The 57,671-nt window shown below is 37.2% G+C and carries 37 protein-coding genes (2 of these 37 cut by a window edge); 22 read left to right on the top strand and 15 right to left on the bottom strand.

The window, feature by feature from the left end; translation table 11 throughout:
• A protein-coding gene (argS, locus tag AADJ06_RS13025; RefSeq protein ID WP_341226902.1) for an arginine--tRNA ligase crosses the window boundary here: on the top strand, window positions 1–11 show its final stretch. It extends 1,759 nt beyond the left edge of the window; only the last 11 of its 1,770 coding nucleotides appear in the window; its start codon lies beyond the left edge, outside the window; its stop codon occupies window positions 9–11.
• A 32-nt stretch (window positions 12–43) separates the two neighbouring features.
• Window positions 44–388, top strand: coding sequence for an arsenate reductase (glutaredoxin) (arsC, locus tag AADJ06_RS13020; protein WP_341226901.1), 345 nt, complete (start codon window positions 44–46; stop codon window positions 386–388).
• 9 nt (window positions 389–397) lie between these two features.
• Here the strand turns inward: arsC and AADJ06_RS13015 are convergent, their stop codons facing one another.
• Window positions 398–913, bottom strand: coding sequence for a hypothetical protein (locus tag AADJ06_RS13015; protein WP_341226900.1), 516 nt, complete (start codon window positions 911–913; stop codon window positions 398–400).
• Window positions 914–1,074: 161 nt separating this feature from the next.
• Between AADJ06_RS13015 and AADJ06_RS13010 the strand changes: the two genes are divergently transcribed.
• Both AADJ06_RS13010 and AADJ06_RS13005 read left to right on the top strand, forming a co-directional pair.
• Window positions 1,075–2,037 (top strand): glycosyl hydrolase family 18 protein, encoded by a 963-nt coding sequence (locus AADJ06_RS13010; protein WP_341226899.1) that lies wholly within the window; start codon window positions 1,075–1,077, stop codon window positions 2,035–2,037.
• Window positions 2,034–4,844: a CHAT domain-containing protein gene (locus AADJ06_RS13005; protein WP_341226898.1), complete on the top strand. Its 2,811-nt coding sequence runs from the start codon at window positions 2,034–2,036 to the stop codon at window positions 4,842–4,844. The genes AADJ06_RS13010 and AADJ06_RS13005 overlap by 4 nt, the downstream gene beginning before the upstream one ends.
• On the opposite strand, the gene AADJ06_RS13000 is transcribed toward AADJ06_RS13005, so the two are convergent.
• The 4 genes from AADJ06_RS13000 to AADJ06_RS12985 form a co-directional block, all read right to left on the bottom strand.
• Window positions 4,811–5,407 (bottom strand): hypothetical protein, encoded by a 597-nt coding sequence (locus AADJ06_RS13000; protein WP_341226897.1) that lies wholly within the window; start codon window positions 5,405–5,407, stop codon window positions 4,811–4,813. The two genes, AADJ06_RS13005 and AADJ06_RS13000, sit on opposite strands and share 34 nt — an antisense overlap.
• Complete coding sequence (locus tag AADJ06_RS12995; RefSeq protein WP_341226896.1) at window positions 5,400–5,924, bottom strand: sigma-70 family RNA polymerase sigma factor; 525 nt, start codon at window positions 5,922–5,924, stop codon at window positions 5,400–5,402. Before AADJ06_RS12995 ends, AADJ06_RS13000 begins: the two co-directional genes overlap by 8 nt.
• Before the next feature lie 155 nt (window positions 5,925–6,079).
• The gene (locus AADJ06_RS12990) at window positions 6,080–6,712 is read right to left on the bottom strand and encodes a hypothetical protein (protein ID WP_341226895.1); all 633 of its coding nucleotides are present in this window, start codon (window positions 6,710–6,712) and stop codon (window positions 6,080–6,082) included.
• A gap of 10 nt (window positions 6,713–6,722) precedes the next feature.
• Window positions 6,723–7,742 (bottom strand): hypothetical protein, encoded by a 1,020-nt coding sequence (locus tag AADJ06_RS12985; RefSeq protein WP_341226894.1) that lies wholly within the window; start codon window positions 7,740–7,742, stop codon window positions 6,723–6,725.
• Window positions 7,743–7,845: 103 nt separating this feature from the next.
• Here AADJ06_RS12985 and AADJ06_RS12980 point away from each other — a divergent pair, with 103 nt between their 5' ends.
• Both AADJ06_RS12980 and AADJ06_RS12975 read left to right on the top strand, forming a co-directional pair.
• Window positions 7,846–8,832, top strand: a complete 987-nt coding sequence (locus AADJ06_RS12980; protein ID WP_341226893.1) for a polysaccharide deacetylase family protein — start codon at window positions 7,846–7,848, stop codon at window positions 8,830–8,832.
• Window positions 8,825–9,574, top strand: a complete 750-nt coding sequence (locus AADJ06_RS12975; protein WP_341226892.1) for a LytTR family DNA-binding domain-containing protein — start codon at window positions 8,825–8,827, stop codon at window positions 9,572–9,574. Before AADJ06_RS12980 ends, AADJ06_RS12975 begins: the two co-directional genes overlap by 8 nt.
• Here AADJ06_RS12975 and AADJ06_RS12970 read toward each other — a convergent pair.
• Window positions 9,571–10,242: a hypothetical protein gene (locus tag AADJ06_RS12970; RefSeq protein WP_341226891.1), complete on the bottom strand. Its 672-nt coding sequence runs from the start codon at window positions 10,240–10,242 to the stop codon at window positions 9,571–9,573. The two genes, AADJ06_RS12975 and AADJ06_RS12970, sit on opposite strands and share 4 nt — an antisense overlap.
• Window positions 10,243–10,462: 220 nt before the next feature.
• Between AADJ06_RS12970 and AADJ06_RS12965 the strand changes: the two genes are divergently transcribed.
• On the top strand, window positions 10,463–12,418 hold the full coding sequence (locus AADJ06_RS12965) for a histidine kinase (protein WP_341226890.1): 1,956 nt from the start codon (window positions 10,463–10,465) through the stop codon (window positions 12,416–12,418).
• 42 nt (window positions 12,419–12,460) lie between these two features.
• Here the strand turns inward: AADJ06_RS12965 and AADJ06_RS12960 are convergent, their stop codons facing one another.
• Window positions 12,461–13,096 carry a DUF4230 domain-containing protein gene (locus tag AADJ06_RS12960; RefSeq protein WP_341226889.1) on the bottom strand — a complete coding sequence of 212 codons (636 nt, stop codon included), beginning with the start codon at window positions 13,094–13,096 and terminating at the stop codon, window positions 12,461–12,463.
• Window positions 13,097–13,161: 65 nt separating this feature from the next.
• On the opposite strand from AADJ06_RS12960, the gene miaA reads away from it, so the two are divergent.
• The 13 genes from miaA to lpdA all read left to right on the top strand — a co-directional run bounded on the left by miaA (window position 13,162) and on the right by lpdA (window position 38,631).
• Window positions 13,162–14,070: a tRNA (adenosine(37)-N6)-dimethylallyltransferase MiaA gene (gene miaA, locus AADJ06_RS12955; protein ID WP_341226888.1), complete on the top strand. Its 909-nt coding sequence runs from the start codon at window positions 13,162–13,164 to the stop codon at window positions 14,068–14,070.
• Between the two features lie 85 nt (window positions 14,071–14,155).
• On the top strand, window positions 14,156–14,776 hold the full coding sequence (locus AADJ06_RS12950) for a YceI family protein (RefSeq protein ID WP_341226887.1): 621 nt from the start codon (window positions 14,156–14,158) through the stop codon (window positions 14,774–14,776).
• 102 nt (window positions 14,777–14,878) lie between these two features.
• Entirely contained in the window at window positions 14,879–15,565 is a 687-nt protein-coding gene (gene cmk / locus AADJ06_RS12945) for a (d)CMP kinase (RefSeq protein WP_341226886.1), read from the top strand.
• Entirely contained in the window at window positions 15,555–16,628 is a 1,074-nt protein-coding gene (locus AADJ06_RS12940) for an FAD-dependent oxidoreductase (protein ID WP_341226885.1), read from the top strand. The genes cmk and AADJ06_RS12940 overlap by 11 nt, the downstream gene beginning before the upstream one ends.
• 22 nt (window positions 16,629–16,650) lie before the next feature.
• A complete protein-coding gene (locus AADJ06_RS12935; RefSeq protein ID WP_341226884.1) occupies window positions 16,651–18,948 on the top strand; it encodes a hypothetical protein in 2,298 nt (765 codons plus the stop codon).
• A 68-nt stretch (window positions 18,949–19,016) separates the two neighbouring features.
• The gene (locus AADJ06_RS12930) at window positions 19,017–19,337 is read left to right on the top strand and encodes a hypothetical protein (protein ID WP_341226883.1); all 321 of its coding nucleotides are present in this window, start codon (window positions 19,017–19,019) and stop codon (window positions 19,335–19,337) included.
• 253 nt (window positions 19,338–19,590) lie between these two features.
• Entirely contained in the window at window positions 19,591–27,972 is an 8,382-nt protein-coding gene (locus AADJ06_RS12925; RefSeq protein WP_341226882.1) for an SdrD B-like domain-containing protein, read from the top strand.
• A gap of 121 nt (window positions 27,973–28,093) precedes the next feature.
• Window positions 28,094–29,101 carry a type IX secretion system membrane protein PorP/SprF gene (locus AADJ06_RS12920; protein ID WP_341226881.1) on the top strand — a complete coding sequence of 336 codons (1,008 nt, stop codon included), beginning with the start codon at window positions 28,094–28,096 and terminating at the stop codon, window positions 29,099–29,101.
• A gap of 54 nt (window positions 29,102–29,155) precedes the next feature.
• Window positions 29,156–31,645: a carboxypeptidase regulatory-like domain-containing protein gene (locus AADJ06_RS12915; protein ID WP_341226880.1), complete on the top strand. Its 2,490-nt coding sequence runs from the start codon at window positions 29,156–29,158 to the stop codon at window positions 31,643–31,645.
• Between the two features lie 105 nt (window positions 31,646–31,750).
• Entirely contained in the window at window positions 31,751–32,638 is an 888-nt protein-coding gene (locus AADJ06_RS12910) for a type IX secretion system membrane protein PorP/SprF (protein WP_341226879.1), read from the top strand.
• A 197-nt stretch (window positions 32,639–32,835) separates the two neighbouring features.
• Window positions 32,836–35,622 carry a 2-oxoglutarate dehydrogenase E1 component gene (locus AADJ06_RS12905; RefSeq protein ID WP_341226878.1) on the top strand — a complete coding sequence of 929 codons (2,787 nt, stop codon included), beginning with the start codon at window positions 32,836–32,838 and terminating at the stop codon, window positions 35,620–35,622.
• 3 nt (window positions 35,623–35,625) lie between these two features.
• Entirely contained in the window at window positions 35,626–37,161 is a 1,536-nt protein-coding gene (gene odhB / locus AADJ06_RS12900) for a 2-oxoglutarate dehydrogenase complex dihydrolipoyllysine-residue succinyltransferase (RefSeq protein ID WP_341226877.1), read from the top strand.
• 63 nt (window positions 37,162–37,224) lie between these two features.
• A complete protein-coding gene (lpdA, locus tag AADJ06_RS12895; RefSeq protein ID WP_341226876.1) occupies window positions 37,225–38,631 on the top strand; it encodes a dihydrolipoyl dehydrogenase in 1,407 nt (468 codons plus the stop codon).
• 73 nt (window positions 38,632–38,704) lie between these two features.
• On the opposite strand, the gene AADJ06_RS12890 is transcribed toward lpdA, so the two are convergent.
• A complete protein-coding gene (locus AADJ06_RS12890) occupies window positions 38,705–41,059 on the bottom strand; it encodes a thrombospondin type 3 repeat-containing protein (protein ID WP_341226875.1) in 2,355 nt (784 codons plus the stop codon).
• 268 nt (window positions 41,060–41,327) lie between these two features.
• Here AADJ06_RS12890 and AADJ06_RS12885 point away from each other — a divergent pair, with 268 nt between their 5' ends.
• Window positions 41,328–42,497 (top strand): DUF4249 domain-containing protein, encoded by a 1,170-nt coding sequence (locus AADJ06_RS12885; protein WP_341226874.1) that lies wholly within the window; start codon window positions 41,328–41,330, stop codon window positions 42,495–42,497.
• A 4-nt stretch (window positions 42,498–42,501) separates the two neighbouring features.
• Window positions 42,502–44,883: a TonB-dependent receptor gene (locus AADJ06_RS12880; protein ID WP_341226873.1), complete on the top strand. Its 2,382-nt coding sequence runs from the start codon at window positions 42,502–42,504 to the stop codon at window positions 44,881–44,883.
• Here the strand turns inward: AADJ06_RS12880 and AADJ06_RS12875 are convergent.
• The 7 genes from AADJ06_RS12875 to AADJ06_RS12845 all read right to left on the bottom strand — a co-directional run.
• Complete coding sequence (locus tag AADJ06_RS12875) at window positions 44,880–46,337, bottom strand: FG-GAP-like repeat-containing protein (protein ID WP_341226872.1); 1,458 nt, start codon at window positions 46,335–46,337, stop codon at window positions 44,880–44,882. The two genes, AADJ06_RS12880 and AADJ06_RS12875, sit on opposite strands and share 4 nt — an antisense overlap.
• On the bottom strand, window positions 46,330–49,830 hold the full coding sequence (locus AADJ06_RS12870; protein WP_341226871.1) for a VCBS repeat-containing protein: 3,501 nt from the start codon (window positions 49,828–49,830) through the stop codon (window positions 46,330–46,332). The genes AADJ06_RS12875 and AADJ06_RS12870 overlap by 8 nt, the downstream gene beginning before the upstream one ends.
• Window positions 49,831–49,980: 150 nt before the next feature.
• Window positions 49,981–51,705: a RagB/SusD family nutrient uptake outer membrane protein gene (locus tag AADJ06_RS12865; protein WP_341226870.1), complete on the bottom strand. Its 1,725-nt coding sequence runs from the start codon at window positions 51,703–51,705 to the stop codon at window positions 49,981–49,983.
• Between the two features lie 27 nt (window positions 51,706–51,732).
• Window positions 51,733–54,714 carry a SusC/RagA family TonB-linked outer membrane protein gene (locus AADJ06_RS12860; protein WP_341226869.1) on the bottom strand — a complete coding sequence of 994 codons (2,982 nt, stop codon included), beginning with the start codon at window positions 54,712–54,714 and terminating at the stop codon, window positions 51,733–51,735.
• On the bottom strand, window positions 54,653–54,964 hold the full coding sequence (locus tag AADJ06_RS12855) for a carboxypeptidase-like regulatory domain-containing protein (protein WP_341226868.1): 312 nt from the start codon (window positions 54,962–54,964) through the stop codon (window positions 54,653–54,655). Before AADJ06_RS12855 ends, AADJ06_RS12860 begins: the two co-directional genes overlap by 62 nt.
• Before the next feature lie 142 nt (window positions 54,965–55,106).
• Complete coding sequence (locus tag AADJ06_RS12850; RefSeq protein ID WP_341226867.1) at window positions 55,107–56,777, bottom strand: lamin tail domain-containing protein; 1,671 nt, start codon at window positions 56,775–56,777, stop codon at window positions 55,107–55,109.
• A gap of 14 nt (window positions 56,778–56,791) precedes the next feature.
• Window positions 56,792–57,671 carry the 3' portion of a TIM barrel protein gene (locus tag AADJ06_RS12845; RefSeq protein ID WP_341226866.1) on the bottom strand. Its footprint extends 17 nt past the window's final position, so 880 of the gene's 897 nt are visible here — the last part of the coding sequence; its start codon lies beyond the right edge, outside the window; its stop codon occupies window positions 56,792–56,794.

Below are 57,671 nucleotides of genomic sequence, written 5' to 3'. Positions count from 1 at the left end.
AGAGAATGTAAGATTTGACAGAATTAAGCCTTAGAAAAGAACTATGAAAATATATCACAACAGTAGATGCTCTAAAAGTAGAGACGGCTATAACCTATTAAAAGAAAAAGGGGTTGATTTTGAAACGGTAGAATATTTAAAGAATCCTTTAACAGAAGCCGAATTAACAGCCTTGCTTGCTAAACTAAATATGCGGGCGAAAGACCTAGTTAGAAAAGGAGAATCTGCATTTAAAGAAAACTTTAAAGGGAAAGAACTATCAGAAACAGAATGGATAGCAGCTATGGTGAAGTTTCCTAAGTTAATAGAACGCCCGATAATAGTTAAAGGAAACAAAGCAGTGATAGGAAGACCGATAGAAAAAGTGTTAGAGCTCTTAGCTGAATAGTTTTAAAGCTTAATCTATTTTTGAGAAAACATAAACCTTTTGTAAGGTTTGAGCATTTCTAATTTCACTTTCAGCCAGCTGACCTTCTAGCATAAAAACGGCATCTTGTATAAGATTACCTTCTTGGGAATTATGCGAGTAATCAAAGCCCAAATTACTTACCTCAGTAGAGCTAACCTCCAGGTTTTCCTCTGAGAAACGAAGGTAATAAAGTTCTGTAAATAGCTTATTCCCGCTAATGGTAATACTGCCATCCTTTTCATTAAAAGCATAATTATGGCTAAATGTTTTAGAATTTTGCTGCTCCTTCAGAATTTGTTCATTTTCAAAATCCCAGACCAACTGACTAATATTTGCCTGATAAAGTTTTGAGGTACTGGCAGGATACGTATTGCCATCTATCTTAAAGTTAACTTCATCAATCTCCCATGTACCTAAAAAGCTCATAGCCTTTACGTCATTTGAAGAATCCGTATCACAAGAAAAAGTAAAAAGTACTAAAACGAAGAAAACAAATTTCTGCACTAGTTGGGCGTTTATTATTCACACAAATATCATCAATTAAGATGCCATTTCTTTCAATTATAAAGGATTCAAGACAGATTTTTACTATTTGACCAGACTTTCTGCAAAACTTAAATGAGCCGCTATTTTTCTGTAAATTGGAATTCAATCAATTATTTAAAATGACAAAGAAAAACCTATTTAGCCTAATAAGCTTATTACTAATATCTTCCTTAGTTTTCGCTCAAAAAGATTTTAAAACGGTAGCCTATTATACTCCAAACACGCCCCCGTCTGCTATTCCTTTTGAAAACATTACGCACCTAAATTATTCTTTTGCTATTCCAGCAAAAACGGGTGATACTTTAATTCCGCTTAAAGATGACAGCATCTTAAAAGAACTAGTCCCTCTGGCTCATGAAAACGGAGTAGAGGTATTTATTTCTGTAGGTGGCTGGGGAATTGGTGATGGTGGTGGAGAAGATGGAAGATTTCACCGAATGGCTGAAACCCCAAAAGGAAGAGCCACTTTCATTAACTCTACGATGGATTTTGTAGAAAAATATAATTTAGATGGCGTTGATTTAGACTGGGAATACCCTGACCCTGACCACCGCTCTGCAGATGATTATATTTTATTATGTAAAGACCTCTATACGGCCTTACATAAAAGAGGTGGAAAATTGACTGCGGCCGTAGTTTCTAAAGGAAAACAAGCCTACGGCATCAAAGAGGAAGTTTATCCGTACATGGACTGGCTAAATATTATGGTTTATGACGGAGACTATGGCCCAAAAGAGTTAAAGCATCACTCGCCTTATTCTATGGCAGTTATCTGTATTGACTTTTGGTTAAATGAGCGTAACTTACCTGCCGAAAAGTGTGTATTGGGCTTGCCTTTTTATGCTAAGAAAGGACATGGAAATTTCGGATTTACGTACAAACAACTGCTAGAAGCAGGAGCCAGTCATTATGACGACTACTGGAATGGGCATTACTATAACGGTACCATTACCATTGCCAACAAAACCAAACTAGCGATGGACAAAAAGCTAGGTGGTGTGATGGTTTGGGAACTAAGCTGTGATACCACAGATGAATACTCACTTTTCAAGACTATTCATGAAACTATTTTAGAGAAATGAGAATTGGGTTCTTTTTGATTTTTGTACTTCTTTCCTGCTCAAAACAGAAACCCAAAGAAGTCATAGAAGAGCCTTCTGAGCATTTAATTAAAGCATATGATTTGTACCTCAAGTATGAGACTTTAAGTACAGACAGTGATTCTCTAGCTCAAATGAGTCTTCATGAAGCTACAGAAATCTTAAAGGATGAATCAAATGCCACAGATAGTCTTTTCAAATATTTAGAACCCAGAATTACTTATTTAGCCGATAATTTCGGTTATGACAGTGCTAATTATTACTTCGAAAAGTACCAGCTTGCTGACAAAAAAGAGTTGGGCTCTCCAAAAAGTCAAGCTCTTTACCATTACCTAAAAGGCTATACGCTTTATCATAATCAGGATTTCAATGGAAGTATTGACAACCATAATACGGCCATTGAAATTCTTGATAAAAATGGAGATGAATCTGACATTTTACTTCCGTCTATTTTGGGTGAGGCTGGTTTTGCTTACTGGCAAATAGACATAGAGCATAAGAGCAAGGCCTACAATACCAGAGCTCATGAGTTACTTTGGAAATACCACCAAAAAGATGAGCCTGATGCTATGGTTTCATCATTCATGAACCTACTTCAAAACATGCAAGAATACGGCGACTGGGAGAATGGTAGCCGAATTCTTAACAATTTTGAAGAATATTTTGCTCGCTTACGCTCTGATGAATTTGATATTACAGAAGAACAACTTCATATTTTTGGATACAAGTTTTACTATTCCAAAGCATACTTTTTGGTTTTACGACCAGACAAAGAAGTGTACCAAAATCTCTTAGCTGAATTTACCGAATGGCATCAAAAACATAAAGTCGACAGCTATTTTGACCATTATCTGTATGCCTTTGACAGCATGGGGTACGGCATGTTAAACGAAAAGCATTTTGACGAAGCCAAAGCATATTTTGATAAAATGCTGGAATTGGCAGAGACCGACCATAACAGAATGAAGGCTCTTTCTAATTATGCATCGCTATATTTTGCCCAAGACATGCCAGACTTAATGCTAACTTACACTCGAAAAAGTTTAGCAGAAAAAGACTTTGACAGTAATGACATAAGTTACCTGATACTGAAACTTACAGAAGCCAAATTAATGGCAGAGCCCGAAAATGCGAGTGAGGTACAAAGCATGGTAAAAGACGCTATTGAAGGTTTTTTAGGCAAAAAAATCAAGCTCAAAAATCTTAGCTTGGATGATATCAATAATTCCATTTCTAGTAGGTGGATGTATATTTTAAATTCGGCATCTGCGGTATATAGAAAGTCTGCTGGTGAGAATAAAGAACAGCAAGAAACTGCTTTAGCTCTCTCTCAGCTGTCGCTCAAAATGTTTTTAATTTATTACGAAAAGGGCACCTTCAATTTCCCGCTAGACGAAACCCATAAAACCATAAATGAAGAAGTTCTTTTTAATATAAAAGCTTCGAATTATAATCAAGAGCAAATACTTGAAGTACTTGAAAAAGTAGAAAATGGCTCTTCACAGCACCTCTGGAACTCATTTCTGAATAAGAACATTGAAAACCTGAATTTGCCAGAAAACCTTCTAGAAGAAAAAAACAGGCTCCAAATTAAGCTAGCAAACCTTAAAGATAAGGCACCAGAGGAAGCTTCTCTAAAAGATAGTATTGCGATTACAGAGCAAAGAATTTCCCAAAAAAACAAAGGCTTTAGCCGAAACAGTTATCGCGAATTTTCCGTCAAAAGTATTTTGGGAAACCTAAAAAATAAGCAGTCCATACTGAGGTATTTTGTAACAGAAAACGAAGTCTTTGCCACTTATTTGAGCAAAGAGAATGTGGAGATTTATCACCTTGCCAATAAAGACAGCTTGGTCCAGGATATTAACACGTACATTGACCAACTTCGTAGTTTAGATGCTTCATGGGAAGAGACCTCCGCCTACCTTTTCAAGAAATTAATAGGCCCAATTAAAGAAGACTTGAAAGATGAAATCATCATAATTCCGGAAAGTTTTTTACAAGAATTACCTTTTGAAACTTTGGTATCAAAGGGAGTTCCAATTGGTCTAGAACATCAAATAAGTTACGCTCACGGTATTCAATTTTTACAACACAAAAGTCATAAAAAAGCCACAGGTTTATTAAGTGTTGCTCCTGATTATTCAAACAGCAAATACCTTAACATCCCTAAAAATGTAGTCGAGATTGAAAACATAAAACAAATCACTGCTACCAGTCAATTATTAAATAGCAATGCCTCAAAAAAGAACTTTCTGGCTTCTTTAGGCAAATACAAGGCCTATCATTTAGCTATGCATGCTCATTTAGACAGTACAGACTTTGAGTCGTCATCGTTAGTTTTTTCTAATGACGAAGAACTAAAATTTAAAGAGCTCTATAACCTAAACTTCCCTGCTAGCATGGTGACTTTAAGTGCATGTAATACGGGGGTAGGACAAGAGCTAGTAGGTGAAGGATTGATGAGTTTATCTAGAGCTATGACTTACGCCGGAGTGGAGTCTGTAGTGCATAGTTTATGGCGAATCCCTGATACCGAAACCGCAGAACTGATGAAACATTTTTATCAAAACATCAAAAATGGAGAAGCCAAAAACATAGCCCTGAGCAATGCTAAAAAGCAGTTTATCAAAGAAAATCCTTTAAAGCAGCATCCTTTTTATTGGGCTGGTTTTGTGACCGTTGGCGATAATTCTCCTGTAGACTTAGAAATAAATAACTATTGGTGGCTTTTACTGCTTCTTTTACCTATAGGCTATTTTGCCTTAAGATCTTTTAGAAGAAGTTGAACATTTTCAGCAAGAGGAAAGTCTTTTGTCTTTAGTTCATTTAACAAAAGTATCGCTTCATTTTCTTGCTCCATTTTAAGCAAGGCTAACGCTCTATACCATTTAACGTATAACTCAAAAGCAGAACCAGAAAAAGCCTGAGAATCCAGCATTGATTCCGCTTTTTGATAGTCTTGGGTTTCCAAGTAAGTTAATGCTAAATAAAAAGACGCAGTATCTGAATCCAAGGCTTCTAAGCCTGAAATGGCCAAAGCGTAATCCCCTTTTTCATAGTCTTGGTATAGCTTTTCTTTTTCTGTAGCGGACTCTTCACTTCGTGTCAATGGAGAAACTACATTAGGGTATTTTTGATAATAGGCAGCATAAAGGTCTGCCTGAGTTTCGGTTTCATTAAGCATCCAATAAGAAAAAGCCGCTATGCAAAGAACCGCAGCAGCCGTGGCATACGGCCACCATGGTTTCTTGGGTTCTGCGAGCTCATCTTCTTCCGCTAGTAATTTTTTGAGCTTTAGCCGCTCATTTCTTACAATCGCTTTTTTTATTATTTCGTCGTCTTTATCCATTTTGTTTCACCAAATCTTTTAGCTGTTTCAAACACCTCGACTTTTGGCTTTTTAAAACATTTTTGTCTTTGTAAGTCAGTATTGACACTATTTCATCCAGACTTTTCTCTTCATAATAAAATAGCCGTAAAACCTCTTGACACTGCCCCCCAAGTTTAACAAAAGCCGCTCTCATTCGTTTTTCTTCCAAGGTTTCATCGTCCTTAAATGGGTCTTCAAAACTGGTAATTTCCACAGTATCCAAATCAACGACTTTTGCTTTTTGTTTAAATCGTTTGAATATTAAATTCTTACCAATACCAAACAAATAGGTTTTTAAACTGCTGTTTACATCTTCTAGTTTTCCAGCTTTAAGCTTCTCAAAAAGCACAATACAGGCATCTTGATAAACATCAATTAATTCCTCTCGGTCTAAATCATACCTATTCCCGAAAAACAGGAAAGCAGACTTATGTTCTCCATAAAAAGCCTTTAGGGCTAGTTGGTCTCCAGACTTCAGTAAATCTATTTGCTTCAAATATTAGTGTTTCTGCTAGCCTAAAAGTAAACATAAACTCCCAAAACATTTAAATGCTTTTAGGCAAAATATCTATTGCATAGAAAGCTCTCAAAAAGCAAAGGAGCTCGACAAAATGCCAAGCTCCTCTGTTATAATTTTCATACCTAAATTGACTATAACATAGCCGCTACTTTTATAGCCATTGCCTTCGCTTTTTCAAGAGCTTCCACTTTATCACCTCCGCAGTGCGTATTCACAAAGAAAACCTCCGTTCCTTTCAAAATAGTTAACTGCGTAGTTCTTGCACTCCACATAGCTTTATCACCTACACCAGCTATTTCTGTGAAAGATTGCCCTTGTATAGTCACGCCATCTTTGAGCGTTTCTGACAAATCCATATCCACTCCCATTTCCTTCGCTTTTTCTTGAATGCTTTCATTGCTTATTTTCATTCCACCCGTCATTCTAGAAATAATCATGTCAAAACCTTCTTTTGCCTCCTCTTTTGTGGTAGCCTCCAAGGTACTAAAATTCATACTTACAGAATAATACACCGACGCGTCATCAGAAGAAGGGTCTTTTTTCCAATTCAAATTACAAATACCATAATTTTCATTTCTCCTAATTTCATGAGAATCAGAAAGACCATAAACCTCCTTCACATCTTCATCTTTGAGGTAATCACAAACTTCGCCTTTGGCCTTTACTTGTTCCTCTATTTTCTCAGAAAGAGTTTCTGAGTCACTTCCAGATTGACAAGCGATTAATACAAATGCACTAAGACTGGTAATTATTATTTTTTTCATTTTCTATTTTTTAATTATTTTGATTTTGAGCATCGCTCATGATTTTTCCTATGTCCATCATGTTATCGTAACCTGCCGTGTTAAAAGTGAAATTATCGTTGGCATTTATTTCGGTAATCCTAAGCTGAGTTTCCGCTCCTTTTTTGTCTTTACTATCCATGCCTAAAACGGCTCTTCCTTCCATGACCAACTTATTCATTTCAGCATTTCCTCCATAAGTATTGGCTTTTGAGGCTTTGTCATTCTGCATCATTTTTTGAAAGGTTTTATAGTATGCAGCCACCTCCGGCACTGGTTTGTCACTTATCCATGTTTTACTTACCGTACCATTCTCATCAGTCATTACGTAGGCATAGGTGTTTCTTCCCGCTATTGTGAGCGTTTCATTGGTTCTTACAAAACTCCCTTGCTGGTCACCTTCATTCACTAAGTTTTGAATGTCTTCTTGGGTTTCTTTTCCTAGTGAAACCCCAATCATACTTTTCTTTCCATTCATATTCATGAAAGAATACATACCATTATTTTTGGTATCCATCACCATAAAGTCGATTGCCTGGGCTTCTTTGTCAAGCTTCTTACCGCTAGACATAGAAAGCACCTTAGAGCCAACATTTTCGCCGTTCTTATCAAAGAAGTACTTCGTGACCATTTCCGTAACTTCCTTTTTATCCTTTACTTTTACTTCCATCACATAAGAAGTTTGGAAAGAATAAGTTGGCAAAGGATTTGGGGCTGTACCCAAACTTCCAAAAAGGCCTCCCAATAAATCTGCGGTCTGTGTCTCAGGTGTTTTTCCTGGCTCATCAGGTTTTTCTTTTTTAGAAATGGGTTCGTCTACTTTTTTAAAGATTCCATCCAATACCTTGTCTACACCGCCATCTACTTTATCATTTACCTTTTGCTCAGTCCTGTTATTGACTCTGTCTTTGGCTCTTTTCAGCAGTCTTTCGGCACTAAATATCTGAGCATGAACTAATGATGTGGAACTTAAAATAGCTAAAATCAAGACTCCCTTAATTTTATTTTTCATGATTGCTTATCTTTAATGGTACTTTTAGCCATTAGTTCAGTAATCAATCTAAAGGTTAACATCTAACTAATTGTTTTTTCAAATAACTTTCAACCCATCAACAATGAAATACCTTATTACACTATTTTTCTTAGTCAGCACTTTGTATGCACATTGCCAAGAAACCTACGCCGAAAAACTAGGCTACCCTAAAGGCAGTAAAGTACTTATCTTGCATATAGATGACGTCGGAATGAGCTATGACTCAAACCTTGGGACCATAAAAGCCATGGAAGAGGGCGTAGCCAACTCCTTAAGCATGATGATGCCCTGCCCATGGATTCCTGGTTTCTTTAAATATTTAGAGAAAAACCCAGACACCGATGCAGGCTTACACCTAACCCTGACATCTGAATTTGGTGATTATAGATGGGGACCTTTATCAGGCAAGCCTGCGGTACCTGGTCTGGTGGATAAAGAAGGGGCCATATGGCCTTCTGTAATGGCTACAGCCATGAATGCTAGCCCAGACGAAATAGAAACGGAGATAAGAGCACAGTTAGAAAGAAGCCGCACTATGGGTTGGGAGCCTACTCATTTAGACTCTCACATGGGTACACTATTTGCCACAAGAGATTTTTTAATGCGATATTTAAAAGTAGGTATGGAAGAAGGAATACCTGTAATGTTTCCTGGTGGGCACAATACCATGATTTCCAAAACTGCCGCCACCGCAGGGCTTACACAAGAAGTCACCAACACCATAGGAAAACAACTATGGGATGCCAAATTGCCAGTACTCGACGATCTTCATAACGTATCTTACGGCTGGAAAGCCAATGAGAAAATGGGCGATGCGGAATTACAAGCTTATAAAACAGAGCGATACATTAAGACAATAGCTGAATTAAAGCCCGGTCTTACCATGGTAATAATGCACTGCACCTGGACTACGGAGGTTTTTCCAGAGATATCTGGCTCTGGCCCAACGAGAAAAGGAGACATGCTGGCAATGATGGATCCTGCTTTTAAAAAGTATCTTGACGATAACAATATTATATTAACTACTTGGCGAGAGGCTAAGAAAAGAAGGGACTCCTTAAATGAGTAAAATACAAGCCGTTTTAATAGATGATGAAAAGCACTGCAATGAAACGCTTCAATATTTCATTGAAAAGCACCTTCCCGAAATTGAAATAAAGGCAATTTTCATTGATCCTAGTGAAGCATTACCTTTTTTAAAGAATAACACTGTAGACTTGGTATTTTTAGACGTTCAAATGCCTGGCTTCAATGGTTTTGAGCTTTTATCGAAACTTAAACCTTTCGATTTTGAAGTAATATTTATTACTGCATTTGATAGCTATGCTATTAGAGCTATTAAGTTTTCTGCACTAGATTATTTACAAAAGCCTGTAGACTTAGAGGAGCTAAAAAATGCTGTAGAAAGCGTGATAGATAAAAGAGCCTTGAAAGAAAAACAAGTCCTTTTCAATAATCTCATAGATGCCATGGCTAATGGCACTCAAGAATTCAATAGAATTTCACTCCCTTCAAGAGCCGGCTATGTGTTTTTGAATATTGCAGATATAATATGGTGCAAAGCCGAAGGGAATTACACGATTCTTAAATTAAATGATGGCAGTCAAATACTGGCTACAGTGCCCTTTAAGCAAATAGAAGACACACTAAGTCAAAAGCCATTTATTCGGACTCATAATTCTTACCTTATTAATAAAGAAGAGATGCGGCATTTGGTAAAAGCTAAAGGTTATATACTTATGAGCGACGACGTACAAATTCCTCTTTCTAGGTACAGAAAAGAGACCGTAATTGAAGAACTTCTCAGTTAGAGAAACAATAGAGTTTCTGAATATACTTGTAAATTCTGAAATCCTTCGTCAAAATATGCTTTAAAACAGACTGTACCTAAGCCCGGTTTTATAAACCACTCTGCTGGTGAAATAAACCCGTTAGTACTAACAGTATGTTCTTCTTTTTTATAATGAATAAGTCCATCATAACTCTGGTCAGTAAACTTCATATCAGCGGTGGCCTTGGTACTAACCACTAGCATATTATAATCCGTCACATTAAAAGGATTTGGCCCATCATTTTGATATGAGGCTCCTTGAAAGCTTTTGGTAGCATAATATTCTTCCGAAGTAGCAGGGTATTTATAGACCAGATAAATTATATCTAGGGGTTTAAGATATGTATAAAATCCATCATCACCATTCCTAAAAACTTGAGTACCTCCTACTTGACCATACCAAACTTGCCCATTTATTAATGTATCCATATCGTAAAAAGCAGTATCAGTCACCGTTCTCACTTCCTCGCCTTCAGGATTGTAATAGACCGTTTTACTTACTCTAAACTTCTTTGCCTCTATTGAAAAAAGCTCATCTAGGATTTCTGGTTCTGGAACCTCAGAAGAACTACAGGAGACAGCTACAGCGGCCACTATTAATACCAGAATGCTTTGAACTAGACTATTCTTATGTTTATAATTTCTCATGACTTATTTGATTAACAGTTTAAAAATTCAATCAAATTTAAGCTAAGAAACATGGAAACATTTCTTTAATAAACCACTGGTATCCAAGACTAAATCGATGGTCATTTTTTCTTTGTGAATGGTTCTTCCCATAGCTTCAAACTCCTACTAAATAGGCCCTCAGACAGCTTAAAGAGGATTTTCAAAAATTCCACGCATAAAAATTATATATATTTAGAACTTGAAACACAAAAAAAGCATAGCGAAAACTATAACCTCCTATTTAAGGAGAACACTTATTCTATTTAGCCTACTCATAGCCTTTCCTACAACTGCCGATGCACAAATAGGAGACACCCTACTATTAAGCAGTGATTTTAGCAAACAAAATATAAGAGGAACAGCACTTTTTACAGAGCAAAACCAAGACACAAGCCTAGAGGAAATTCGTTCATCTGATACAAAATGGCAAATTCTGGATGCTTATAAAACAGCAAGTTCGGGCAAGTCAGCTATTTGGCTATATCTCCCTATAAAAAACAACAGCCCAGAGGAGCAGACTCTTTACTTTAGGGATTGGCTAAACGACGAAGTTCACTTATTTAAAATAGAAGCCAACGGGAATAAACAGGAGTTTATAAGTGGTCAATTAAAATATAACTCCGCACAAACCGACCTGCAAAAAATTGACTACATCACAACTAAAATAAAACCTCAAGAAACCCTTCAGATTTACATACAAATCAAACCTGTTTATGGTTATTTGGGAAAGTATAACCCTCTTCCTCAAAAACCGGTTATAGCGAAATTATCAGTAGGCTCCGAAAACAAACTAAACCAGACTTTAAGAGGATATTACGAACATAACATTAAAGAAGTCCAGCTTCGGAATATCTATCAAGGTGCTCTTATTTTAATAACTTTTGTGGCTCTTTTCTTTATGTTAAAGAGTCCAAAATCTTTGATAAACAGGTACTACTTTCTTTATGTTTTTTGTGCCTTGGCTTATTCACTTATCCAAAGCAGAGGATATACTTTCATAGGACAAGGCATTCAAAACTTCCCATATATTAAGAAATACGGTCAAGAACTTTTCTTTTGGCTAGGAGTCGGTTTTTACTTCAAATTTGCTATTTCTCTATTATTAATTCGCTCCAAAAAACCTAAATGGTATAAATTTGTTAATAAGTCGGTTCTTGTGATTTGGGTGTTCAGTATTCTACAATTTATTTTTCTACTACTTACCAATAACAACTACTACAGCGACTTAATTGTATACAACAAAATACCCCTAATAGTATTTTATTTCTGGTTTCTAGTTTATACGTACAGAAGAATAGAAGGCCCTCTGGTTAAATACATTTTGATAGGAAATGCTATGCTATTTTTCTTTGCCTTGTGTGCTTGGTTAAAAGATTTGACGGCTAGTCAAAACTGGGGTGAAGGAATTCTTAATCACATGTTTTCTTTACCCTTAGCTGTATTATTTGAAGTTATAGTCTTCTCTTTTGCTATGGCGGTTCGGCAAAAACTTGACTCAGAAAATGCCCTAAAAGCAGAAAGGAAAATTATAGAAACCGAGATGCTGGCTCTTCGGAGTCAGATGAATCCACATTTTGTTTTTAATAGCCTCAACAGCATCAGGAATCTTGTGTTAAAAAATGAAAACGAAAAAGCTATCACCTATTTATCTCGGTTTTCTAAACTGGTAAGAACCATTTTGCAGCAAACTCAGAAGCAAATAATCACTTTGGCAGAAGAGCTAGACACCCTTCAGCAATATGTAGATTCCGAAGCCGACCGACTGGACGCCGCTATTGATTTCAAAATCATTAATAAGGCTTCGAATGATGCCTTAGATTTAGACTTCCCTCCTATGCTTTTACAGCCTATTGTAGAAAACGCTATTTGGCACGGCTTGCGGCCAAGTAAAAAGGAGAACAAGCACATAAGATTAACTATTAATGAGCCAAACGACGCTCACCTCCAAATAATTATTAAAGACAATGGAATAGGTAGAAAAGAGTCTGCCAAAGCTAAACAGAATCAAAATTCCGCAAGAATATCTATGGGCTCTGAAATAACTAAAAAAAGGCTAGAGCTTTTTAATGAACAGGGTAATTCAAAAATTAGCTTAACCATACAAGATTTAGAAAATGGAGCCGGCACTGTGGTTGTTTTAGATTATTTGATTTAGCCATCAGCCTGCTGAGGAAGCCCAACTCCTTTTAGCAAAGAATCAAACCTTCAAGTACCCCTTAATGGTCTCTTTTAAACCTTTGGTTTTAGTTTCTTTTGCTTCCGTAATATCTAGCTCCCAGTCCATAGAGTTGGCCAGTTGTTTTATAATTACGCTTATTTGCTTGTTGGCAGAAGCAGGCAGGTCGCTTTCTAAAGCCCTCTCTTTCATGAGGTCTTTGGCTTCGCCAATAATCTTAGTATAATCTTCCGGCTTAAACCTACTCATCATACCTTGATTGATATCGTAGAATTTGTATTGCGGGTCAATAGACAATACCTCGGCTTGGGGGAAATTTTCAATCACTATTTTCTTTTTTCCTTCTTCTAGTCGCCAGGTCATTTTTGAAAAATCAAAACCAATAGACACTTTGGCTTTAGCCACTATTAAAGCCTTTTTATGCGTTTCGAAAAGACCCCAGAAGTCTTTTTTGTGGCTGTGGTCATATATTTCAGAGAAATAGCCTTCGGCCAATATCACCTTAAAAACCTTTTCAATTCGCTCCAAAAGGATATTTGACTCCGTTTCTATAAGTTCTCTTTTCTTTCTTTTGTTAACACTGTAACGCCAAGCAAAAATCTGCCAAGTGGCTATTGCTCCTATTGCCAGAGCTAATATAAATAGTAAGGACTCCATGTTATAATATAAAAATTAAAAATGCATTTAGCTATTTTTGTGACGGTAATTTACACCTTTGGTCATTGAAAAAACAGAAATATTTAGTTTTGATAGTTGGTCCTACAGCCGTAGGAAAGACAAATTTATGCCTAGACTTAGCCAAAAAACTAGATGCCGAAATATTCTCTTGCGACTCCAGACAGTTCTATAAAGAGATAAGTATTGGCACCGCTAAACCAACAGCGGAGGAGCTAGCCCAAGTTCCGCATCACTTTATCAACAACCTCCACATAGACCAAAACTATACCGTTGCCGACTTTGAAAAAGAGGCATTAGAAAAACTCAATGCTTATTTTCAAGAAAAAGAGGTAGCTATTATGACAGGCGGTTCTGGCTTATTTGCCAAGGCCATTACCCATGGTTTTGATAACATCCCAAATACACCTGCCAGCCTAAGAGAGGAACTAAAAAATAGTTTAGAAACGGATGGTTTAGAAAGTTTAGTTAGAGAACTGAAAGAATTGGACCCCGACTATTGTCAAAAAGCAGACCTTTCAAATGCTCAAAGAATCATTAGGGCCTTAGAAGTTTCAAAGTTTACAGGCAAACCCTTTTCTTCTTGGCAAAACCAAAAGACTAACGAAAGACCATTTAAAATTATCAAAATAGCCTTAGAACGTCCACGCGAGGAGCTTTATCAAAGAATAAACCATCGTGTAGATTTGATGTTAGCCGCAGGACTTTTGGAAGAGGTTAAAAAAGTAATAGAATTCAGGGATCAAAATGCACTTCAGACAGTTGGCTATAAAGAAGTATTTGAATTCCTCGATGGCGACATTACCGAGGAAACCATGAAAGAACTAATTAAAAGAAACTCAAGGCGTTACGCCAAAAGGCAGCTCACCTGGTTTAGAAATCAAGATACTTTCAAATGGTTTTCACCTGTTAATCACCAAGAAATATTGAGCTTTATACTTAACGAAATAAAATAAATGATAGAACAATAAACTTTTTTAGTTTTAAGTTGTTTACCCAATTGTATGTAAGAACATACAAAAAAAATTAAATCAAACGAAAATGAAAAAAATTACTCTTTTAGGGCTTGCATTTGTTGCCGCTCTATCTTTCCAATCTTGTTCTTCTGCCTCTGAATCTACAGAAACCGAAGAAGCTGAATCTGCAATGCTTGAAGACGGAACTTTAAACTTAGACTTAGCTGCAAGTACAGTGGAGTGGACAGGCGTAATGCTTGGGGTTAAAGAACATACTGGTAATGTAACTATTACAGAAGGTTCTGTTGATATCACTGACGGAGCAGTTTCAGGTGGTAACTTTGTAGTAGATTTAACTACAATTGTACCTACGGATACTGTTTATGATGAAAACAGCACAAAAGAAAAATTAGTAGGACACTTATCTTCTCCTGATTTTTTCAATGTTGAAGAATTCCCAAGTGCAAGTTTTGAAATCACTGGTGTTGCTGGAACTACCGTAACTGGTAACCTTACTGTAAGAGGTGTTACTAACGAAGAAACAGTAGAAGATGTAGAAATAGTGACTGTTGGAGATGTTACTAACATTAAAGGTAACCTAACTTTTGACCGTAAGAAGTATGATGTTTCTTTTGACGTTCCTGTTAAAGAAATGGTTATTTCTAACGATATCCAATTAAGCATTAATCTAGTAGCTGCTAAATAAGCACTATCTAGCATTTATATTAAACCACCTCCAAACGGAGGTGGTTTTTCTTTTATTAGGCTGTTAAGTAGTATCCACTTATTTTTGAAAAAATAAATCGGAATGGACAAAATCATCATAGCTATTGACGGCTATTCTAGCTGCGGAAAATCAACAACTGCCAAAGGCGTGGCAGCCAGTTTGGGCTATGCCTATATTGACACAGGAGCCATGTACAGGGCAGTGACCTTATACTTTCACGAAAAACATGTCTCTCTTTCTGACCAAAGTGACATCAAGCAAGCTCTGAGTGAAATCAATATAGAGTTTAGGAGAAATAAGTTTGGTGAAAATCAAGTACACCTGAATGGCCTAAATGTGGAAAATGAAATAAGAAAGCTTTACGTGGCGAATAAAGTAAGTGAGGTAAGTGCCATAGCTGAGGTACGCGAAGCTCTGGTAAACCAACAAAGAAAAATGGGTCAGAAAAGGGGTGTGGTTATGGATGGAAGAGATATAGCCTCTGTAGTTTTCCCTGATGCGGAACTTAAAGTTTTCATGACTGCCGACCCTACTATTAGGGCTCAAAGACGCCAAATAGAACTCATGGCAAAAGGTGAAATGCTAAGTTTTGAAGACATTATTGCCAATATAGAAAAACGAGATAAGATAGACACCACCAGAAAAGAAAGCCCACTTATTCAGGTAGAAGACGCTCAAGTGGTAGATACATCACACATGACTTTGGATGAGCAGATAGAAATGGTCTGTATCATGGCGGAACTTACCATGTCAAAAAATGCTAAGTAAAGTGGAGGCTGATTACCTAATTATTGGCCAGGGCCTAGCGGGTACTTGCTTAGCTCATCAATTTCTCCAAAAAGGAAAATCTGTTAAAATTATTCAAAACCAGGATTTACCCAGTAGCTCTAAAGTGGCTGGCGGCATGTTTAATCCTGTTACAGGAAAGCGACTTGCCAGAACATGGCTATTAGAAGAAACCTATGATTACCTCCATACATTTTACCAAGATTTAGAGATTTCACTAAACACCAAAATACTTCATAAAATACCATTATTTAGGCCCTATAAAAACGAAAATCAAAAGAATCAATTCATTAAGGCCATTGTCTCAAAAGACCTAGAAAGCATTCTTCAAGATATACCTGTAAGTGAAAGCAAAACCAGAACTATTAAAGCTCCTTTAGGTGGTATTCTAACATCAAAAAGTGGAAGGCTTGATGTACCATTATTTCTAGAAAAATCTGCCGAATATTTCAATAAAAAACAGATTATTCATTTCGAAAATTTTGATCACACAGAACTAAGTATCAAAAAGGAATACATTGAATACAAATCAGTTAAGTATAAGAATATCATTTTCTGTGAGGGTTACCATGTAAAAGACAACCCACTTTTCAACTGGCTTCCTTTTAACCCAGTAAAAGGTGAAACCTTAGACGTCACTTTAACACATGAAGTTAACATCACTGAAATCATAAATCAAGGTGCATGGCTCATGCCTTTAGGAGACAATAAGTATAAAATGGGCTCTACCTATGACTGGGATAATCTCAATTTTGAAATCACCGAAAAAGCCAAAGATGAAATCTTAGAAAAATCTAAAAACTTTCTAATTCCAGAACCAACAATTATAGCACAATCAGCGGGGGTAAGACCTGCCGTAGAAGATAGAAGGCCGATACTTGGAAAACACCCCAAGCATTCAAATATTATCATCTTCAATGGTCTTGGCACTAAGGGTGTTTCGCTAGCTCCTTACTTTTCAAAACAACTCGCCGAATACTTAATAAACGGAAAAGAAATTAACCCTGAATCAACTATTGACCGCTTTTATCCGTTATATTCGTAAGCATTATTTTTAAGCCTTTACTATGAAAAAAGTTTTTACACTACTTCTACTTTTAGGGAGTTTGACGGCCGTTTCACAAGGGTACTATTCCGTCACTCAAGAAACCTTTGGCAGAAATAGAATCCAACTCCGTAAGTTGGATTGGAAAACTATCAATAGTAACAACTTTGAATTTAATTATTATCGCGGCGGGCAAGACATTGCGATGAAAGCCGCCAAAATAGCGGAAAAGGAGTACCAAAAGATAACTGACATTCTTGGTTACACGCCTTTTACCACCATGAAAATTTTCCTCTACAACACTCCTCGCCAAATGGAGCAGAGTAATATAGGATTAACCACGCCCATAGAATACGATGGCGGTATTCTAAATCTTTCAAGATCTCGAATTGAAATTCCTTACACAGGAAATGATAGCATTTTCAAAACTCAACTGGTAGAAGAAATCTCAGGCCTTTTTGTTTATGACATGCTCTTTGGAGGTTCCTTGAAAGAAGTATTACAAAGTTCATTGCTTCTAACTGTTCCAGAATGGTACATGGCTGGAATAGGAGCCTATATTGCTAAAGACGGCATGACCACCGAAGACATAGCCAAAGTGAAAGAGACCATTTTAAAAAACGATGGTAAGAAATTAAATCATCTTAACTCAGAAGATGCCGAGATTATTGGACAATCCATTTGGCATTATATAGCAGAAAGATATGGCAGAGACAATATCTCTAACATACTTAATCTTACCAGAATAATTAGAGCGGAGCAAAGTAGCATAACTAGCACCTTAGGGATTTCTTTTAATAGATTTTTAGAACAATGGAAAGCCTATTACCTAACGAATGGAGCTACTCCTGAGACAAAGAACATTGCCGTATCTTCGCCTGAAGATCAAAAACCGAACTTTAGTAAATTAGCTAATCAAGTTCCCAAATTAAAAAATCTAAAAGACAACGAGGTCGATACCGAATATTACGAATTTGAAGAAGATAACATTCTTAAATCTAAAGATTTATTGAGTGACGTGCTTCCAGAGCAAACAAGCACTTTTAATAGAAGTAGACTTTCAAGAGCTACAGAAGAATTAAAGATCTCCGCCCCTAAGGCTTATCAAAACTTACTTTTAGCTCAAGAGCTTAAAACAGATATCTACAATGACCCCGTTCGCCGTATTGGTTTAAACGCGGGCTTAACATTAAATGACTTATTAGAAAACCATGTAATTGACTTTAACCTTTTCATTACCCCTACCGTAAAAAATCATGACATAAAAGCAAGCTACTTTAATTATGAAAAAAGAGTAGACTGGGGTTTAACATTTGAAAGACGTTCTGTATTCCTAGATTCACGGGCAGAAAAACAATTTTATATACTCAACCCTCTTAATTTAGCTTTAAGAACAGAGACCCTTAGTAGGAGAATACTTCTTCACAAACTTATGGGAACAATTAGTTACCCATTAAGTCAAAACTTAAAAGTCAATCTACTACCATCCGTATTTTTTAATAATGACATTGACTACTACGAAGTAGCAAACGAAATTAAGAAAAACTCATATGCCGGTTTAAAGGCAGAAGTAGTCTATGATAACACCAAAAAATCATTAGGCGATGGTTTTCTCTCTGGAACCCGTGCCAAAGTTTCCTATCAAAAAAACCTTGCATTCTCTAATCCAGACGAAAACTTTAACGGTCTTAACATAGACCTCCGCCATTATCAAAACATCACATCAGGAATTCAGTTTGCGGGAAGGTTTAACTTTGGGAATTCATACGGAATGAGCCCAAAATATACGTTCCTTGGTGGCATGGAAAACACCATAAACAGAGATATTTTTAACAATAATAGCCAAACAAGCGGAACTTCAGGAGACTTAAAAGACATTGTTTTTTATAACTATGCAGGAAATCTTAGAGGATTTGATTTTGCAAAATTATACGGTTCAAAACACATATTAATTAACCTAGAACTTAGGTTGTCTTTAGCCGGATACTTCTCCAAAAACACAGTAACCTCCAGCATGATAAGAAACCTACAACTGGTTCTTTTCAATGATATAGGAACTGCTTGGAACGGTGACAAGGGACCTTGGAGTCGTCAAAACAGTTTAAATACACAGATTGTCGGGGGCTCAAAACTCCCTAGTGATAACAGCCCTTTTTACGCCGTTGTGACTAACTTTAAGAACCCGTTCCTTTCTGGATACGGCGGAGGGATAAGAACCACGCTATTAGGCTTTTTCGTAAAGGCCGACTATGCCTTCGGATTAGAAAATAAAGAGTTTAGTAAGGGTAAACTTTACATCTCTTTAGGACACGATTTTTAATAAAAAAAACACCTAATTTTAAGGCTCCCTTATTTTTATTTAGAAGCTAAACCAATCTGTAAACCAGAATGGAATCTTCTTTTGGCACAATTTTAGTACTACTCCTTTCTAGCGATTCCTATAAAAAAATGGCTAAAAGAGGAGATTTCAACCAATTTGAGCAAAAAGAAGGGACCACAATAGAATCTATTGAAAATGAGACTATTACAGAAATCCAGAAGGAGGCCTCTGTGAATAGTTTAACCAGTTCATTCTTGTGGCATAATTTTCGTTCCTTTATTACTCGTTCGGGAAAGATCTGTTTGAAAAATTGGTTAAAATCAATTTTTATTTTTTTTCTTGAACAAAATCTGATTGCAGATGACACCAATGTTTACTTTAAAAACTAGAAAGGATACCGGAAGTTTTCCGATGTATTCAAAAGCCTCCAAGGTTAAAAATAGTAAAGCTATTTTCGGTCTTGGATTTCCGCTTGTTCAAGGTGAAAATATGTCTTCTCCTATTCATAGTTCAACGAGTTTAAAAGATCCTGCTTCTTTAAGCCAAAAAAATACTACTGCCATCGAAAAAACTATCCTTACTCATGAAAATCCGAAGAACCTTGCTTTCAATCACTTCAACTCGTGCAAAATTTCAAATAATATGATAACTTCACTATCACTTAGAGGTAGTTCGTTGAGACTAATGACCTCCTTGATCATATTCTTAACCCTCTCTGCCTCAAGCCTATTTGGACAAGACATTGATATTGCTTTAACGCAAACTATTGACAAATCATCTCCCATGCTTGGGGAAAACATCAATTATACAATTTATGTCAAAAACGAAGGAGCTACTAATGCCACAGGGATTACGGTGCACGACCAAACTCCTTTTGGGGCATTAGCTAATATAAATTTGACTCCAGAAGCTGGTGGCGTAGCTAATTATAATGCAACTAATGGTCTTATAGATTGGACTATTGCTTCCCTTGCAGCGGGTGATTCTATTAAACTAGACATTAGTGCCGAAACTGTAGCTCAAGGTATTTACTTCAGTGTGGCTGAAATTATAGCTGCCGACCAAAATGACATTGACTCTAGTCCGGGTAATAGTTCCTTGTTTGAAGACGACATGAGCAATGCCTGCTTTACGATACCTCTCACGTGGTATCCAGGAGAAGCATATGAAATTAGTATTCCTGCACCTTTTAATAGCGGTGTAGGAATTAGGTGGTTTAAGGATGGTATAGAGGTTGATAATAACACAGCAGGTGCTAGCATAAATCCGGATAGTACATTGAGTATTTTCAGTGTAGGTGCCTATACTTTTGAAACTAGTAATACAATTTGCCCAGCTAATGGCTGCTGCCCAGTAATTCTAGAAGAAGGCCCTTACGGCTCTATCGGAGATTACGTATGGCAAGATGAAAATAAAAATGGCGTTCAAGATTTTGGTGAAAGTCCAATAGCCAATATTCAGGTTGTTCTTTTGGATGACATTGGAACTGTTTTAGATAGTGCATATACCAATGGGGATGGTCTTTATCTTTTTGACAGCCTACTTACAGGAGATTATCAAATTCAATTTAATGCACTAGGAAGTTATGCTTACTCCCCAAGTGACATAAGTACTGACGATACGGATAGTGACGTTGACGCCACTGGGTTAAGTCCTATTGTAAACATTGACACTTCATTCCCATTAGGAAATAAAGCTCGCAATAACAATGACGTTGATGCAGGTATCTATATTAACGAAATCTGTAGCGAAATCTCGACCATTGAAGTAGCTCTTGACAATATCTGTGTAGGAGATTCTACCTTTTTGGTGGCTTCTACAACTAACGCTAGCGATATAAATTGGTATTATAGCTCAGCGGGTGGCTCATCCATTTTCACAACACAAAGTGGAGAACAACATTTAATTTACCCAACCACCACCACAACGTATTATGCAGAATTAGCTACGGCTCCATCCTCTTGTGTAAACCCAAGAGTACCAGTAGCATTAGTGGTGAATGCTAGACCTTCAAACCCATCATGCTTTAATGTAATTGAAGTATGCGGTAGCGAAACCATCAATCTTGATGACCTTATAATTAATGGAATCACCACCCCTGGTGGTGTATTTGAGTGGCATTCAGGCCCATTGCCTAGTTCACCGCTCATGACCAATACAGACGCCGTTGGCGAAGGAAATTATTATTTATTTGAAAAATCAGGAGCTGGATGTTACAGTAATCCTGCTGTGGCAGAGATTGTTCAAAAATCTTGTGAGCAATTCGTTGACTTAGACTTAATTAAAGTAGCTGATAATAGAGTAGTATCTGTAAATGATATTGTAAATTATACTATTAGAGTTTCAAACAGTGGCCCTGATGCTGCTACTAACGTTACAGTACAAGACATTCTACCAGAGGGGCTTGAATTTGTATCAAGTAGTGATTTAGCAAATGCTGCAGGAACTTTGACAGCATCTATACCTAGCATTGCTGTTAACCAAACTATCTTTTTAAGATACGCTACTAGAGTTATAGGTACTGGAACTATCATTAACGTAGCAGAAGTCATGAGTGCAGACCAAGTAGACTTAGACTCTACTCCTGGCAATGGCTTAACCGCAAACGAGGATGATGATGATGATGAAATTATTAGAGTTATATCTGACGACCCTATTGCAGACTTGAGTCTTCAAAAGCTTGTTAGTAATAACAGTCCATCTCAAGGAGATGAAATAAGTTATAGCATTAGGGTAACAAATAACGGTCCTGATGCCGCTACTAATGTAGAGGTTACAGACGTTTTACCAGCAGGGTTAGCTCATGTCTCATCTTCTGGAGCTAGTAGCATTTCTGTAAATGATAACTTAATTAAAGCCAATTTTGATGTAATCGGCGTTGGGCAAACCTTACAATTCTCTATAAGAGCTAATGTAACTGCTGAAAGTGGCACTGTTTCTAACAGGGCCGAAATTACAGCCGCCGACCAAAGCGATCCAGATTCAAATCCTGCTTCTGGAATAGATGAAGATGATGAAGATACTGTGGACATTACTGTTACCCCAGCATGTAATCCACTTACCCCTATTATTTCCGCAACCAACATGGCTATTTGCAATGGTCAAAGCACTACTTTAACTGCTGCGGGATGTACCGGAACTGTAGAATGGTCTGATGGTTCTATGGGAGCTTCTGTAGAAGTAAGCCCTAGCTCTATCACTAACTATACTGCCATATGTAGAGTAAACACCTGCGTTAGTCAAGAGTCTAATTTAATAACAATTGTAGTAAGTGCTCCTTCTACGCCAACAGTGGTAGCAAGCAATACTAACATTTGTTCTGGTGAACTAGTTACCTTAACTGCCAATGGCTGTAATGGAAATGTAAATTGGAGCAACGGTATGACCGGAGCAAGCATTAACGTAACTCCAAGCACCACCAGTACTTATTCAGCTTCATGTACCGTGGGTACATGTTCTAGTAATGCCTCAGGAACTGTCACTATAGAAGTGGGAGCTGGACAATCTCCTGTTATTACCGCTTCTTCAAACAATATTTGTTCTGGTGATGAGGTAACTCTATCTGTCACTAACTGTACCGGCAATGTAATATGGAGCACAGGAGCTACTACTGCTAGCATCACCGCTTCGCCTACAGCCACTACTACTTATTCTGTCACTTGTGGTTCTAGCTCTTGCTCAGGAACAGCCTTTGAAACAGTTAATGTAGGTACGGGACTTAACCCAACAGTTTCAGCATCATCTTCAGAGATATGTACCGGAGAGAGCACTACTTTAACAGTTGCCAATTGTTCTGCAGCTATTTTATGGAGCACAGGAGCTACTACGGGCTCAATATCTGTAAGCCCTACGGCTAACACTACTTATACCGTAACTTGTGGTTCAGGAAATTGCTCGGGAGAAGCTTCTATTGATATTAATGTCGGTACTGGTCAAGCCCCAGTTATTGCAACATCTTCTTCACAAGTATGTGAAAATACAGACATAACATTAACTGCAGCAGGCTGTAATGGCACCGTGAACTGGTCAAATGGTCAGTCAGGTGAATCTATAACCGTAAATATTTCAGCGAATACTTCTTTCACGGCTACATGTTCTACGGGAACCTGTGTAAGTGGAAATTCAAATACATTAAACATCACTATTGGTGACATTGACTCTCCAAATATCACTTCAAGTGGTACAGTGGTTTGTTCTGGCTCTAGTATTACACTTACTGCAACTAACTGTAATGGAATAGTGAGATGGTCAGATGGTCAAACAGGAAACGAGATAACAGTCTCACCAGTTTTTGAAACAACATACACAGCCAACTGCGAAGAAGGCAGCTGTCTTTCTGATGCTTCCAATGCAATTATCATTGAAATATTAAACACTACTCCTACTTCACCTGTAATCAGCTGTAGTGCATCAAGAATTTGCCCAGGCGAATCAATTACACTTAATGGTTTAGGATGTGAGGGTACTGTTTTATGGAGCGACGGTTCTACTGGCGAATCTATCACAGTAAGCCCTTCAGTAACTACTGTGTATACTGCTTCATGTTGGATTGGAACTTGTGAAAGTGAAATTTCGGCTCCAGCCACTATTAATGTAGGTAACCCATTCCCTCCACAGCTTAAGTGTGAAAACACTCAAATATGTTTAGGAGCGTCTACTACTTTAGAAGCTGCTGGTTGTGTAGGAACAGTAGTATGGAACACAGGCGAAACTGGTTCAGTAATAAATGTTTCTCCTACTACTATGACAAGTTACTCTGCTTTCTGTAAAGGCAGCACATGTCAAAGTGAAGAATCTAACGTAATAACAGTAGGTGTTAGCAACAATAGTATAACCCCTCCTACCGTAACTACACTTTCAAATGTGTGTCCGGTAGAAACTGTAAACCTTAACGATGCTATCACTAGCACCATAAATACATCAGGAGGAAGCTTTGTATTCAGAACGGAGAACTCTCCAAACTCTGCTGAAGTTTCTAATGCTACGGCAATTGCCACAAGTGGTACTTTCTATGTATTTGAAAATGGTGGCAATGGATGTTATAGTGCAGGTGCACAAATTGATGTAGGTATTATAGCCTGTGAGTCACCTGTAGATTGTCAAATCAATCCAGCAACTGCTTCAGCAGGAACAGATGCTACGGTTTGTCTATCTGACGACTCTTATACCTTAACAGGTAGCATAGGAGGCTCAGCCCAAACTAGCACATGGACTACATCTGGAACTGGTACTTTTGGAAATGCAATGAACCCAACTACCGAGTATTTCTATAGTGCTTCAGATGTTAGTAATGGTTCTGTTACACTTACATTAACCACAAATGACCCAGACGGAGAAGGAGCTTGTACCGCAGCCACCTCATCAGTTACTATTGATATTAATGGTATTGATACAATACCTACCATTGATACAGACAAGTCACCAATCATTTGTGAAGGAGACTCTGTAACTCTTGAAGCAAATGAAACAGCAGCAGGATACTTATGGAGCAATGGCAAATCTACCAAATCAATAAAAGTAGGAACACCTGGAAACTATACAGTTAAACTTATTAATGCTGATGGATGTAGCTCATTGAGCTCAGAAATCATGGAAGTAACTAATATGTCTGGTGTAACCGGGCCAACCGTCAATGACCTAGCTAATAACACTTGTCCAGCTACAACGGTAGACTTAAACGACCATGTATTAAGTTCGCCAAGTACTGTAAATGGAACTTTCGAATTCCATACTGGAATAACTTCTGACTCACCTATGCTTGGTAATGTTTCAACAATGCCAACTGGAGACTATTATGTATTTGAAAGGTCCGAACTTGGCTGCTACAGCAACCCCTCTCAAATTAAAGTCATCATAGAAGATTGTGATGTTCAAACTGTAGATGCTGAAGTAGGAATATTAATAGTAGGTAGTGAGTCTGCGATATCATTAGGAGACGAAGTAACATACACTATTACAGTAACTAACAATGGGCCAAACACCGCTACCAAAGTAGAGATTGAAAATATAATTCCAGCAGGAATTGACATTGTGAGTTCAACACCTGGATTAACACTAGCTAATGGTAATTTAACTACTACTATTGACAGTATCCCTTCAGGAACTTCTAGAACATTCATTTATACGGCTGAAATCACAGAGTCTGGTATCTTATCAAATGTTGCAAACATTAATGGTCTTGACCAAAACGACCCAATTCTAAGTAACAATTCAAGTCACTTTGATATTGAATGTGCTACTTGCCAACAAGTATGTATTGCAACAGCATTAAACGCTGATACCCTAAGACAAAGCGATGGAACTTACAACATACTATTCACTGCTCTTATTCAGAACTGCGATAATGTTGTTGACTTATCAAAGGTTCGCCTTAAAACTAACTTGAACAGTATGTTTGGTAGCCCTGCTACCTATACAGTAATTCAGCAGCCTACTGTAAACGCTGGAAGTGCCTTAGTGCCTAATCCTAATTACGATGGAAGTTCAGATGTTGAATTATTAGATATAACAAGTGCACTTGAAGGTGGCTTAACTGATACAGTAACATGGATGGTTAACTTAGTACCAAACGGTACCGAAGGTCCATACAGCATCAATGCTCTTGCCACTGGTTCAGGTAAAACTATCTTCAACCTTGACGTTGATGTAACTGATGTGTCAAATGACGGCTTAATCATTGAGGCTCCTAGTGGAGACCCAACAGTGGTTAGACTATACAAAACACCGAGTATCGGACTTGCTTTAGCCATCATAGATACACTAAGTGAGCTTGACGGTTCATTGAATGTAACATACCAAGCTTTAGTTAAAAACAATGGTGCTATTCCATTAGAGAACGTAGTGGTAAGTGATACATTAAGTAAAACTTATGCCCCACCTGCTTCTTACGCAGTATTAGGCACCCCAACAGTGAATGCTGGAAGTGGCTTAGTTATCAATACTAACTTTGATGGAAACGCAAACCCAGAACTTACACTGCCTAGCAGTACATTAGGTTTAGGAGTAACAGACACCATAGTCTTTAAAGTCAATATTTTAGCAAATGACGTAGAAGAATTTATAAATCAGGCGATAGCACAAGGCACAGGAACTCTTGATGGAGGTGGTACAGAAACCGTGGTAGATGTATCTAACACAGGTTATAATCCAGATGCACCAGGCAGCGAACCTACAATGCTTGACCTTAAAAACCCTGACAATACACAATCTACGCAGGATCCATGTCTAGGTGTAGCTCTATATGTTTCTGATACTACTAAACTAGAAGATGGTTCTTTTGACATTACTTATACAGCTCTTATTTCAAACTGTGGTAATGTAAATCTTACTAACATAAGTCTTTGTGATACATTGGCAAGTGATTTCCAATCACCATCGGTAGTAACATTGAAAAACGCACCGAGCCTAGGACTTAATAGTAGCCTTGCATTAGATGTTAACTATGATGGCGAAACCAACACTTGTATGCTTACTAGTGCAAGTACCTTGGCTCCAAACAAAGTAGATACCGTAAGATGGACTGTGAACCTTACGCTTAACAGCTTTAATGGTCCATTCCGTAAGAATATAACTGTGGCTGCAAACGCCAGCGACGATGAAATCATCTCTGATGTTTCAAACGACGGAACTAATCCATCACCAGATGGTGACAATCCAACTGTACTTAACTTTAATAATCTACCAGACGACATAATTGGATTATCTAAAGAGATGGTCAGTATAGTAGAGGTATCTGAAAACATTTATGATGTAGTATTTAAATTCAATGTTAAAAACTACGGTATACTTGATTTCACAGGTGTTCAAGTTCAAGATAACTTGGCTGAAACCTTCGGCAGCGATGTCATGATTGACAGCGTAAACATATTTGATGTATCCGAAGGCTTTGTAGTCAATCCTGACTTCACGGGTAAAGGCATCTTGATCAACATGTTAGTAGACAGCTTGAGTACACTTCCGGTTAAAACCACGAAGAGTCTATCATTATTAGCTCGTCTTGACTTGTCACAAACAAGCTCTACGAATCATGAGAATATGGCATTGGCAATAGGTTTCCAAAACGGAACTTCAACAGATGACTTATCAGCTGTTGGAAATAATCCTGACCCAGATGCAGATGGTACCCCTGCAAATAATAGTGACCCTACTCCTATTGTATTCCCTGACTTACCAAATAATGTAACACCATTAGGTATTTCAAAATCAATTAGCGACACGGTTTCAATAGTAGATGGTAGCTATCAAATCACATACACCGTGGTAGTTAAAAACTATGGTGATGAGGAATTATTTAATGTGCAACTGACTGATTCTCTATCAACAGTTTTTGGAGACAGTACAGACTTTACTCCAGTAGGTAACCCTACATTGAATGGAAACAGTACACTTGAACTTAATCCTGCCTTTGATGGAGTTACAGAATTAACTTTCTTAAATATCAGCAACAGTACATTGGCTGCCGGAGCTAGTGATACACTGACCTTTAAGGTTAAGGTTAGAAACAACAGTTCAACCTCTGCTACCTATAATAATACTATTTATGGTTCTGGAGATAATAGTGCTGGTACAGTAACAGACATGTCTACAGAAGGACTTGACCCAGACACTGATAATGATGGTAATCCTGGAAATAATAACGTACCTACAGCCTTAGTACTTGAAGGAGGACAAAGTAATAACCCTACTAATTTAGCATTCTCTATTCCTGGTGGTATATCTCCAAATGACGATGGTGTCAATGATAACCTTGTGATTACTGGAATTACAGAAGAGGACGAAGTAGCACTAAGAGTTTATAACAGATGGGGTGAGCTTGTTTTTGAAACAGCTAACTACAAGTTACTCTTCCCTGGTGCAACGGACGGCTGGAATGGTACAGCAAACACAGGTATTAGACCAACTAAGCAAGAAACAAAACTACCAGACGGTACATACTTCTTTAGTGCAGAGAGTAGCAATAGTGAATTGTTTGATGGTAAGGCTTATTACAACTTCCTAACCATAGCAGGAGGAAGTAAAGAATAAGTGACAAATTGAATTTCATACGTCTCATAAAGAGACTTTGAACAAATAGTTTAAAAATTAGAAAACATTGACAATCAGAAGCATACTGATTTCAAAACTTGAATCTATAGAATAATAAAAAATGAGAGGTTTAAAATTATTTACTGGAAAGATGGCGTTACTGCTAGTTGGTATTTTATCAGCACTACAGTCAAATGCCCAGCAGGAAGTTATGTACTCACAGTACATGTTTAACACATTGGCCATCAATCCCTCCTACGCAGGAAGTAGAGATGTGTTAAGCCTAACTGCTCTCGGAAGATATCAGTGGATTGGTGTCAATGGTTCGCCCACTACCTATTCTTTCACCCTTGATATGCCTATCAAAAATGAAAAGATGGGATTAGGATTAATGGCCTATACTGATGCTATCGGAGTTAGCAGAACCACTGGAGTTAATATCCCGTACGCCTACCGCCTTAAAGTGGGAACAAAAACCACATTAGCCTTGGGTGTGCAACTAGGCCTTGATTATGTCAGCAATAACCTCTCAAGTGTTGCCAATGTAACCTCTGGTGATAATGTATTTGATGGCTCTAACGATATCAACAAAATGTTTCCAAATGCTGGTCTTGGTTTATTCTTAAGTACAGACCGTGGTTACATAGGAGTTTCGGTACCTAAGATTATAGAAAACCAGCTCTCATCTTATGTTCAAAACGGTGAGACATACGAAAGTAAGCAAAGAAGGCATTACTTCATGATGATGGGTTTTGTGTTAGGAAAAGGAAACGTAAAAATAAAACCATCTACCATGCTTAGGTATACTAAAGGTGCTCCTTTAGGAATTGATGGCAATATCAACTTTTGGTTTAGAGATAAAATTGCTGTTGGTTTCTCTGCAAGAAAATCGCAAGCTACCCTCTCTGGTCAAGACGTTATGGACGCACTTGTCGGAATATTCGAATTGCAACTTACTCCACAGTTAAGGTTAGGATATTCTTATGACTATAACATGACTAGGTTGAACAATAATAGCTCTAGCGAAAACTTTAAAGACAAACTAACTGGTACTCCTACCCATGAAGGCTTGCTACGTTATGAATTTGGGTATAGTAAGAACAAAATTCTTACACCGCGTTATTTCTAATCACACTATTACATAAAAAACTGACCATTAATTTGGTTTATAAATAAAATAATCATGATAGCCAGAATCAAAAAAACTACCCTTTTGGTGATGCTAGGCTTAGTAGTCACAATGTCCGCCATAGCACAGCAGTCACTGCTAAAAATGGCCGAACATCATTATGACAATTTATCTTTCGTCAAAGCCATTGAAGCTTATGAACAAGCTTTGACTAAAAAAGGTATTGACCCAGAAAATGCTAAGCTTGCCAGAATAAAGCTTGCAGATAGTTACTGCAAATTAAAAGATAATGCAAATGCCGAAAGGGTCTTCAATGAGCTTTTTAATGGTGATGCAGATGTTAACGCAGATCCAGTAGTATATTTAAAATATGCACAGGTACTTGCCAGCAATGGTAAATATCAAGAGTCGCAAAACATTTATAATATTTACAATGACAAAGCTTCAAATGACCCTAGAGGTGAGGAGTTTTCTAAGCTATACAGTGACGTATCTGTACTTTCTAAAAACGCAGACTGCTACAATGTAGATTATCTCTCTATAAATACAACGGCGTCAGACTTTAGCCCTTCTTATTTCAGAAATGGGCTGGTTTTCGTTTCAAACAGACAAAATACAGCCGGAGTTAGCAGAGTATTTCAATGGAGCGAAACACCTTTCCTTGATTTATTCTTTTTAGAAGATTTAGCAGCATTGGGCGGAAGCTCTTCAGCAGCAGGTTTGGGAGGAAGCTCTTCAGAAGAAACAAGTAGTTCAAAAACTAAAAAGAAAAAGGGAGTAGGCCTGGTAGGCTCTGACGAATATACAGCACCAACAGCCAATGATTCGGAAACCTTAGGCTCTTTTGGAAGAGGTATTTCTTTGGGTCATGGTTATGGCGACAGTCCAGAAACTGACTCTGAAAGATTTGATGGCGATATCAACTCTAAGTATCACGAAGGTCCTTCAGCCTTTTTCAAAGATGGGCAACGCGTAATTTTCACTCGAAACAACTTTGTAAAAGGGAAAGCAGAAAAGAGTTCAGATGGTATTAACAAACTAAAATTATACATTGCTAATGCTGACAAAAATAGCTGGACAGATATAGCAGAGCTTCCATTTAATAGCAGTGAGTACTCTACTGGTCACCCTACCTTATCTCCAGAAGAAGATTATCTTTTCTTTGCTTCTGATATGCCAGGTGGGTTTGGTGGAACTGATATTTATGCTGCAAAAATTGACAATGGAAACTGGTCTCAACCTATAAATTTAGGACCACAAATTAACACAAAGGGTAATGAAATGTTCCCTTACATTGATGAAAATGGCGACCTATATTTCTCGTCAGAAGGACTTCCAGGACTTGGTGGATTAGATATTTTCTTTGTTAAACTTAATGCTACAGAAGCTTTAACTACTCCTGAAAACTTAGGAACACCAATTAATTCTAGCCAAGATGATTTTGGAATGTTAACTGATGGCTTGAGAAAATCAGGTTACTTCAGTTCTAATAGAAAAAGAGGTGGCGATGATGACGATATTTACAAATTTGAAAGAGAATGTGAACTTCAACAAAATTGCGATTTAATTATTGCAGCATATGATGCCGAAACTAAAATGCCTCTTGATAATGTAGTTATAGAATATACTGATGCCAAAGGCAACATTCAAGAAGGAATCACCAATGAAGATGGAAGTCTAACATTAGAAAATCTAGATAGCAATACTGAATTTACTTTCTCTGCAAGTAGAGATGGTTACAATCCGAATATTATAAGCCTAACTACTGATGAGTGTGACGGAGAGCCTACTCGCTTAGAAATCCCAATGACTACTCCTACTGACAAAGACGCTCTAGCTGGCAACAATTCAGGTCAATCGGGTGGTTTGCAAGGTCCCGAAAGTGGACTTTCTGAAAGCGGTTTTTCAAATAACACTTCTTGTACCATTAGAGGTCGTGTGTTAATGCAAAATACTAGTAACCCTGTTGATGGCGTTTTAGTTACCTTAAGAAACGAATGTGACGGAAGTACTCAAACGGCGTATACCGACGATTCTGGGTACTATGAATTCATAGTTGCCGAAGGTTGTGACTACACCTTAAGTGGAACAAAGGCAGACCTAGCCTCTCATGGAAAAACAGTTTCAAAACTAAGTTGTGCCAATGGCGGGGTAACAGCAGACATCATGATGTTTGGTTCTGGAGATATTGTAGCTATTGAAAACATTTACTTCAATTATGGAAAATGCGACATAAGAGCCGACGCTCGTGAGGGAATTGACAAATTAGTCAAACTGATGCGTGAATATCCTGGAATGAAAATTGAACTTTCTTCACATACAGATAGCAGAAGCCCAAAAGCTTTTAATCAGAAACTATCTGAAGGAAGAGCTAAAGAATCTGCAGAGTATCTATTCAAAAGAGGCGTTAGTAGAAATAGAGTTACTTATGCCGGTTATGGCGAGTCTAGAATCACTAATGGATGTGTAGATGGGGTAAAATGCTCTGAAGCTCAGCACCAAGCAAACAGAAGAACAGAATTTGAAATTATTCAAATGCAATAATTAAAATATTATTTCTAAAGCCGCCCGCTAACCGCTGGCGGCTTTTTTGTTTTCATAGCATCATATTTGACCTAATTTTGTTAGGTTTGATTTTGAAACAATCACATGAAAAAAATACTCTTTCTTTTTTTACTTTTCTCGCAAACAGCCTTCTCACAATTTGGCTTAGCAGACCAGTACCAATTTAATTTCCTTGCCATAAATCCTGCATTTGCCGGAGAAAGAGGGAATGTTGGGGTAACAGCTATGCTTGGGAATCAATTTAGCGGCAACTTTAGGCCAAACTTAATTTCTCAAATCGTTTCGCTAGAAGGAAAACTAGGCACTAGCAAAAGTTCATTAGGTTTTCAGGGGTATAGAAATTCAATCACAGGAAATACTAGCAGCGGCTTAGGTCTATCTTATGCCTATACCATTAACACCGATGCTGCCAAACTTAAAATAGGTTTAAATGGTGGCTTTACCGTATCTCCTAATCTCGTGGGGTCTCAAAATTTCACCCAGCAGCTTAGCCCTTTCTTTGGATTAGGTTTTGCTGCTTTCTCGGAAAATGGTTTTCTGAGTATCTCCAGCCCTACATTATATGCTAAGAGCAACTTCTTTACTGCAGTTTATCAGCCTATAAATCTAATGCTTGGCTATCGCTTAAAATTAGCACAGAACGTTAACCTGAATATCAGTACGCTAGCAGGGCTCGACCTTAAATACGAAAACGCAAACTTCTTTCACGTCAATCCAAAATTATGGCTTGCAGAGAAACTAGCACTTGGTGCAAGTTTAAGATTTAGAGACAGTAAAGGCTTGAATACCATCAGCTCTGCTGAATTAAGAATAGCAGAAACCGCGACCGTTGGTATCTCCTATGACCCGAAACCTTTGAGATTGTTCACTTCCAATACAGGCTTTATAAATTCTAATGGTTTAATTCAGCTCATGTTCAGATATGATGTCTTTGGTTTTCATGAAGAAACTCCTTTATTGAATTCCTTCTAGCAAAAAACAATCAGAATAATACAATTTGACCAAAAATAACTGTACTATAATTAACAAAAAGTGGTAATACCTTGACCTAAATAAATAATTAGGTATAATTCGCAGAGAAAAAAGGCTTATTGTTACTTCGTTTTAAAAGCAAATTTTAACTTTGCCTTTCCTATCTTATCAGAGCTTTAAGCATTATAAAAAATTAAATGGACCAGTACTCTTACTTGGCAAATGCAGACGTCTCAGCTATAGAATCACTCTATGAGCAGTTCAAAGAAAATCCTGAATCAGTAGATGAAAGCTGGCGTAATTTCTTTAAAGGTTTTGAGTTTTCCGAAACCTGGAAAAGCAACGGTACTACCAATACCGGAACAGACAAATCAAATGAACACGTCCGAAAAGAAATCGAAGTAGTTCATCTTATCAGAGGGATTAGAGCCCGTGGCCATATGGCTGCTAAAATCAATCCTCTTTGGCCAGAACGAAAACACAATCCAAGTTTAGACTTAGAAGACTTTAAACTTTCTGAGGCTGACTTAGACACTATTTTTGAAGCAGGAATAGAGGTGTTAGGCCGACCTGCTACTTTAAGAGAAATTAACGACAAGCTAAGAAAAGTCTATCTTGGACCTATCGGTTTTGAATACCAATATATAAGAGATAGAAAAATTAAAGGCTGGTTTAGAAGAAAGATTGAAGGAGAATACATCGACTTCAAACCTTCGGCAGAACAACAGAAAAGAATTTTAAAGAAACTAAATGAAGCTGCGGCTTTTGAAAATTTCCTACATACTAAATACCTTGGAAAGAAACGTTTTTCTATAGAAGGTGGCGAGTCTACCATCCCTGGTTTAGACGCAGCCATTTTAAAAGGTGCTGAATTAGGCGTAGAAGAAGTAGTTATAGGTATGGCTCACAGAGGTAGACTTAATGTTTTAACCAACATTATGCAAAAACCTTATGAGCAAATTTTCAATGAATTTGAAGAAAACATTGAAGAAGAAGAGTATAGCGATGGTGATGTAAAGTATCATATGGGCTATACCTCTCAGGTTCTTACACCTGCAGGAAAAAGAGTTAGTCTTAAACTAATGTCAAACCCTTCTCACCTTGAGGCTGTAGACCCTGTAGTTCTAGGCTATGCGAGAGCTAGAGCAGATGGACATTATGAAAGTCATGGTAGAAAGATTAATGACTTTGATGATATTTATGATAAGATTTTGCCAATCATTATACATGGTGACGCATCTTTAGCGGGGCAAGGTATTGCTTATGAAATAGCCCAAATGTCAAACCTACCTGGTTATTACGTAGGCGGTGCCATACATTTCATTATCAATAACCAAGTAGGTTTTACTACGGACAATGACGACGCTCGCTCAAGCCTTTACTGTTCTGATGTAGCTAAAATATTAGACACACCTATTTTCCATGTAAATGGAGATGACCCAGAAGCAGTGGTTTATGCCATGCAATTGGCTATTGAATTTAGACAGGAATTTAATAAAGATGTATTTATTGACATGATATGTTACCGTAAATACGGTCATAACGAGGCTGACGAACCTAAGTTCACGCAGCCTGCCATGTATAAATACATCAATAAGCATAAGAATCCTCGTGATGTCTATTTGCAAAAACTTAAAGACCAAGGGGAAGATAACATTGGTTTAGCCAAGCAATTAAAAGCTTCCTTTGATAGCAATCTTCAAGAGTTACTTGCAAAAGTTAAACAAAGACAATTGCCTTATGAAGTGCCAAAACTTGAGAGAGATTGGCAGGAGCTTCGTAAGTCTAAAAAGGAAGACTTCTTAGTTTCTCCTGAAACTGGAATTGATAAAGATGCCATAGCCCTCATAGGTAAGGCATTATCAAATATACCCAAAGGTTTTAAGGCCATTAAACAAATCACGAAAGTGCTTGCTGAAAGGGAAAGCATTTTTGCGGGAGAAAAAGAATTCAATTGGGCGGCAGCCGAACTAATGGCTTTTGGTTCGATCTTGAATGACGCCAAATGGTTAAGAATGACAGGGCAGGATGTACAAAGAGGCACATTCTCACACAGGCATGCTGTCTTACATGACACCGTCACCAACGAAACATACAGCAACCTAGAACACATCAAAGAAGGACAAGGAAAAATAGAGCTTTACAACTCGCTTCTGTCTGAATATGCTGTAATGGGTTTTGAATACGGTTATGCACTGGCTAATCCTAATGCATTGGTAATTTGGGAAGCTCAGTTTGGTGATTTTGCTAATGGTGCACAAACCATGATTGACCAATTTATTTCGGCAGCGGAATCTAAGTGGAAAACTCAGAATGGTTTGGTACTTCTTTTACCTCATGGTTATGAAGGACAAGGGCCAGAGCACTCAAATGCTAGACCAGAAAGGTTTTTACAGTTAGCTGCGGAGTATAACATGTATGTATGTGCATGTACTACGCCTGCCAACTTCTTCCATATGTTAAGAAGACAGTTGGCACTTCCTTTCAGGAAGCCATGTGTGCATATGTCTCCAAAATCGATGCTTCGTCATCCGGGAGCTATTTCTAAAATGGAAGAGTTCTTACCTGGTACTAAGTTTAAAGAGACTTATGGTGATGATTACGCTGACCCTAAAAAGGTGAAAAGAGTATTATTATGCTCTGGTAAAATTTACTTTGACTTATTAGAAAAGCAGCAAGCAGATAAGAGAAAGGATGTGGCTATACTTCGTGTAGAGCAACTTCATCCTTTCCCTAAGCATCAGGTAACAGAGTTATTGGCTAGTTATCCTGAAAAAGTACAAACGATTTGGGTTCAAGAAGAACCTCAAAACATGGGTGCTTGGTCGTTTATTCTTCGTGAATTCCCAGAAATTGGAATCTCCGATTTAATAGCGAGAAAGAAAAGTGCATCCCCAGCTACTGGATATACCAAATATCACCAGCAGGGACAAACCAATATTATTAATAAAGCATTTGATTTGACTAATAAAGAGAATATATAGATCATGGCAGTTGAAATGAAAGTACCTTCAGTAGGTGAATCAGTAACGGAAGTTACGATAGCCTCGTGGGTAAAAAAAGATGGTGATTTTGTTGAAATGGATGAAATCATATGCGAACTAGAATCCGACAAAGCAACTTTTGAATTGCCGGCAGAAGCCGCAGGAATTTTAAGAATTGTAGCTCAAGAAGAAGAAACACTTGAGATAGGTGCACTGGTTTGTAGAATTGAAGAGTCTGCAGAAGCCACCTCTACTCCTGCTCCAGCCGAAACACCAAAAGTAGAAGAGTCTGCAGCCCCTGCGGCCGCACCCGCTGCTGCTAGTGGTTCTGGTGAAATAATAGAAGTTACCGTACCCAGTGTGGGTGAGTCTATTACAGAAGTAACTTTAAGTTCATGGGTTAAGAAAGATGGTGATACCGTTGAAATGGATGAAATCATCTGTGAATTGGAATCAGATAAAGCCACTTTTGAATTGCCTTCTCCAAGTGCCGGGGTAATAAAAATCATAGCTGAAGAAGGTGCTGTTATTCCAGTAGGAGATTTGGTTGCTAAAATAACTGCAGGTGCAGGAGCTAGCTCAGCAGCCCCTACTCCTGCCGCAATTCCAGCTGCTGCTAGCACGCCAGCCGCCGGAAAAGACACATATGCTTCTGGTCATCCATCTCCATCCGCAGCTAAGATTCTTGCCGAAAAAGGAATTGACGCTAGTGCCGTTAAAGGAACGGGGGTAGACGGAAGAGTAACTAAAGAAGATGCTCAAAACGCTCAGAAAGCAGCCCCAGCAAAAGCTAGTCCTGCTCCTGCCGCAGCTGCAGCTCCTGCTGTTTCTGAAGGAGACAGAGGTCAGCGAAGAGAGAAAATGACTTCACTTCGTAAGACTATTGCGAAGCGATTAGTTGCTGTTAAAAATGAGACAGCTATGCTGACCACCTTTAACGAGGTTGACATGAAGCCTATCATGGATTTAAGAAAAAGCTACAAAGAGAAGTTCAAAGATATCCATGGCGTAGGTCTTGGTTTTATGTCTTTCTTCACTAAAGCTTGTTCTATTGCTCTTCAAGAGTTCCCTACTATCAATGCTTACATTGACGGTAACGAAATAGTTTTCAATGACTTTACAGATATTTCTATTGCAGTTTCTGCTCCTAAAGGATTGGTAGTACCTGTGATTAGAAATGCAGAGAAGTTATCTTTTGCAGGAATTGAGTCTGAAGTAATTCGCTTGGCTTTAAAAGCAAGAGACGGAAAACTTACTATTCCTGAAATGACGGGCGGAACATTCACTATTACCAATGGAGGAATATTTGGCTCAATGTTGTCTACTCCTATAATCAATGCACCTCAATCTGCTATTTTAGGAATGCATAATATAGTAGAAAGGCCGGTAGCCATAAACGGACAGGTAGAAATTAGACCTATCATGTATTTGGCTCTATCTTATGACCACAGAACTATTGACGGAAAGCAGTCTGTTAGTTTCTTGGTAAGACTTAAGCAGTTATTAGAAGACCCAATGAGAATGATGCTTCAAGTTTAAGTTTCGAAGCAATTTTTAAAAACTAAATATTTAAAGGCTCTGCCTTTATTAAAATATAGACTTATGGATTTTGATGTAATAGTAATTGGTTCTGGCCCTGGAGGATATGTAGCGGCAATACGTGCAGCTCAACTAGGCAAAAAAGTAGCTATCATTGAGAAATATGATGTATTAGGTGGAACATGCCTTAACGTAGGTTGTATTCCTTCAAAAGCACTTTTAGATTCCTCTGAACATTTTCATAACGCTACGCACCATTTTGCGGAGCATGGTATTAAAATCAATGCACCAAAATTTGATCTTAAAACCATGATTGGTAGAAAGAATGACGTGGTAAGCAAGATGAACAATGGTGTTGAGTTTTTGATGAAGAAAAACAAAATCAAAGTTTTCAATGGTTTTGGTTCTTTTATTGACAAAAACACTGTTAAAGTTACAAAGACAGATGGTACAGAAGAGCAAATCAAAGGAACTAACGTTATCATTGCCACTGGCTCTAAACCTACCATTCTTCCGTTTATGAATTTTGACGGAAAAAGAATTATTACTTCTACAGAAGCTTTAAACCTTACGGAGGTACCTAAAAACCTTTTAGTAATTGGTGCAGGAGTAATTGGTGCAGAATTAGGTTCAGTGTATGCGAGACTAGGTGCCAAAGTTACTTTTATAGAATTTGCCGGAGGAATGATTCCTACAATGGATGGCACATTAGGAAAAGAGCTTCAAAAAGTACTAAAGAAACAACATGGTGCTGAATTTAACTTCAACACCAAAGTGACAAACATTGCTAATACTGGAAAAGAAATAGAAGTAACTGCAGAAAATAGCAAAGGTGAGACAGTAACCTTTAAAGGTGACTACTGCTTAGTGTCTATTGGTAGAAAAGCCTATACAGATAGACTAAATCTAGAAGCCGTTGGCATTACTCCTGATAAAAGAGGAATGATAGAGGTAAACGACCATAGCCTTGAAACATCAGTACCTGGCATTTATGCTATAGGCGATGTTATCAAAGGAGCTATGCTAGCTCATAAAGCAGAAGAAGAAGGTGTTTTAGTGGCAGAAACCATAGTAGGTCAAAAACCACATATTCATTATAACTTAATACCTGGTGTAGTTTACACATGGCCTGAAGTAGCGTCTGTAGGTGCTACAGAAGAAGAATTAAAGGCTTCTGGTAAAGCTTATAAAAAAGGTCAATTCCCATATAAAGCCCTTGGTAGAGCCACAGCTAGTGGAGATACTGATGGTTTAGTAAAAGTATTGGCAGATAAAGAAACGGACGAAGTATTAGGAATGCATATTATAGGTGCGAGAGCAGCAGATATGATAGCTGAAGGTGTTACAGCAATGGAATTTAGAGCCAGTGCAGAAGACCTAGGGAGAATATCACACGCCCACCCTACTTACATGGAGGCTGTAAAAGAAGCGGCATTAGCTGCTACTGATAACAGGTCTATACATTCATAATTTAGACAGTCACTTACGTAAAAAAGGTCAGCAAATGCTGACCTTTTTTATGTCTTTACCGCAAGCGTCACTCTTAATTTCTCTTAACTATCTTTCGGCTAAAGAGGATCTTATTCGAACTATCATAGAAAACTAACAGGTAAGTACCATCGCTTACTTTGTTTAAATAAAGCTGCCCTTCATCACCGTTTAGTCTATAGCTTGTCAATAGTTTCCCACTCATGGTATAAAGTTCTGCTCTGTGTAGGTCTTTGTGAGCTGATATATAATTCAACCTGTATTGCGTTGGTATTGGATAAACTATTGAACTTAAGCCCTCCTGACTTCCCAACAGAAGAATTTCGTCTGGAGTAAATACTCTTAAACCTTCTGAAACAACGCTATTACAACCATATTTATCCGCTATAAATACTGCATATTCTGAAGAGTCTCGTACTATATATAAATTGTCATTTGTAGTCTCGCTATATACTCCATTAACTACCCAATGGTATTGAGTGGCAGTCAAAGTTGAATATATTTTATTACTATCGATTATGACTAGTTCCGGCTCTTGCGGGTTCGATTGAAACAAACAATTATCCTCTTGATCGGGCACTAAATCGCCATCGGCATCTGAATCACAAGAGTCGCCTATTCCATCCTTATCAAAATCAGTTTGTTCGAAATTCTTGGTCTCGTTACAATTATCCCAGTTATCAGGAATACCATCTTCATCCGCATCTAAAATTTCTTCCCCACTTAAACTATAAGCCATAACTGCAGATTCAGACAGCGAATTGCTGTATCTTAGGATTAGCACATTGCTTTCATCCAAGTTTTCAAAATCCGTCTTTGGTAAATCAATTTTTAAGTTTTCGCTAGGTATAGATTTCAGAAAAACACGACCATTATCAGTCAAATAACTTATTTCAAGCTCACATTCTTTACATTCTTTAGCCCTAGCCTCATTAATAAAAAGTTGAACAACACTTCCCTCAGAAACAGACTTGTCAATTATTGGTTTAGGCAATTCATCCTGAATTTCAACTTCATAAAATGTAAGAGCTGGGGTACCCAGCCTATTTTTAATAAAAGGTCCTCCATAAGGCTTACCCTCTGGGTCACTAAAAAAGCCAGGTAAATAAGTCAAACTATTAGTTGGTAGATTGTCATACCTTAAATAAAGGTTTTTTCCTTCACGCTCTATACCATTTATAAAACCAGATACACGCCCTGCATAGAAATGGTCTCTCATCAGGCTTGAATAGTATCCAAAATTAATACTATCTTTTACAGTTATTTCTTGATTAAAAACCAGCTTTAACCTATTCTCATCTTTTAGATTTATAAGCTTCTGTAAGTCTGGGGTCTCAAACTTCTTCTCACCCTTTTCAAAAGCCAAATAACTATTAAAAAGCCATTTAGCAATGATACCGTAACCGCCTAAACTATAGTGTAAGCCATCAAAATCCCAAAAGCCAAATCCAGTAGCTGGCACCACAGAAACATCATCATAAACTCTAGTTAGCTGCCTTTTAAACTCTCTTAGTTTTCCTGCCTCCCAGAGAGCATGCGTATTCATTATGCCTAATTGATATACATAATACCTATCTATTGGAGGAACATCTAGGCTTAAATTCTTCTTAAAAGTATCAAACAATGCTGGGTATTCATCTACACTTTGTAGACTGGTGTTTGCTTCAGCTTCTCCTTGTAGAAAAATAAAACCTTTGATAGATTTCACTTTACTATCAAAAACCCTTTTCAGCATCAAACCATATGGTGTGTGAACGTCATACAAAAAATCCGGATTTCTTTGAGACAGATACTTCAGGTCTGTCCCACCCAGTGCGGCGTTAATCACCAAAATGGGGATTTTCTCTTTTTCTGTAAAGTTTTTGATAAACCATTTCCCTAGAGTACCCACTTCAGGAAAAGTGGCATCATGCCATCCATCGGTACTGTGAGAATTATTCAAATAATGCGTATAATTTCTAGTATACTTCTTTGAAATACTATCATTTAGTACCAAGTAATTCGCATAAGAAACTGCATTGGATTGTCCGTAGATAATAAATGTATCTCCACAAAGTACCTTTTGGGCGGATTTAACCAATAAAGAATCATTTGACTTTTTTAACCAAAACTCTAAAGTATATTCGGTCAATTGAGCTTCAATAGGAATCTGAAAGCTAAGGTCTAAACCAGCTTTCAAATCATCTACAACAAACGTGGAAGAAAGATTATCTTCCGAAAATAGCTTAACTACCGCTTGCTCATAATCTGAATCCTGAACTATTCCTGTAATATCTACAAGTGCCGTATTACTCTCATTTCGAGAATAAAGCTGCATATCCTCTGGGAATTCAGTAAAGGTAACCTGAGCAAAGAGTAGGTTACTTTCTAAAAACAAAAATAAAAAAGTCAGTATATGTGGGAGCTTCATTGCTAATATGTCTATATTCAGCTCAAAGATAGTCATGCCAAAATATTTCAGAAATAATTTACCGATAGTCTCTCAGAATATTATTAATCGGTCAATAATTCTAAAACTAAGTTTGCAATACCTATATAAAAAAAATAATCACAAGCTTAATAAACGACAAAAAAGGCTGATTAGTAGATAATTAAAAACTATCCCTCTAATAGATTCATGTTTATTTATTTAAATCTCTATATTAGAATTTCAACCCATACATAAAAGTAAAATCTTAATGAGCCTCAAAATACTATCCCTTCTTAAAAGGGCATTTTTGGCCATCATGCTAACGGCTATTTCTTGTGTAGAACCATTTGACAAAGCCTTTCCAGCTAGCGAAACCATTTATATAGTAGATGGAAGATTAACAGATAACACTTCTAGTAATTATGTAAAACTTACTCTTTCAAAACCGGTTTCAACTTCTTTTCCTACTTATGTACCTGTATCGGGAGCAACGGTTAAAGTGATAGTTAATGGGGAGACCGACGTCTCATTAACCGAAACGTCCTCTGGCATCTATAAATTCCCATCTGAATTTAAGGGAGAAGTAGGAAGCTCATACCAATTAGTTTTCACTCTTGCCAATGGACTCCTATTTGAATCAAACTTGGAAAAAATGAACCCTGCTTCTAAAATCAATAAAGTATATCATGCTTTTGATGAAAGGGCTATAAAATTACCTGAGGAGACACTTCCTGGTCAGTATGTATACATTGACACCAAAGACGAAGAGTCTACAATAGATTTCTATATGTGGGATTGGGTACTTTACGAGCAACAAACGTACTGTCAAACCTGTGATAGAGCTTTGTATTATAATGATGCCAGTACTGGTCCATTAGGAGAATGTAGACCATTAAGTAGAGATAGAGATGTTATTTATGATTACCGATGCGATGCTCTTTGTTGGGAAATAATCTCTGCTAGCAAAATAAACGTCATGAATGATCAATTCTCAAATGGAAGAGAAATTATTGGACGGCAAGTTGCTGAAATACCGGTTTATCAAAAAGTAGGAGCCTTAATAGAAATCCGACAATATGCTATAAATAATAATGTTTACGATTACCTAAGACTAGTCGAATCTCAAGGACAAAATACCGGGGGACTTGCAGATACCCCTCCAGCAACATTAGCGGGAAACATTAATAGCAAAGATGACATAAAGCAAGCCATAGGTGGTTATTTCATTGTAGCTGCGGTAGATAAGCAATTATATTGGTTAGATAAACAAGATATTCCTGGAACTCTTCCGGCTATTGGCCTTTTGGGCGGACGCAAAGTTAACCCAGAACCAGTAAACCCTGCTGATACAAGCAGACCTCCTTTAGCTCCCTGCATAAATAGTGACACACGAACAGTAAACCAACCTGAAGGCTGGTTTACCGCTCGCCAAAATTAATCCCATGAAATACATAACTACCCTCTTACTCTGCCTAACTCTAGGCATTGCTCATTCTCAAAAAACTTATATACTCAAAGGAACAGTAAAAGATGATGTAGAAAAAGAGCCATTAATTGGAGCTACAGTAAGCATAGACTACGGAGACCAAGCAGACTTTACTGATTCAAATGGAAATTTCACTTTTGTTCTACCCCGAAAAACTGTAGTTATTACAGTGAGGTATGTAGGATATGTACCTTTTAGAAGAGAAGTAACACTTCCGCTCAATGACCTCGATATAGAATTAAAACTAGTTGAAAATACACTTCAGGAGATTATTGTCAGTGGCGTTGAAAACCAAACCGTCAGAAGACCTATCATGGGTTTAAGTACCCTTAGCATGAAAACGGTAGAAAAACTGCCTTCAGCCCTTGGTGAAGTGGATTTATTAAAGGGATTGCAAATGCTACCTGGTATATCAAGTGTAGGTGAGGCCTCAAACGGAGTAAATGTAAGAGGAGGTACCACAGACCAAAATCTTATGCTGCTAGAAGATGCACCCATTTTTAACCCTACGCACATGTTCGGTCTATTTTCTGCCTTCCCTTCTGAGGCCATCACATCATTTGACCTCTACAAAGGAAATGTTCCTGCAAGATATGGTGGAAGAACAGCCGGTATATTAGACATAAAGTTGGCTAACCCTTCTATGGATAAGTTTAAAATGCAAGGTGGAATTAGTTTTGTTTCAAATAAACTTATGGCTGAAATCCCTATAGTTAAGAAAAAAATAGCCCTATTAGTGGCTGGGAGAGGCTCCTTTAACGACTTCTTATTCCCCATCGTCTCCGACCAATTAAAAGACCTAAAGGCAAAGTTTGCAGATGGAGCAGCCAAATTATTTTATCAAATTAATGACAAAAATACACTTTCACTTTCTACCTATTATAGCTATGATTTTTTTCAGACAGAAATATTAGGAACCATTGGGAATATCAACGCCTCATCTTCTCAATTTCAATATGAAACAGCTAATTTTTCTGGGAAGTGGTTTTATAACATAAGCAGTAAAGCTAATATCCAAACCACTTTAGTAAGCTCAAATTATCAACCAAACACTTTACTGCCAGAACTTAATAGTAAAAACGTAGTAAAGATAAAGCAGAATATAGATTATAAACAGCTAAAGTCTAACCTCAACATTTATGAGGGCAAGCATAATTTTGAGATTGGCATAGACGCTATTAGATACTCTATAAACCCTGGTGAAATAGTTCCTGGAACTAGCGAAAGCGTATTGGCTATCACTACCCCCATTGAGAACGGAATAGAACTTGGAGCTAGCTTTGAAGATGTAATTGAACTAAACTCAAAAGCCAAAATCTCATTGGGCTTACGATACTCACATTACTTATCCATGGGACCTTCAGCCGTAAATATTTACAAAGAAAACGAACCTAAAAATCAAATTTCAGTGCTAGAAACAATCCAATATAACAAAGGTGAAGTAGCCCAAAGTTATGGGGGATTAGAGCCTCGAATAGGCTTTAGCTATTTACTGAACGAAAGCAGCAGTATAAAGGGAGGCTATAATTTGGCAAGACAATACTTGCAAGTAATCTCAAACACCACTACTCCTATTCCCACCTCAAGATGGAAACTTTCTGACTTGAATATAAAACCTCAAGTGAGTCAATTGGCCTCCCTAGGCTACTTTAAAAACTTATCAGGCAATATTTACGAGGTTTCTATAGAAGCTTATTATAGGAAAACAAATAACATCATTGACTATAAACCCGGAGCCGATTTCTTGCTAAACCCAACGCCAGAAACAGAAATACTACAAGGGGTTAACTCTTCTTATGGTACTGAGCTAATGATATCAAAAAAGAAAGGTGAATTTACTGGTTGGATAAACTACACCTATGCTCGCTCTCTAAACCAGGTAGATGAGGGTCCATTGCTTAGTCAAAGAGTTAATTTCGGTCAAAAATATGCGGCAAATTATGACAGACCGCATACCGTAAACGCCGCACTAATAATAAATCAGGGGGTTCATCACGATTTCTCATTTAACTTTACTTATTCCACTGGAAGACCTTTTACTTCTCCAGAAGGTTATATTAAATATAGCAATCAGGTCTTACCTTTCTACTTTTTAAGAAACAACAACCGTTTGCCAGATTATCACCGCCTTGATTTTGCATGGAATATTTATAATCCCAACATGAGAAATAGGAAGTTTAAAGGAAACTTTGCGTTTACTATTTATAACCTTTACGCAAGAAAAAATGCCTATTCTGTATTTTTCCGACCTTTGGGAAATGCGTCCAAGCCTTATAAACTAACCATTTTTGGAGCACCCATTCTTTCTTTAGCCTATAAATTTAAGTTTAATTACTAGGGTTTACTGGTATTTTTCAGGAGGTATACCATTTTTTTCTTTTCAACTCCCCTATCAAAACCGCCAAGAATAATTTCTTTGTAGCCATCATTATCTAAATCCCCTGTGTCTATAGTAAGCCACTTTTCTTTAGACAATGTCGGTTCTGAATAAACCTGAAAACCATGTTCATCAGTCCCTTCAAAATACAAGAAACCTTCACTTTCTGTAGCCTTTGGGAAGTATGAAATAACTGCTAAGTCCAAATTAGAATCTTTATTAAAATCTTCTACACAAACTTTAGAAGCCCCATTAATAGCATAAAAATAAGTTTCTTTGAAATTACCTTTAGTGTTGGTATAAATATGGACTCCATGGTAATATTTAAATACTATTGACAAATCTGCATTATCACCATTGGTGTAAACTATATCTAAATCTCCATCGGCATCCATATCTTTTAGTACGAAATAACTACTACCATGATACGGAGGAAAACTAAGAAGTACCTTTTCCTTGTATCTCCCTTTACCTAGGTTTTTATACAAAACAACCTGTTCCTTTCCTTGTGTCATTAAAGACACAATATCTTTCTTGCCGTCTCTATCCAAATCTACATAATATAGTTTCCTAGCTCCAGGTTCATTTGAAAGTATATGCTGTTTGAAATCTCTCCCATCATACCAACTTAAATCACCTAAATGATAGCCAAAATTTGCCACTAGAAAATCGTCTACACCATCTTGATTTATATCTTCTATTAAAAAATCAACCGGCCTTGCCATTTTATCCAGTAAAACTTCTCCAGTATCTTTTACTTTCAAAGCTCCTAATGGTAAATCCTTAGGGTTTAAGTGCCCTATTTCTAGAAGTACTTTACCATAGTCTTTATGATGTCTATACTTTACTATTGGACTTTTAGTTTCACTTATTTCTTCCTTTGCCTCTTTATTTTTATCTATTGAAAACAGCCTATTACTGGTTGACACATAGAATTTCTGCTCCTTATCATCCCATTGTGCCATCACAATATTTTTGGAGTCGATAGCTTGTTGTTCGGTTTTAAAGTAAGGCAAACCGCCTGTGACCTCTGGTTGGTCGAAAGTAGAATCAATACTCTCAAGAGATTCTAGTTCATAATATTTTACTATTTTATCCCAATCCTCCTTAGTCATCATTGGTTTTTGAGGATAAAAACCGGCTTGGAGCATATACATTCTATCTTCGTCAGATAAGGAAAGTAACTCTTTCATTAAATCTCCATTGCCAGTCCTTAAAGCCATATTTGGCAATACTTTTTTTAACCAAATATTCCTTGGCAACATCTCTGGTTTAGGAAATGCATGGCAACTAGCACAATAAACTTTGGCTAGTTCTTCGCCACTTTTGTTAGACGTAACAGGCTCACCTTGCTCCTCTTTATTTCCACAAGAGATTAATAAAAACAAAAAAACAATGCCTAAAAGCCTATTCATAAAGCTTGATATTATTGGCTCCATTAGGAAGAGAAACATTCCTACTAGATTGACTCAAATAAGAAGAGCCTGCGTAAATCTCCTTCTTCACTGTTTTCCCATTAAACTCATAAGTTAAATATTTATGCTTTGCTGTTATACCAATATCAGCCCTTTCCACTTCCGTTTTGAAAACCTTCAGAGGGCCACGATTTTGCGAAGCCAAGAGCAACATTTGACCCGAAGCATCAAACATATATGCCGATGCCTTAGCATTTTGAGCTACATAAAAACCAGTATTCATTTTATCTTCAAAATTTCCATGACCATCACCTTTTAAAAACAAACCATTTGAAGCATCATATCGCCCTCCAATAGGTTCGTTACCATAGTTATTTCCAGATAAAACTATATCCTCATAACCGTCTTGGTCAAAATCTTGAATTTGAATCCCGTTAACTTGACTAAACTGGGCCCTTCTTGGAAGTTTTTTGTAACTAAATTTCCCATTTCCTCGATTTTCTATATAAATAGAAGAGGAGCAATTAAGTGTCAATACTTGAGCATCCTTTTTTTCTTCAGCAGTTAGCAGATTATCCATATTAGCCAATGTAAAATCTTTATATGACACAAAACGAGTCCTAATAACATTAAGCTGCTTATTTACATCATCACGACCATTATAAGGCACTAACTTTCTTTCTCCACTTTCAGTATTGAAGTATACAAAAGGAATGATATCATAATTACCATTGTTGTCAAAGTCTTTTGCCACTATCATAGTTGGCTCCTTTTCAGTACCCTTCATCAATGAATTTTCACCAATATTTCCCACTACGTAATCAATGTCGCCATCTTGGTCAAAATCGGCTCCATTAATAGAAGTCCAAATTCCTTTTAATCCTTCTAGTCCGGTATTCTGAGCCTTGCTGAATTTCCCGTTTTCATTTTTCATAAAAATGATTTCACTCCATTCCCCTATTAAAACAGCGTCGGTTTGACCATCATTATCAAAATCTGTCAATAGAATATCGCAGATTAGCCCTACATTATTAAAACCTGGGGCTATTTCATCAGTCACATCAGTAAAACTTACCTGACCTCCTCTAGAGTCATTTCTAAGGATTTTTGAAGTTTCAAATTTTGGATATTCCGAAGGCACAGACCTCCCTGCCACAAATAGGTCTAAATCTCCATCATTATCGTAATCTGTTCCTCTTACGCATGAAGTACTTATTGTAAAGTCTGGTAAACTGCTTGTGGTCAATGTGAAATTCCCACTCCCATCGTTTAAAAATAATTGGTCTTGATAGCTTGATTCATATTTAGCAGACTCTGTTCCACCTTTGCATATGTACAGATCCAAATCACCATCACCATCAGCATCAAAAAATAGACTTCCTAAATCTTCTCCAAGTTTAGTCGGTACTTTAATTTCGTCTAATAAGTATGTACGGTTAAATTCGCCATTAGCCTTTTGTGTCATAAAGACTCCACTTTGCCCTTTTGAACCTCCAATAAAAAAGTCCTCCAAGCCATCACTGTTTATGTCTCCTACAGAAACACCAGGACCTGACTCAGAAAGCTTAAATGGAATCAGATTTTGAAGGTTAAAATCAATAAAGTCAGTTTCAAAATGGGTGTAGGAAATATTTAAACTATCAGAAATATCTTCAAAATAAATATTCGTTTTATCTACTCTTGAGAAATCTGAAGAAAGGCTAGCTTCTACCACATTTACTTCCAATACTTGATTTAACTCTGGATTGTTTATTAGCTGCATTTTTCCATTTGGCCAAAATACCTTTAAGCTTACCACTTTCCTGTCTCCCAATCCAAAATGAAGCGTAGGCTCCACACTAGAAAGGTAACCACGCTGAGGCATGTTTTCATGAATCATCTTTTCTCCTGAAGCGAACTCTAGCAGTACCACCGCTCCAATACCGTTAATGTTTAATCCATCACCTATACATTTAACTCGTAAATAATTACGAACGTCCTCCTCTTTATTTTCAATTAGATTATTTCGAAAAACAAAAGCTTCATCATCGATATTATTGACCACATAATCTAAATCTCCATCATTATCTAGATCTGCATAAACAGCTCCATTGGAAAAAGAAGGGATTTCCATTCCCCATTCTTTGGTAACATCTTCAAATTCTAAATTTCCATTATTTCTAAAGGCGTAATTACTAATCTTAACTTCTGGCATTTGCCCTAGTAAGTAAGGTCTTGAGGCCAAAAACTCAGCTTGCTGCCTATAAGCCATAAAGTCTCTATCGGTAACATCTTTGGGGAAGCCATTTGTAACTATCAAATCACGATAACCGTCATTGTCAAAATCAGCCAAAGAAGGTGTCCAACTCCAGTCTGTTTCAGCAAAACCAGCTAAAAAGCTTATCTCACTAAACATAGGTTTATTAAATTCATTTACGCCATTATTTAGCTGTAATGTATTCCGCATATACTGATAAGTGTATCCAAATTCATTACTAAACATAAAAAGCTGGTAATTCATTGGTCCGGCTAAAACCTTCTTCCTTTCATTGTTTTTAGCCAACATATCTAAAGCCACCATATCTAAATAACCATCATTATTGATATCGGCTACATCATTTCCCATAGCAGAATTACTTGTATGCTTAAAATAGTCACTCGCCATATCTTGAAAAGTACCATCTTTCATGTTTATATAAAGTAAATCATCTGCTGCATAGTCATTGGTCACATAAATATCTTTCCAGCCATCTCTATTTATATCACAAATGTTTAGCCCCAGGCCATAGCCTTCTATTGTAATGCCAGCTTGCTTTGAAATATCCTTATATACTGGATGGCCCAACTCTACACTCCATGTACACTCGTAAAATCTATCTGTATTAGGGTAAGAACCATCTATTACCTTCTTTCTGAAGCTGTTTGGATTACTATCGGCTATATTGGTTAAAATATATAGATCTAAGTCTCCATCATTATCATAGTCAAAAAATGCAGCGTTTTCTGTGTGACCAGAATCATTCACACCGTACTCCTCTCCTAATTCCTTAAAAATTGGAACTCCATCTGTCAAACCTTGATTAACAAACAGTAAGTTTTGACGTTCTTCAGCAGTTCCCTTCACTGTAGCGGCTACATAGACATCCATTAACCCATCGGCATTAATATCTACAGTAATTACGCCAGCACTCCATCTTTCCTGTCCTTCTATACCTGCCAGTTCTGATATATCTTCAAACTTGAAATCACCCTTATTGATGTACATTTTATTGGCCACTTGATTTCCACTAAAAAAGATATCCTGAAGGCCATCATTATTGAAATCAGCGATTCCTACACCCGAACCATTATAGAAATACTCGAAATCTAAAATATTCAAGGTGTCACTCTCTACTAAGACATTTGAAAATGTAATATTAGAATGAGACGACTCAATCTTTTCAAAGAGATTTTTCTCTTTGCATGAAAACAGTAAGCCGAGTAAAACAAAAAAAGATAGGTTTTTAAGAGTCATATGAGTATCAATTTTTATCAAAAATATCAAAAAAAAGTGTGGTTCTACTATAAAACGAGTCAGAGCAGTTTAACAATTTAAATCACATTAATACAAAAAAAGAGGCTGTCCCAATTCAATGGAACAGCCTCTTTATATAAATACTTAATCCTAGTTAAAATCTGGATTTTGTACTAAAATATCGCTTCCCACTAAGTCAATTTGACCTTGAGGAATTGGCAATAAAGCATGCCTAGCCTCGTATTTACCTTCACCTAAAGCTCCTGGTAAAAACTGCGAATCATATGCTAAATATCTAGAAATCTCGTCTACATCAGTTCCCCAACGAACTAAGTCATAAAAACGGTATCCTTCCATTCCCAATTCAAGCTTACGCTCAAATCTTACAGCCTTTCTTGCAAAGTCCTTATCTGGGAAAGAATCATACAGTCCAATGTTATAATTGGCTGCTGGATTTCCGTCTTCATCCATTACATAGTCTGATGCCACACTAGCTCTACTTCTAATCATATTAGTATACTCTAAAGCTTTAGCTAAACTTCCTACTTCAATCTCAGCTTCTGCAGCCATTAGTAGAACATCCGCATAACGAATAATAGTTACATTATAGGCATTGTAAGTTTGGTGTCCCCAACCTCCAGTTTCAGTTAAACCAGACTCTTTCTCAGCTTTTGTGAAAAGATACTTCTTTGGAGAATATGGACCACCGTTAGGCTGGTTACGAATCATACTCTGACCTCTATGTACTCCCCAATCCATAAATGGAATACCTCTACGTCCTACTGTATGGTCTAATCTTGGATCCAAATTACCAGTATCTAAGGTAAACTCAGTACTAGATTCAATACCCATATCATTCTTAACAGCGTTAGCGTCACTGTTATAAGACTCATCAAGAAGAGGAAGACCATTTGCATCCGTTCTAAAAGAGTTTACAAAAGTGAAACTTGGTTGAAAGAATCCACAACATGTTCCTGGATCACTTCCCTGAATAAAGTTCAATTGGAGGTCTGAATTTGCGTTATTACCATCTCCAGAACCAACTGTTGCCTGAACAGCAAAAATAGACTCAGAACTGTTATCATTTGCAACTCTGTAAATACTAGAGTATGTAGGCAAAAGTGCATATTTCACGCCAGAGGTAGTAACACCATTCGCTATAATTTGGTCAAAAAGAGCCTTTGCTTCAGAAAACTTGTTTTGAAACATATAAACTTTTGCCAAATAGCTCATAGCAGCCCATTTGTTTACACGACCTGCACTACCAAATGTCTCAGGTAGAACATCTACTGCTGCTTGTAAGTCAGCCTCAATTTTAGGCCATAAATCAACATTATTAGGCACTAACTCAATTCCGTTAGTAACATCATTGGTCTCATCTACATAAGGCACCATATTAAAATTCCTCTTAAGCTGGAAATAATAATGAGCTCTTAAGAATCTAACCTCAGCAGTCATTCTAGCTATATCTTCAGGCTTTACATCTGGCTGAGCTTCTGACAAAAGAATTAAAGCATTGTTTGCTCTCGATACTCCATCAAAATGTCCTCTATAAGCATCTGCTATAAAAGTTAATGTAGGCGTATAAGCAAACGTTTGAATCGGATTGATATCTGAGAAATCTCCAGGATCTGTTCCTTTATTGGCATCTCCACCACGAATACTACCCCACACCCAGTTAGATGGGCCAGCGGCGTAGTTACTTAGACCACTTAATTGAGCATAAGTGGCAAGAACCGCCCCTTCTAAACCCGCAAGTGTGGTCAACTGATTTTTGGCAAGTGAGCCGGTCGGCAACACCTCCAAAAAGCTCTCCTTACAAGCGTAACTCCCTAAAAGAAGTACACTGAGTATTGCTAATTTTATTTTTCTCATTTTATAAATTTCTTCTTAAAGTTTATTTTATAGTCCTAAGTTAACTCCAAAGGTAAATTGACGTGTAACTGGGAAGTTACCTAAGTCAATACCAAAACTTGTATCCGCACTACCAGCAACTTGAGGGTCAAGACCATCATATCCAGTAATAGTGAATAAGTTGTTTACAGAACCAAATACACGTAATTTACTTATTTTCATCTTATCCAAGATGTTACCTGGAAGGTTATAAGCAAGTGATAAGTTCTGGAATCTTAGGTAAGAACCATCTTGTACATAGAAATCACTCGCCTGAGAACCAGTACTGAAGCCATCATTTCCTTCAAAAATTGGAATATCAGTATCTCTGTTATCAGGAGTCCAAGAATCCTTAACTCTTTCAGAGATAGCTGAACCAGCAAATAATGGATAGAAATCAGTAAATCTTCTTGAAATATTAAAGATTTCATTTCCTATAGATGTATAGAAGTAAGAAAGTAACTCAAAATTCTTATATCTAAGAGTGAAGTTCAAACCACCTGTAAAGTCAGCAACTGGGCTTCCTAAGTAAGTTCTATCATCTGCATTTATTTTACCATCGTTATTGATGTCTACATATCTAAAACGACCTAAACCGGCTCCGTCTTGAGTAGGGGCTGAATCAATTTCCTCTTGAGTTTGGAAAAGACCAGCAACTTTATATCCGAAGAAGGAAGACAGAGAATGTCCTAACTGGTTACGAATTGGATTAACACCTCTAAAGCCAGGATTAACATCTGTAAGGTATGTTTGACCATCAGCAATATAAGTAATCTCGTTATCTAAGAAACCACCTGATAAATCAAGTTCAAATCCGATTTCTTGAGTAATGTCACCCTTGGTAGAGATTAAGAAATCAATACCTTTATTAACCATTGTTCCAATATTAACAGAAGGAGGGCTTGCACTTCCTGCAGTTTGAGTAATTGGTAAAGTATAAAGAAGATCTCTTGTATCTTTTTGCCATACATCTAAAACGATGTCTAACTTACCTTTCAAGAATGAACCATCAAAACCGATATTCTTTGTAACACTAGTTTCCCATTTCGCATCTGGGTTACCAATTCTTGACTGTCTGAAACCATTAACAATACCACTATTAGTACCATTAATGTCATAACCAGAATTACTAATACTTTGAGCATATAAGTTATACTGGTTAGCAGGGTTTACGTTGTTAGAGTTACCCATTAAACCGTAACCTCCACGAATTTTAAGCTCCTGAATCCAAGAAAGATCTTTCATGAATTCTTCCTCAGAAATTCTCCAAGCCGCAGAAACCGCTGGGAATGTTCCGTACTTATTATTAGCACCAAAACGAGAAGAACCATCTCTTCTTACAACTCCAGTAAGAATGTATTTATCATTGAAGTTATAAATAGCTCTACCAAAGTATGAGTTAAATGTAATTCCATTATCCTTTACACTAAAGGCTGGGTTTCTAATATCCAAGGTTGAGATAGTGATATAATCAATATCTCCAGCAAATGGATTTCTACCATCAGCACCTATGTTTTTACCACTACCAGTATTCAACGCTTCTTGACCAGCAAGTAATTCTATACCATGAAGACCAAATTTCTTTTTGTAGTTAATGGTATTAGTAAATGTCCAACCAAATCTATATCCACCACCTTCATTATAAGACCATCTTGTACCTTTGTTCTCCAAAGTTTCATAGATAGGTCTACCATAACCCCAGCCGTAGAAATTAGTAAATGTTGCTCCTATAGATGTTCTAACAGTTAAATCTTTTATGATATCAAGCTCAGCATAAAGATTACCCATACCTAAAGCATTAAAGTTTCTATTTCTCTTTCCACCTTCTTGATTAGCAATAGGATTTGAACCCTGACCGAAACCTAGAGCTGTAGTACCTGCATATCCTCCAAACTCATCATAAACTGGAAGTATTGTTGGCGATCTAAATGCACCAAGAATATCATTCTCGTCAGATGAACTAGACAAACCATTATTACCACCCTGTCTTCCTAAAACTTGGTTATAAGTAATTTGCATATTTTCTCCAATTCTGAAGTTCTTGAATACATCAAACTCAGTATTTACTCTTAAAGCATATCTTGTAGCCTCTTGGCTAGGTAAAATACCTTTTTGATTTTGAGCAGACATACCTACATAAAACCTTGAGCCTTCGGTTCCTCCACTAAAACCTAATGAATGACGCTGAATTGGAGCATTTCTCGTTAACTCTTTGTACCAATCAGTACCTTCTTTATTTGCTTTAATCACTTGATAGAAATCAGAAATCTCTGGACCTGTAATATTATACTTTTCTCTTTCTGCTTCTAAATCAACAGTACCGATAACACCACTTTGATCACCAACTTTCAAATAATCTGGAATGATTGGAGTCTCGCCAGAACCATATTGAGGGTGAGTAAGTTGACTACCTGAGTTCCTTAGAGCATTCCAAGTCCAAGTAGCTTGATCTTGAGGATTCATCATCTTCTGACCTTCACCTGGCGTAGTAACACCATACAAACCATCATAAGTAATTTGAAGCTTTTGAGCCCCTTTTTTACCTCTTTTGGTAGTGTAAACAATTACACCGTTTGCAGCTCTTGCTCCATAAATAGAAGCGGCAGATGCATCTTTCAGGACAGTAGTAGATTCTATATCATCAGGGTTTAAGAAGTCTGTAGAGTTTACAGGATAACCATCGACAATAAGCAATGGCTCATTTCCTCCGAAGGCTCCAAAACCTCTTACTCTAACCTGACTACCCGCACCTGGCTGACTATTTGTAACTACTGTAAGACCTGCTACTCTACCTTGTAACTGCTGCTCGATATTAGCAGAAGGAACTGTAGTTAAATCTTTAGGTTTTACAATAGAAATAGCTCCAGTTGATTCTTTTCTAGAATCAACAGAATATCCTGTTACAACTACTTCTTCTAAAGTAGATATATCAGAAGCTAAGGATACATTGATAACAGATTGGTTTCCTACTCTTAACTTCTTGTGATTCATAACCCACAAAACTAAATACCAAAACGGTATTTGCATTATTGACAGAAAGCGAATAGTTTCCTTCAATATCCGTACTAACACCGTTCGTAGTGCCTTTAACTACTACAGAGACACCTGGTATCTCTAGTCCGTCATCCGCACCTGTAACTTTTCCACTTACAGTTTGGTTTTGAGCGAATACCTCACTAAAAGAGAGAGATAAACCCATCAAAACCAATAGTAAGCCTTTCGAGTAAAGTTTTACTTTCATAAAAAAATGGTTAATGGTTTAAGTAAATAAAAGTCAATTAATCATTGACAGAGTGCAATATTAAACATTCGCATTGTGAAAATCCAATTATATCTACACAAAATCTTTTTTTACGGTCAAAAAAGTGCAAATGATTGCATCATTATCTTAAACCAAGCACAACTTTGTGTTTTTCTTGATAAATTCTAGTGGCAGTCCGGAGCTCTGCATACACTATGTAATAACCCACTGGCATAGGCTCATTTGAAGTGCTATAGCCATCCCAAGTCATTTCAAGACTATTTGTAACGTATTGACCTTGTGATAAAGCTGTAATATACTTTCCATTAATATCGTAGATATGAGCGTCTAAATTACCGGTTGCATGAATTTTAAAATTAAATTGAGCTTCGTCTTCAATACCATCATTATTTGGAGAAAATACTGGTGTTAACACAATAATCTCAAAAAAGCCATTCTCCGAAACATCCAATGATTTATAACCAGGAGAAGCATAGTTTTCTGAAGATGAAACCGACTCCCAATCTTTAAAGCTACTTTCAAAGCTTTTTCTTTCAAGAGAAACGCCATCAACATCGTCAAGTGAGGGGTGGTGCATATCCTCATTATATTCAAAAATATCTAATTCTAAACCATCGGCAGAGACAAGCACGACAAGACCTTCATCATTATTGTAGGACGGTAACTTGTTCACCTCCAAAATATTATTTTCTACCCCTTTGGGATAAAATTGTATTAGTGTTTGTTTGTCTTTTGTAAAACAAATAAAACTCTTGGCTTCCAGAATTAAATTTGATGTGCTAAGCACAACTATTTCTTCATCACCTCTCATCAGACCAATACCTTTAAGGTTTATACTTCTCTCTGAATTATTGTAAACTTCAACAAAATCATCGCCTCCTGATTTAGGATTAAAAAGTATTTCAGACAAAAGCAAGTCCCCTACTACAGGGCTAGGAATATTTCCAATTGAAACTACTACTGGTGCAGACAAGTTTCCTGAGCAATCTGCAATAGTGTTAAAAGTAATATCAAAGAGTCCGCTCTCCGGTAATGGGTTTTTAAATTTGATATTTAAGGCACTATTAGTCACCGAGGAAAACGAGACTTCTTGGATTTCGAGTTCTGGCGAATCTACATCTAGTGTTTCTTGGCTTAAACTTAGTTTCTCTGAAAAGACAAATTCATAAGTCCTATCCCCAATATTATTATATGCCAGAAAAGTTGGCCCATCTAAGTCAGCTAAGTTTTGTGAAGAGGCATTTGTCATACCTGGAGTACCACCTTGCTCGGCAGCGGAAGATGTCCAATTCTCTCCATCTCTACATGGCGAGCTTAAATCAATCATTTCTAAGGAATAGCCTTGGTCTCTCCCCAAGGCATACCAATCATCAGAATAAACAACTTCATGCACTAATTGACCAGCAGGATCTTCTAATCTCAGTTTTGTCCCACCGTTTAACAGTGAAAACTTACTCAGCCCAACTATTTCGCCGTATGACTCTAAAAAAGAAACATTATTCTCTCGACAAACTATCAGATACGCTCCAGGCTCTACGTTTACACTTGGAAAAGAAACCTCAGAAGTATTGTAGTAAAGTTTATAGGAATTTAAATTTATAGGCTTAGTTGAGTTATTAAATAGTTCTAAATATTCCTTCTCTGGCAAACCATGACTTGGTGTAGGATCTGCAAGGATCTCTGTTATTAGCACGCTATAATTTGCCTGAGCAAGGGCTACCCTATCAGAAGAAAAAGAAAGAAAGAATATAAAGATTAATCGAGAAATGTTTTTCAACCTAGACCTTTGCATAAAATAAACCTTACTTAAATATCACATATTGTCACCCCTTGTTTAAGCGAAGCTAACTTGTTCTCTCTTTTTGGAATGAATTCTTGCCCTACAAAGCCTTTATACCCTGTCTCTAAAATTGCTTTAATTATAGCGGGGTAATTCAATTCTTGTGTATCATCAATCTCGTTTCGGCCAGGCACTCCACCAGTATGGTAATGGGCTATATATTTATGATTCTCTTGAATAGTTCGAATAACATCACCTTCCATAATTTGCATATGGTAAATATCATAAAGAAGTTTAAAATTATCTGAATCAAGTTTTTGACATAATTCTACACCCCAATTGGTATGATCACACATATAGTTTGGATGATTCACTTTTGAATTTAGCAATTCCATCACCACATTTACTTTCTTCTTTTCGGCGTAAAGCATTACCTTTCTTAAGCCTTCGGCACAATTCTCTAGTCCTTCTTCATCTGAAAGGTTGGTTTCTCTATTACCTGAAAAGACAATGATATTTTTCAAGCCAGCTTTAGCTACCTCATCAATTTCGTGCAAATAAAGCTCAATCATTCCTTCATGATTTTCTTTTTTATTCCAACCATTGCTGATACCGTATTTACTCCCAGATGCAGAAACCATGGCACAAGTCAATCCGTACTTTTGTATCTTTTTAAAATCTTTAATACTCAAGAGCTCAATAGAGCTCAATCCAATTTCAACAGCTGCCTTTGCTAAATCATCTAACTCAACACCTTTATAACACCACCTGCATACGGAATGATTGACCGCACCTTTGAGGTTTTCTGCCAACACATTATCTGAGGCTGATAGTCTTGAGTATAGGCTAGAAACTAAACTTAAACCAGCTACACTGGTCAAAGCTCCTAAAGCTTTTCTCCTAGAA

Origin of the sequence: uncultured Arcticibacterium sp., from assembly GCF_964021845.1 — a bacterium.
Lineage (GTDB): Bacteria > Bacteroidota > Bacteroidia > Cytophagales > Spirosomataceae > Arcticibacterium.
The sequence above is the reverse complement of the archived record's forward strand: the minus strand, read 5'-3'. Positions and strand labels throughout refer to the sequence as shown.

Excerpts from the sequence above, each read along its gene's own strand:
- arsC (WP_341226901.1), top strand. The coding sequence starts at position 44 with ATGAAAATATATCACAACAGTAGATGCTCTAAAAGTAGAGACGGCTAT.
- AADJ06_RS13010 (WP_341226899.1), top strand. The coding sequence starts at position 1,075 with ATGACAAAGAAAAACCTATTTAGCCTAATAAGCTTATTACTAATATCT.
- AADJ06_RS12970 (WP_341226891.1), bottom strand. The coding sequence starts at position 10,242 with ATGAGAAATTATAAACATAAGAATAGTCTAGTTCAAAGCATTCTGGTA.
- cmk (WP_341226886.1), top strand. The coding sequence starts at position 14,879 with ATGGACAAAATCATCATAGCTATTGACGGCTATTCTAGCTGCGGAAAA.
- AADJ06_RS12850 (WP_341226867.1), bottom strand. The coding sequence starts at position 56,777 with ATGCAAAGGTCTAGGTTGAAAAACATTTCTCGATTAATCTTTATATTC.
- AADJ06_RS13005 (WP_341226898.1), top strand. The coding sequence starts at position 2,034 with ATGAGAATTGGGTTCTTTTTGATTTTTGTACTTCTTTCCTGCTCAAAA.
- AADJ06_RS12975 (WP_341226892.1), top strand. The coding sequence starts at position 8,825 with ATGAGTAAAATACAAGCCGTTTTAATAGATGATGAAAAGCACTGCAAT.
- odhB (WP_341226877.1), top strand. The coding sequence starts at position 35,626 with ATGGCAGTTGAAATGAAAGTACCTTCAGTAGGTGAATCAGTAACGGAA.
- AADJ06_RS12865 (WP_341226870.1), bottom strand. The coding sequence starts at position 51,705 with ATGAGAAAAATAAAATTAGCAATACTCAGTGTACTTCTTTTAGGGAGT.
- AADJ06_RS12940 (WP_341226885.1), top strand. The coding sequence starts at position 15,555 with ATGCTAAGTAAAGTGGAGGCTGATTACCTAATTATTGGCCAGGGCCTA.
- AADJ06_RS12960 (WP_341226889.1), bottom strand. The coding sequence starts at position 13,096 with ATGGAGTCCTTACTATTTATATTAGCTCTGGCAATAGGAGCAATAGCC.
- AADJ06_RS12920 (WP_341226881.1), top strand. The coding sequence starts at position 28,094 with ATGAGAGGTTTAAAATTATTTACTGGAAAGATGGCGTTACTGCTAGTT.
- AADJ06_RS12990 (WP_341226895.1), bottom strand. The coding sequence starts at position 6,712 with ATGAAAAAAATAATAATTACCAGTCTTAGTGCATTTGTATTAATCGCT.
- lpdA (WP_341226876.1), top strand. The coding sequence starts at position 37,225 with ATGGATTTTGATGTAATAGTAATTGGTTCTGGCCCTGGAGGATATGTA.
- AADJ06_RS12910 (WP_341226879.1), top strand. The coding sequence starts at position 31,751 with ATGAAAAAAATACTCTTTCTTTTTTTACTTTTCTCGCAAACAGCCTTC.
- AADJ06_RS13000 (WP_341226897.1), bottom strand. The coding sequence starts at position 5,407 with ATGGATAAAGACGACGAAATAATAAAAAAAGCGATTGTAAGAAATGAG.
- AADJ06_RS12950 (WP_341226887.1), top strand. The coding sequence starts at position 14,156 with ATGAAAAAAATTACTCTTTTAGGGCTTGCATTTGTTGCCGCTCTATCT.
- AADJ06_RS12930 (WP_341226883.1), top strand. The coding sequence starts at position 19,017 with ATGGAATCTTCTTTTGGCACAATTTTAGTACTACTCCTTTCTAGCGAT.
- AADJ06_RS12925 (WP_341226882.1), top strand. The coding sequence starts at position 19,591 with ATGATAACTTCACTATCACTTAGAGGTAGTTCGTTGAGACTAATGACC.
- AADJ06_RS12980 (WP_341226893.1), top strand. The coding sequence starts at position 7,846 with ATGAAATACCTTATTACACTATTTTTCTTAGTCAGCACTTTGTATGCA.
- AADJ06_RS12905 (WP_341226878.1), top strand. The coding sequence starts at position 32,836 with ATGGACCAGTACTCTTACTTGGCAAATGCAGACGTCTCAGCTATAGAA.
- AADJ06_RS12915 (WP_341226880.1), top strand. The coding sequence starts at position 29,156 with ATGATAGCCAGAATCAAAAAAACTACCCTTTTGGTGATGCTAGGCTTA.
- AADJ06_RS12860 (WP_341226869.1), bottom strand. The coding sequence starts at position 54,714 with ATGAATCACAAGAAGTTAAGAGTAGGAAACCAATCTGTTATCAATGTA.
- AADJ06_RS12935 (WP_341226884.1), top strand. The coding sequence starts at position 16,651 with ATGAAAAAAGTTTTTACACTACTTCTACTTTTAGGGAGTTTGACGGCC.
- AADJ06_RS12855 (WP_341226868.1), bottom strand. The coding sequence starts at position 54,964 with ATGAAAGTAAAACTTTACTCGAAAGGCTTACTATTGGTTTTGATGGGT.
- AADJ06_RS12870 (WP_341226871.1), bottom strand. The coding sequence starts at position 49,830 with ATGACTCTTAAAAACCTATCTTTTTTTGTTTTACTCGGCTTACTGTTT.
- AADJ06_RS12885 (WP_341226874.1), top strand. The coding sequence starts at position 41,328 with ATGAGCCTCAAAATACTATCCCTTCTTAAAAGGGCATTTTTGGCCATC.
- AADJ06_RS12875 (WP_341226872.1), bottom strand. The coding sequence starts at position 46,337 with ATGAATAGGCTTTTAGGCATTGTTTTTTTGTTTTTATTAATCTCTTGT.
- AADJ06_RS12985 (WP_341226894.1), bottom strand. The coding sequence starts at position 7,742 with ATGAAAAATAAAATTAAGGGAGTCTTGATTTTAGCTATTTTAAGTTCC.
- AADJ06_RS12880 (WP_341226873.1), top strand. The coding sequence starts at position 42,502 with ATGAAATACATAACTACCCTCTTACTCTGCCTAACTCTAGGCATTGCT.
- AADJ06_RS12890 (WP_341226875.1), bottom strand. The coding sequence starts at position 41,059 with ATGAAGCTCCCACATATACTGACTTTTTTATTTTTGTTTTTAGAAAGT.